Origin of the sequence: Streptomyces afghaniensis, assembly GCF_044327915.1 — a bacterium.
Lineage (GTDB): Bacteria > Actinomycetota > Actinomycetes > Streptomycetales > Streptomycetaceae > Streptomyces > Streptomyces afghaniensis.
In genome coordinates this window covers 57,672-113,504 of record NZ_JBIRGJ010000004.1, presented here as the reverse complement: position 1 = coordinate 113,504, position 55,833 = coordinate 57,672, and the positions used below count along the sequence as shown (strand labels likewise).

Here is a 55,833-nt window from a genome sequence, read left to right as displayed (position 1 = left end):
TGGTCGCAGTACGCGTCGAACGGGTCGACGTCCAGCCCCGGTTGCGAGCCGGCCAGCAGGGCGCCCAGCTCTCCGGCGAAGACGTCGTGCCGCAGCCGCTGCGCGGCACGCACGTCCTCCTCGGTCCGGGCGAGGGCGACGGTGTAGCGGGTGGGGGCCGTGGGCTGCGCGGGGCGGTCGACGGTCAGTACGCCGGTCATGGCTCTCTCCTGGTCACGGGCCGGGGGCGGCGAGCGGTGCCGCCGTCACTGTTGTGCCCATGCCGCCTGACCTTCGCGTGACGAGTGCCGGGAGCGCGGATGCCGGGATGTTGAATGCCTGGCGCCCGGAAAGGCGAGACGGGGCCGGTGAGCACCAACCGGCCCCGCCCGTCCGCACCAGACGGCGAACGCTTCTACCTGCCCGGACCTACCGCTTGCTCACCTTCCGGGTGGCCCGCAGCCATTCTTTGTTCATGCCGGTGATGGACATGAGCGGAATGCCCTTGGGGCAGGCCGTGGCGCACTCTCCCGTGAGGGTGCACCCGCCGAAGCCCTCCTCGTCCATCTGCGCCACCATGTCCAGCACCCGCGTCTCGCGCTCGGGCGCCCCCTGCGGCAGCACGTTCAGGTGGTTGATCTTGGCGGACGTGAACAGCATCGCCGCCCCGTTCGGGCAGGCCGCGACACACGCACCGCACCCGATGCACTCGGCGTGTTCGAAGGCGAAGTCGGCGTCCGGCTTGGGTACCGGCGTGGCATGTGCTTCGGGAGCCGCACCGGTCGGCGCGGTGATGTACCCGCCGGCCTGGATGATCCGGTCGAACGCCGAACGGTCGACGACCAGGTCCTTGATCACCGGGAAGGCGGACGCCCGCCACGGCTCGATGTCGATCGTGTCGCCGTCCTTGAACGACCTCATGTGCAGCTGGCACGTGGTCGTCCGCTCGGGCCCGTGCGCATCGCCGTTGATGACGAGCGAGCACGCACCGCAGATGCCCTCGCGGCAGTCGTGGTCGAAGGCGACCGGGTCCTCGCCCTTGAGGATGAGTTCCTCGTTGAGGGTGTCGAGCATCTCCAGGAAGGACATGTCGGAGGAGATGCCGTCCACCTCGTACGTGGACATGGCGCCTTCGGCGTCGGCGTTCTGCTGCCGCCAGACGCGCAGGGTGAGCTTCATGCGTAGCTCCGCTGAGTGGGGTGGACGTACTCGAAGACCAGGTCTTCCTTGTGCAGGGTCGGAGCCTCGCCGGTGCCGGTGAACTCCCAGGCGGCCGCGTACGCGAACTCGTCGTCCTTGCGGTCGGCCTCGCCGTCGGGTGTCTGGGACTCCTCGCGGAAGTGGCCGCCGCAGGACTCGCTGCGGTGCAGCGCGTCGAGACACATCAGCTCGGCCAGCTCCAGGTAGTCGACGACGCGGTTGGCCTTCTCCAGCGACTGGTTGAACTCCTCGCCGGTGCCGGGCACCTTGATGCGCCGCCAGAACTCCTCACGGATCTGCGGGATGCGCTCCAGCGCCTTGCGCAGCCCGGAGTCGGTGCGGGCCATGCCGCAGAACTCCCACATGAGCTCGCCGACCTCGCGGTGGAAGGAGTCGGGCGTGCGGTCGCCGTCGACGGACAGCAGCAGGTTGAGCCGGTCCTCGGTCTCGGCCAGCACCTCCTGGACGACCGGGTGGCCGGCGTCGACCCGGTCCCCCAGCTGGTTGCGGGCGAGGTAGTCGTTGATGGTCGCCGGGAGCACGAAGTAGCCGTCGGCCAGTCCCTGCATCAGCGCGGAGGCGCCGAGCCGGTTGGCCCCGTGGTCGGAGAAGTTGGCCTCGCCGATCGCGAACAGGCCGGGGATGGTGGTCTGCAGGTCGTAGTCGACCCACAGTCCGCCCATCGTGTAGTGCACGGCGGGGTAGATCCGCATGGGCACCCGGTACGGATCCTCGTCGGTGATCCGCTGGTACATGTCGAAGAGGTTGCCGTACTTGGCCTCGACGGCCTTACGGCCCATGCGCTCGATGGCGTCGGCGAAGTCGAGGTACACGCCCTGCCCGCCGGGGCCGACGCCCCGGCCCTCGTCGCAGACGTTCTTCGCGGCCCGGGAGGCGATGTCACGCGGCACCAGGTTGCCGAAGGACGGGTAGATGCGCTCCAGGTAGTAGTCGCGCTCGTCCTCGGGGATCTCGTTCGGCGGGCGGTCGTCGCCCTTGGCCTTCGGCACCCAGATGCGGCCGTCGTTGCGCAGCGACTCGCTCATCAGCGTCAGCTTGGACTGGTGCTCGCCGGTGCGCGGGATGCAGGTGGGGTGGATCTGGGTGAAGCAGGGGTTGGCGAACCAGGCGCCGCGCCGGTGCGCCCGCCAGATGGCCGTCGCGTTGGAGTTCATGGCGTTCGTCGACAGGTAGAAGACGTTGCCGTAGCCGCCGCTGGCGAGTACGACGGCGTCAGCGAAGTACGTGTCGATCCTGCCGGTGATGAGGTCCCGGGCCACGATCCCGCGCGCCCGCCCGTCGACGACGATCAGGTCGAGCATCTCGGTGCGCGGGTGCATCTCGATGTTCCCCGCGGCGATCTGCCGGCTGAGGGCCTGGTAGGCGCCGAGCAGCAGTTGCTGTCCCGTCTGGCCGCGGGCGTAGAAGGTCCGCGACACCTGGACGCCGCCGAAGGAACGGGTGTCGAGCAGGCCGCCGTACTCGCGGGCGAAGGGCACGCCCTGGGCCACGCACTGGTCGATGATCTCGACGGAGATCTGCGCGAGCCGGTGGACGTTGGACTCGCGGGCCCGGAAGTCGCCGCCCTTGACGGTGTCGTAGAACAGCCGGTGAACGGAGTCGCCGTCGTTGCGGTAGTTCTTCGCGGCGTTGATGCCGCCCTGCGCGGCGATGGAGTGGGCACGGCGCGGGGAGTCCTGGTAGCAGAACTGGACGACGTGGTAGCCCTGTTCGGCGAGGGTGGCCCCGGCGGAGCCGCCGGCCAGGCCGGTGCCGACGACGATGACGGTGTGCTTGCGCCGGTTGGCGGGGTTGACCAGCTTGGCCTCGAAGCGGCGCTTGTCCCAGCGTTCGTTGATGGGGCCCTTCGGCGCCTTGGTGTCGGTGACCGGTTCACCGGTCGCGTAGTCGGTGTAGGTCATGTCAGCTCACCACTCCGGTCATGACGCCCACGGGTACGGCGATGAACCCCGCCGTGAGCAGCAGCGCGAGGACGTTTGCGACGGTCTTCAGGGCGCGGTCGCGGGTGCGGCTGCCGGCGCCGAGGGTCTGGGCGGCGCTCCAGAAGCCGTGCCTGACGTGCAGGCCGAGCGCGAGCATCGCGACGATGTAGATGACGTTGCCGTACCAGGTGGAGAAGGTGTCCACGACGTTCTGGTACGGATGGCCGGGCCGGAAACCGGGGTGCACGGTGCCGGTCGTGAGGTCCAGGATGTGCCAGACGATGAACAGCCCGAGGATGATCCCGCCCCACCGCATGGTGCGCGTCGCGTAGCTCGCGCGCGGCCTCTTGTGCACGTACTTGCTGGGCCGCGCCCTGATGTCGCGGCGGCTGAGCTGGTACGCGGACACGGCGTGGGCCACGACGGCGGCCACCAGCACGATCCGGACCAGCCACAGCGTCCACTCGTAGTGCATGAACGGCTCACCGACGGTGCGCAGCCAGTGGGCGTAGTGGTCGAACTCGCCGGCCCCGAAGAAGATCTTCAGGTTCCCGATCATGTGGACGACCAGGTACAGCAGCATGATCAGCCCGCTGACCGCCATCACGGTCTTCTTGCCGAGGGTGGAGTCCCACACGGTGCGTGCCATGGACGGCCGTCGGTCCGTCCGCGTTGCCAGAGCCATGGCACAGCACGCTACGGACGCGGAGCCGATCGGTCCAAGACATGGTCCAGCTTGATTCCATAGCCTGGGGCTATCGTACGAGGATGCAGTTCCAGCAGCTCCAGTACTTCGTGGCCGTCGCCGAGACCCGGCACTTCACCCGGGCCGCCGATCAGGTCCATGTCGCGCAGCCGTCGCTGTCGCAGCAGATCAAGGCGCTGGAGCGGGAGTTGGGTGCGGACCTGTTCCTGCGGGCCCGGGGCAACATCACGCTCACGGACGCCGGGGAGGCCCTGCTCCCCCTGGCCCGGCGCATCCTGGCGGACGCGGACACGGCCCGGCACGAGGTGCTGGAGCTGGTGCAGCTGCGCCGGGGACGGGTGCGGCTCGGCGCCACGCCCAGCCTGTGCACGGGCCTGCTGCCGGACGTGCTGCGCGCCTTCCACGACCGCTACCCGGGCATCCGGCTGCTGATCGAGGAGGGCGGTTCGCACGACCTGGTGCGGGAGCTGGCACGCGGCGCGCTGGATCTCGCCCTGGTGGTGCTGCCGCTGCCGACGCCGTCCCCGGCGCTGACCACGGTGGAGCTGCTGCGTGAGGACCTGGTCGTGGTGTCCTCCCCTGACGCGCCGAGACCCGGCCGGGGCCGGCGCACCGTACGCGTCGCCGATCTGGAGGGCGAGCGCCTGGTGATGTTCCGGCACGGCTACGACCTGCGCGAACTGACCGTGGCGGCGTGCCGCGCGGAGGGGTTCGAGCCGGACTTCGCGGTGGAGGGCGGGGAGATGGACGCGGTGCTGGGGTTCGTGCGGGCGGGACTGGGGGTGGCCGTCGTGCCCAGGATGGTGGCCGCGCGCTCCGGCCGCGGACTGAGGGTGACGCCCCTGGACCGTCCCGGTCTGCACCGGACCATCGCCCTGGCACACCGCAGCGATGTGGCTCCGCCGCGCGCGGCCCGGGAGCTGCAGCGGATGCTGCTGGAGCGGTGAGGCGCCCGCCGGTCTCGGCCTACGGCTGCGGCTGCCGCGCCGGAGGGTGGCCGACGGCCGGCCGGTGGGAGGACGCCAGGTGCAGCAGCTCGTCGACCGGCCACTGGTCGTAGACGTGCTCGCCGTACTTGGCGGCGAGGACCCGGCCCTCGGGACCGATGAGGAAGTCGGCGGGCAGGCCGAGCCTGCCGCCGGGCTGGCTGGTCGCGGGGAGCCGTTCGCGGCCACGGAGGACTTCCCACCCACCGCGCAGCACCGCCCCGGCGACCGGTCCCCAGGCGCGCGGGCTGAGCAGGGCACGGGGAGCCGACTCGACGCCGAACTCGACGTACAGCCGCTTGCCGGGGTCGGCGACGACCGCGAAGGGCAGGTCGGCGGTGTACCGGCGCAGCTCCTCGGCAGGTGAGTGGAAGACCACGACCTCACGGATGCCGGCGGCCTCGATCTCCGCGTGCCTGCGGACCACCGACCGCAGGTGCAGATGGCACACCGGGCAGCCGGCGAACCGACGGAACTGGAGGTGGACCAGGCGCTCGGGATCGGGGACGGCGACGGGGTCGCCGGAGATGGTGGCCAGGTGCCGTCGGGTGACGGTGGAGCCGGACTCCACCGGCCGCGTGGGCCTGCGCATGTGCATGAGTGCCCCTTCGTAGGTGTACGGCGTACTCCTACGGAGTGTAGGCGTATGCCGTACACCTAACAAGGTTGGCGTATGGCCTACGCTGAACTTCGTCATGCCACGCCCCCGCTCACTCAGCCATGCCCGGCTGGCCTCGGCCGCCCTCGCCGTGATCGACCGCGACGGGCTCACCGGGCTGTCCATGCGCTCGGTCGCGAAGGAACTCGGGATGAGCACCATGGCGCTCTACCGCTACGTGGACGACAGGGAGGAGCTGGAACGACTCGTCGTCGACCTCGTGCTCGGCACCGTGGACACCGAGCCGCCAGGCCCCGAGGCGTCCTGGCAGGAGCGCATCGAGGTGCTGGTGCGCCGGCTGCGCGACGCCGTGGCCGCCCATCCTGAGATCGTGCCCCTGACCGTCGCCCACCGGCACCGGTCCCTTGCCGGGCTGCGCTGGTCGGAGTCCGTGCTCGGCGTGCTCACGGAGGCGGGATTCGACGGCGACCAGCGGGTGGTCGCGCTGCGGGGCCTGCTCGGGTACGTCATCGGCGCCATTCAGCTGGAGCACCTCGGGCCCCTGGCCGGCGAGGGCACGGTCGCCATCGCCGAGCTGCCGCCCGACGCCTTTCCGCACATGACCGAGACCGCCCGCGACGCCCGGAAGGTCAGTGCCGACCGGGAGTTCCTGGGCGGTCTCGCGCTGCTGCTGCGCGGGCTGGGCACCTGACCCGGCACCTCGCAGCGGTCCACCGGTGGCGTCAGCCCGCCGCGTCGACCAACGCCAGTTCGTGCAGCCGCTCCGGGGGGCCCGGGCGGGCGTAGTACCAGCCTTGTGCCGTATCGCACCCCAGGATCCGCAACTGCTCGGCCTGCGCACCCGTCTCGACGCCCTCGACCGTCACCGCGAGGTCCAGGCTGTGGGCCAGTGAGACGATCCCCTCGACGATCTTCAGGTCGACGGGGTCGGCCGGGAACTGCTGCATGCTCTGGGTGAAGGAGCGGTCCAGTTTCAGGATGCTGACCGGCAGGCGGCGCAGGTTGGCGAGGTTGGAGTAACCGGTGCCGAAGTCGTCCAGGGCGATGTCGACGCCCATCTCCGCCAGCCGGCGCAACGGCTTCAGCAGATCGTCGTCCGCGCCGATCAGCGCCGACTCCGTGACCTCCAGGCACAACGCGTCGGGCTGGACACCCGTACGCTCCAGAATGTCCACCGTGTCCTGCACCAGCCCGGGATGCGTCAGCTGGCACGGCGACAGATTCACGTTGATCCGCAGCGGCCCCGCCGCCACGCCCCCGTGCAGCTCCCGCCACTCGCGGGCCTGACGGACCGACTGTTCCAGCACCCACCGGCCCAGCGGCACGATCAGCCCGGTGTGTTCGGCGAGCGGGATGAACCGGTCCGGCCCGAGCACCCCGTGCTGCGGATGCAGCCAGCGCACCAGGGCCTCCGCACCGCGCACACTGCCGTCGCCGAGATGGACCAGCGGCTGGTACTCGATGAAGAACTCGCCCCGCTCCAGGGCCGTCGGCAGCGCCGTGGTCAGCCCGTGCCGGGTGATGGCACGGGCGTCCGCCTCCGGGTCGGCGAGTTCGAAGCGATTGCCGCCCGCCGACTTGGCCCGGTACATGGTGATGTCGGCGCTGCGCAGTACCTCCGCGGGGCTGCGCTCGCCGGCCGGGCCCTCGACGATGCCGATGCTGCCGCGCACGGTCAGCTCCCGGCCGTCGACGCTGATCGGCGCCAGCAGCGCGTTCATGATGCGGGCGGCGAGCTCGTCGACCTCGCGCTGGGTGTCGGGGCCCGTGGTCAGTGCCACGAACTCGTCGCCGCCGAGCCGGGCCACCATCTCGCCCGGCGCGGTGGCGCAGGACTGGAGCCGGTCGGCGACCTCCACCAGCAGCCGGTCGCCGGCCGCGTGGCCGAGGCTGTCGTTGATGGTCTTGAAGCCGTCGAGGTCGAGGTAGCACAGGCCGAACCGCTGGTCCTTCCCGGCGCCCAGTGCCTTCTCCAGGCGCTCGAAGAAGAAGGTGCGGTTCGGCAGCCCGGTCAGCGCGTCGTGCGTGGCCTCGTAGCGCAGCCTCAGGTTGAGCAGCCGTCGCTCGGTGGTGTCCTCCATGAGCGCGAGCTGGTACTGCGGCCTGCCGTCGGCGTCCCGCAGCAGGGAGACCGTCAGGTTGGTCCACAGGACCGTTCCGTCAGGGCGGTAGAACGCCTTCTCCACGTGGTAGTGCTCACGCTCGCCGCGCACGAGTTCGTCGTAGAGCCGCCAGGTCTGCGGCGCGTCGTCGGGGTGGGTCCACTCCCTGACGTTGCGGGTGCGCATCGTCTGCTCGGAGACCCCGAACATGCGCAGCAGCGCGCCGTTGACCTGAAGGATGTTGCCGTCGAGATCGGCCATGCCGATGCCTATGGCGGCGCCCTCGAAGACCGCGCGGAAGCGGGCCTCGGTGGCGTGCAGGGCCTGCGCGACCACGCCCTGCGCCCGCAGGGCGGCCTGGGCGATGGCCTCCTGCTCGGCCAGGGTCCGTTCGCGCAGCGCCTGCGCGAAACCGGCGGCCATCGCGTGCTGGAGGCGTGCGGAGCGCGCCCGCAGGTCCTCCTGGTCGCCGTCGCCGCCGCAGTACAGGACGAGGTAGGCGTCCACGCAGTCGAGCGTGCGGCTGAGCGCCTCCGGGTCGGTGCAGTGCGCGTCCACGAGGGCTGCGCCCACCGCCCTGCCCGCGTCGGCGTCGAAGGCCCGGGCCAGCAGCGCCTCGCTCAACCGCCGGGCCAGCGGGAGCAGTTGCTCCTCGAACTCCAGCCGGGTCGACGACGTCGAGGTCACCGGGAAGACGGCCCGGCTCCAGATCGTCGCGAACCGGCGCAGTCTGTCCTCCGGCCCGTCCGGTTCCGCGATCACGCCTTACGCCCCACGCCCGCGAAACCTGAGAACGCGTAAGGGTCCTCGTCCTCCGGTGCGGTGTCGGGCCGCCAGCGCGGCATCGCCACCAGTCCGGGTTCCACCATGTCGTACCCCTCGAAGAACCGCGCGATCTCCTCGCGCGAACGCATGATCAGCGGGTTGCGGATGTCCTCGTACACGTCCACCGCACCTCCGGCCCTCTCCGGCGGCAGCGGGATCCCCTCGTAGGAGGCATGGGTGAGCACGAGCATGCTTCCGGGCGCGAGCGCCTCGCCCAGCTCGGCCACCGCCCCGTACGGATCGTCCTCGTCTTCCACGAAGTGCAGTATGGCAACGAGGAGCAATGCCACTGGCCGGTTCAGGTCGATCAGCCGCTCCACCTCGGGGCTGCGCAGGATCTCCTGGGGCTTGCGGAGGTCCGCGGCCACGACGTCCGCGTCGTCGTTGCCCTCGAGGACCGCCTGGCTGTGCGCCACGGCCACCGGGTCGTGGTCGACGTACACCACGCGTGCGCCGGGGCGGGCGGCCTGGGCCACCTCGTGCACATTGCCGAAGGTGGGTATGCCGGAGCCGATGTCCAGGAACTGGCTGATGCCCTGGTCGGCCGCGTGGCGCACGGCGCGTCGCATGAACGCCCGGTTCGCCTGCATGATCTTGGGGAGTCCCGGCATGAACTCCATGGCCCTGCGGGCCGCTTCCCGGTCGACCTCGAAGTTGTGCGATCCGCCCAGGTAGTAGTCGTACATCCGCGAGACGCTGGGCACCGAGATGTCGATGCTCCGTGGGGCCCAGGCGGGACGCTCCATCTATCTCTCCAAGGCGTAGGCGATCCGGTGTTCGAGCAGAGGCTACTGATCGCCCGCCAATGGAGCGACCCGAAACGGAAATTGACCATCCGTTCCCGGTCACTGCCTGCGGCACGTGCCGAATTGATACCCCTGAGCATGCCCTTCGAACATATGACGAACAGTGTCCGAGGCATTCCGGAGAGTTCCGGAGCGGAAGGGGAAGAGCGTCAGAATTCGATGAGTTCAGGTGAAGCACGGCAAAACGGTCCGCCCCTCCGTGGAGTACGGAGGGGCGGACCGGGTCGGCTCCGTCGGGTGGACGAGATGATCAACCCTGGGGAGGTTTCTCTACTACTCCGAAGCGCCGACCAGCTTTCCGTCGGGCCGCACGGCGTACCAGGTGCCGCCGACGCCCTGGCCGTTGGTGTCGCCGGGAGCCTTGTCACCGGCGAAGGTGTAGATCGGCGAGCAGTTGATCGTCTGCTGCTTGCCCTTGCCGTCGGTCCGGTCGAAGATCATGTACCCCTTCTCCTGGATGCCCTTGGTGTCGGCGAAGTCGACGGGCTCCACGAGCGGCCACTTCTCCAGGCACTCGCCGGTGCAGTTGGAGACGGGCTTGGGCCAGGCCTCGTCCTTCTTGAACCGGTAGACGGTCATGCCGTTCTTGTCGACGACGATCTCGCCGAGCTTGGGGTCGTTGCGGGTGGACAGCCCGGGCAGCGCCCCGGCTTCCTCGCCGCCTGCGGCGGCCCCGCCGCCGCCCTGCGCCTTCTTGCCGTCGGGGGCCAGCGCGTACCACTTGCCGCCCACACCCTGGCCCTTGACGTCACCGGCGTTGACGTCCTTGGCGTAGCGGTAGGCCGGCCAGCCGCCGACGGTCAGCTGCTTGGTGCCGTCGGCCCGGGTGACCGAGCCGAGCAGCGCCTTGTCGATGCCCTCGCCGGCCTCGGCGTCGTCCGCGGGCACCGGCGGCCAGGTCTTGGCGCAGTCGCCGTCGCAGTTCGACTTGGGCGGCTGCTCGGTGTCCTGATCGAACCGGTACAGAGTGAGGCCCAGACTGTCGGTCACCACCTTGCCGACCTCCTCGGCGGTGGCGACGGACAGCTTGCCCGCGGGGTTTGACGGGCTGGAAGGGCTCGGCGTGGCCTGCTGGCCGCCCGCGGCGCCGGCCACTCCGTTCCCGGTGCCGATGCTTCCGTAGTCCCCGGGCGCTGCCGAGGCACCCACGTTCTGGCTGGCCGCCGGAGGGCTGTCCTGACCACACGCCGTCGTCAGCGCCAGGACCGCCGCGGCGCTCGCCACGAGTGAGGCGCTCCGCCAGGAGGTCTTCATCGTCAACTCCCCATAATCGCAAGGGTGTTGCAGCGCCCTGCTGCGCCGCCGCACGGTCATGAGTACGCACGGCGGACGTGATTGTGTTCAACCACCGGCCAAATTTCTTTCCAGAACCTGTGAGGGCGCCGCCCGCCACCGCACACGGGTACGGGGGGCGAAAGCTTCGCGGGCGGCCGCCGATCAAACCGGCGGCGCCCGGAAATCCCTCTTTCGGGGCAATCCTCTTGCGCTCCGGCACGTCCCGGCCGCAGAAGGCTCATGATCTTCGTCGTGCATGGACCCCTATCGACTCAATCCGCCCTCGCCGCAAAGGCTTTGGCGGTAACGGCGCTGACGTGGGCGCTCGTCGGCGCACCGTCCGGAGTGGCGGTGGCCGACGCCTGCGCGTACGCCTCGACGGGGCCGGACGGCACGGAGGCGGTGGCGGTCGCCGGAAGCAGGACCTGGCCGACGAAGCCGCCGTGCCGGCCACCCACACCGACCCCCACGCCCACGCCGACCCCGACGCCCACGCCGCCGAAGCCGACTCCGGAGCCGCCGAAGCCCCCGCCGCCGAAGCCGACTCCGAAGCCGCCGGACCCGACACCACCGCCACCCTCACCGCCGCCCCCGAAACCGACCCCCACGCCCAGACCGGAGCCGCCGCCACCGCCCCGCCCGGCGCCACCGCCCCGCCCGGCCCCCAGACCGGTACCGCCCCCGGCCCCGGCACCGAAGCCGTCGGCGAAGCCCACCCCGCGTCCGTCCGCGACGCCGGTGCGCTACCCGCGGTACCGCGCCGCGCCGCGGCCCCGACCGGCGAGCCGCAGCATGTCGCCGCTCACCTTCGTCCTGCTCGTCACGGTGCCCGCGGTGGTCGCCGTCGCCGCGCTGCGCGCGCGCTGATCCCTGAAGCTCTGGAGGCATCTCTTGCCGGAATGGCTTGTTCTCACCCTCGCGATGCTGGCCGCCTGTGTCGTGGTGGTCGTCATCACCGTGGTACGCCACCGCACGGCGTCCGATGACGAGGACCCCAGCGAGACCCCTGACGTCATCGAGTACATGACGATGTGGATCGGCGTGGTGTACGCCATCGTCCTGGGCCTGGCGATCGCCGGTGTGTGGGAGGGGCGCAGTGCCGCCCAGGACCACGTCCAGGCGGAGGCCACCGCGCTGTACGAGATCTCGGAGCGGGTCCGGGTCTACCCGGACGACGTGCGCGACCGCATCCGGGACGACATCCATACGTATGTGAGCCATGTCGTCACCACCGAGTGGGACACCATGGCCGACCGGGCGCAGGTCACCGGGCGCGGCGGTGAGCTCTTCGAGCGCGTCCGCCAGGACGTCACCGATTACCGGCCGAAGACGGACTTCGAGGCCCAGGCCTACCAGCCGCTCCTCGACCAGGTGACCGCGGCCAGCCAGGCCCGGATCGCCCGGGCCGAGTCGACCGGGGAGACCATGCCGGGCGTGGTGTGGTTCGGCCTGATCGCCGGAGCCGTCGTCACCATCGGGATGATCTTCGCCCTCCAGATCCGCAGAACGACGCGGGAACTGGTCCTCGCCGGGCTGTTCTCGGCCCTGATCGCCTTCCTGCTGTTCCTGATCTGGGACTTCGACTCGCCCTACAGCAGGGGCGTGACCGCGTCGGCGGACCCGTTCCTGAACCTCTTCCCGGGGGCCGGGGACTGACGGCACCCGCACCACGGAACCCGGCCGGGGGGCGAGCGACACACCGTCGCCGCCCCCCGGTCGCGTCAACGGGGTTCCCCCTGGTGGCCCACACCTGTGACCCATTCGCGCTACTGCGATCGCGCCACCGTGGACACCTTCTTAGCGTTTCGGGCATCGAGGTGCATTTCCGGCGTGAGCGGAACAGGTCCGCGGCTGCTCCTCGGGGACCCGGAGGTTTCACCATGCGCGCGATACGCGTCGCCTCGGCCTCGGCCGTACTGCTGGGCGCCGGCACCCTCACCTCCTGTGTGCCGGCCGCCGACGCGGCCACCCGGACCGAATTCGCCTTCGACGTCCAGCCCTCCACCATCGCGGCGGACGGCCTGGTCACACTCGTGGTGGAGCGCAACGAAGCGTGCGAGGGGGAGGCGGCGGTCTCCTCACCGGTCTTCGACGTGGTCGCCATCCCGCCGAAGAAGTCGTCGGCGACGGCCAGGGTCGACAGTGACGCCAGGCCCGGCGCCGTGTACGACGTGGAGTTCTTCTGTGACGGGTCGAGCGGCACCGCGCACCTGACCATCGCCGGCGGCGATCCGGCGCATCACCCCGCGCAGCACCCGGCGCATCACCCGAGGCACCACCACCGCCACCCGTGGAAGGGCGTGCACGCAGGTGAGGGCGGCACCCTCGGCGGCTTCGACCTCAAGGAGATCGGCCTCGGCGCCGCGCTGATCACCGGCGCGCTGGGCACGGCGTACCACTTCTCCCGCCGCCGCACCGAGGAGGACGCCGGCTGACCGGCCCCACGCACCGCGCAGGTCTTCGCCCCGGATCCGTCGAGGGATCCGGGGCGAAGACCGTTCACGTGCGAGGCGGCTCGTAGCGAAGGGGTCCAATGGAGCGTGCGGCGAGGCGTCAGACGCGCCGCTCGGCGCGACGGCGCATCCAGAACACCCCGCCGCCGACGACCGCGGCGGTCACGAGCCCGCCGCCGATGGCCATGTCGGTCGGGGTCGCACCGGTGGTGCTGCTGCCGCCGATGCCGCCGCGGACACCGCCGATGACGGTGAACGCGTGGGGCTTGGTCAGACTCCTGCTGTCGCACCTGACCGTGATGTCGTACGGCCCCGGGCGGGCGTTGTTCCTGATGGTGGCGGTGCCCCTCGCCGTGTCCCTGGCGCCGTGGATGGGCGAGAGCTTCACCGGCATGGTGAACGCGTTGGAGGTGGCCGTGCCACCGTTGCGGCAGCCGTCGACCGTGATGGTCAGCTGGCCGCCGCGGGCGATCACGCTGGGCAGGGCGACGATGTTCCTGGGTGTGTCCCACGCGACGGCCGCGGGCGCGGAGAGGCCGAGGGCCGCGACCGCGGCGCCGGCGACCGCCAGGGCACGAGTGTTAGGCATGTGAACCTCCGCGGAAGACGCCCCGGGACCCGTCCCCGGTCGATCGGCGAGAAAGCGCCTCCCAGAAAGACAGTCAGTTGCCTTGCCCGGACCCGCATTTCGGGAATGGTCCGTCCTGGTGAGAGAAGGCACCGCGGGACGACCGCGCAATCGGATATCGCCGCAGGTCACGGACCGTCAGAAATTTCCTCGCGACGGCAACTCGGATGGCGCACCTCACAGCCGCGGGTCACCCCGGACAGCCCATGACCACCCCGGACAGCCCTGCGCCACCCGTTCGCCCTTGTCCCGTCGCCGGTTTCGCGCCCGGCACTTAGCGTTCTGATATGCGCGAAAGACACGGCGACGGCCGCGTCGAGAGGGGATGGCCCATGTCTGCGTCCGAGCTGGCCGAGGCGGAAGAGGAGGCGCGGCGCAACAAGCGCGCCCCGTGGGGCGTGATCGCGCTGGTTCTGCTGACCGGCCTCGCGCTCATCCGGAACGGCTCGGGGGAATTCGACGAGGGCCCGCCGCAGCCGGCGACCGCTGCCGCGGCGGACAGCCGCGTACCCGGGGCCACCTTCGCCGGGGCCGTCAAGCCCCTCCCCTACTCCCTCCCGGACCGGGTCCGGATCCCGGCGATCCAGGTCGACGCGCCGATGATTCCCGTGGGCCTGGACGCGGACGGCTGGGTCGGCGCGCCGCCCCCGGAGGACCCGAACCTGGCCGGCTGGTTCACCGGTGCCGTCGCCCCCGGCGAGAAGGGCACCGCGGTCGTCGTCGGCCATGTCGACAACCAGCAGGGCCCCGCCGTGTTCTACGCACTCGGGGCCCTGAAGAAGGGAAACCGCGTCGAGGTCGCCCGGCAGGACGGGAAGACCGCCGTGTTCGAGATCTACGGCATCGAGGTGTTCGAGAAGGACAACTTCCCCGGCGACCGTGTCTACGCCTCCAAGGGCGCGGCGGAACTGCGGGTCATCACCTGCGGCGGCGGTTTCTCCCAGCAGAACGGCTACGAGGGCAACGTCGTCGCCTTCGCCCGCCTGGTCGAGGTGCGCTGAGCGTCCCCGGCCGGGCGGACGAAGGTCCGACGGCAGGTCTCAGGCGTAGTGCCGCCGGGGCACGGTGACGTGGTAGCCGGAGTCCAGCAGTTCGGGAAGGTAGCGCCGCAGGGCCCGCACGCTCTGCGAGCGGTCGCCCCCGGCGTCGTGTGCGAGCACCACGACACCGGGGGCGGCGCCGTTCTCGACCCGGTCGGCGATGAACCGGGTGCCGGGGGTGGTCCAGTCGAGGGTGTCGACCGTCCAGGCGAGGGGTTCCATGCCGAGTTCGGCGCCCAGCTGGAAGGCGGCGCGGTTCCAGGCGCCGTAGGGGGCGCGGAACCACTCGGGGCGCTCGCCGTAGGCCTCCTCGATGACGTCGCAGGTGCGTTCCATCTGGGAGCGGATCTGCCGGCGGGTCAGGCGGGTGAGCAGCGGGTGGGACCAGGTGTGGTTCCCGACGACATGGCCCTCGTCGGCCATCCGGGCCAGCAGCACCTTGTTGTCGGCGGCCATCTCCCCGCACACGAAGAACATGGCGCGCACGTCGTACTCGGCCAGGGTGTCGAGGACGGCCGGGGTGTAGCGGGGGTCGGGGCCGTCGTCGAAGGTCAGGACCATGGTGCGGCCGCGGCCGGAGACACGCAGCAGCGGTGCACGGCGTACCAGGGTCCGGCGGGGCGCGGCCTGCGGCGGCCCGTATCCGGTCACGGGCTGGAGACGGTACGCGGAGGAGTCCGGCGGGCGGCGGGCCTGTGGCCCCGCGGACGGGACGGACCCGGCGGGGCCGTCCCCGGTGACCGCCGTGAGCACACCGGCCGTGGCCGCCGCCCCCACGGCGCCGGTGCCCGCGATCAACAACCGGCGGCGGGTGAGCAACTGATCCCTCTTCATGACTCATCAGTCGCCCGGCTGAAGGTCGACGCACCTGAGCAACACCGGCGCGGCGGCACGTTTTCACCCGGACGGCTCACGCGGAAGGGTCAGCGGCGGCGCACCAGGGGGAACGGCAGGGTCTCCCGGATCGTCAGTCCGGTGAGGAACATGACCAGCCGGTCGACGCCGATGCCGAGGCCGCCGGTGGGCGGCATGGCGTACTCGAGGGCGTCGAGGAAGTCCTCGTCGAGTTCCATCGCCTCGGGGTCTCCCCCGGCGGCGAGCAGGGACTGGGCGGTAAGGCGGCGGCGCTGCTCGACGGGGTCGGTCAGCTCCGAGTAGGCGGTGCCCAGTTCGGTGCCGAAGGCGACGAGGTCCCAGCGTTCGGCGAGGCGCGGGTCGGTGCGGTGCTGCCGGGTGAGCGGGGAGACGTCGGTCGGGAAGTCCTTGTAGAAGGTGGGCGGCCCGGTCCGCTCCTCCACCAGCCGCTCGTACATCTCCAGGACGATGTCGCCGTGCCCGTCGTCGGCGGTGTAGGGCACCCCGGCGCCGTCGCACAGCCGCTTGAGGGTCTCGGTGCCGGTGCCCGGGTCGATCTCCTCACCGAGGGCCTCGCTGATGGCGCCGTGGACGGTCTTGACCGGCCACTGGCCGGAGATGTCGTACTCCTTGCCGTCCTTGTGGGCCACGGGTGCGCCGAAGGCGGCGGTCGCGGCGCCCTGGACGAGTTCGCGGACGAGGTCGAGCATCACGTCGTAGTCGGCGAAGGCCTGGTAGGCCTCCAGCATCGTGAACTCGGGGTTGTGCTTGTAGGAGACGCCCTCGTTGCGGAAGGTGCGGCCCAGCTCGAAGACCTTCTCCAGGCCGCCGACGCACAGCCGCTTCAGGTGCAGCTCGGGGGCGATGCGCAGGTAGAGGTCGAGGTCGTAGGCGTTGATGTGGGTGGTGAAGGGGCGGGCGTTGGCGCCGCCGTGGATCTGCTGGAGCATCGGTGTCTCGACCTCGAGGTAGCCGCGTTCCAGCAGGCCCTGGCGCAGGGCCTGGACGGCGGTGGAGCGGGCCCGGATCACCTCGCGGGCGCCGGGGCTCGCGACCAGGTCGAGGTAGCGGCGGCGGACCCTGGCCTCCGGGTCGGCGAGGCCCCGGCGCTTGTCGGGCAGGGGGCGCAGGCACTTGCCGGTGAGTTGCCAGGAGGTGACGAAGACGGTCGGCTCGCCCTGGTCGCTGACGCCCGCGCGGCCGGTGGCGGTGATGTGGTCGCCGATGTCGGTGTCGGCGGTGAAGCGGTCCAGGGCGGGGCCGGAGCGGTCGCGGGTGAGGGCGAGCTGGTGGTCGCCGGACCAGTCGCGCAGCACGACGAAGACGATGCCGCCGAAGTCGCGGACCAGCATGATCCGGCCGGCGACGGTGACGTCGTCGCCCTGCTCGATGCCGGCGAGGGTGTGGGGGCGGGCCGGGATGCCCACCGGGTAGGGGTCGGTGCCCGCGGCGCGCAGCCGGTCGAGTTTGCGGTGCCGGACGCGGACCTGGTCGGACAGGCCGGCGAGAGGGTCGGCGGGCTCGGTCCCGTCCCCTCCGGCGAGGCCGAGCGCCGCCAGTGACGGCAGCCCCTGAGTGGTGGCGGGCCGCTGTCCGCCCTTCGAGTGCCCTCTTCCCCTGCCCCACAACGTGCGCATCGACGGTACGGAGACGAAGCCCTCGGCGATTGCGGAGGCGAGTCCCACCCGGGCGAGCGAGGCGGCGTCCGCGTAGCAGAGGAAACGGGGGTACCACTCGGGGCGGTACTTGGCGTTGGACCGGTACAGGGCCTCCAGTTGCCACCACTTGGAGAAGAAGAGCAGCAGGCGGCGCCAGAGGCGGAGCACCGGTCCGGCGCCGATGCGGGCGCCCTCCTCGAACACGGAGCGGAAGACGGCGAAGTTCAGCGAGATCCTGCGCACGCCCAGTTTCGGTGCGGCGTGGCACAGTTCGGCGACCATGAACTCCATGACGCCGTTGGGGGCGGTACGGTCACGGCGCATCAGGTCCAGGGAGACGCCGTCCCTGCCCCAGGGCACGAAGGACTGGAGGGCGAGGAGGCGGCCGTCCTTGTCGTGGGCCTCGACGAGGAGGCAGTCGCCGTCGGCCGGGTCGCCGAGGCGGTCCAGGGCCATGGAGAAGCCGCGCTCGGTCTCCGTGTCGCGCCAGGCGTCGGCCCGTTCGACGATCTGCCGCATCTCCTCCTCGCTGAGGGTGGAGTGGCGGCGGACGCGGCAGGTGGCGCCGGTGCGGCGGACGCGGTTGACGGCCTGGCGGGTGACGCGCATGTCGCGGCCGTCGAGGTCGAAGTCGAGGACGTGCAGGATCGCCTCGTCGCCGAGCTGGAGCGCGCCGAGCCCGGCGCGCACGAAGGCCCGTGCGCCTTCCTCGGAGGCGCCCATCACGGCCGGTACCCAGGCGTACCGGCGGGCCATCTCCTGCCAGGCGGCGATCGCGTGCGGCCAGGCCTCCCGGTCGCCCACCGGGTCGCCGCCGGCCAGGCACACGCCGGCCTCGACACGGTAGGTGACGGCGGCCTTGCCGCTGGGCGAGAAGACGACGGCCTTGTCACGGCGGGTGGCGAAGTAGCCGAGGGAGTCCTGGTCGCCGTAGCGGGCGAGGAGGGCGCGGATGCGGGCCTCCTCGTCGTCGTGCAGGGCGGCTTCCAGGCGCTGCGAACGGAACAGGGTGGCGACGGCGTTCAGCAGGGCGAGCGCACCGAACAGGCCGAGCAGGAAGAACAGGGCGTGCGGCGGGCGGCCGTCGAAGCTGTCCGCGGGCACCAGGCCGCCCAGGACCCGGTTGGCGGCCCAGGCGAGGCGCTCACCGCGGGGCAGTGTGCCCGGGAACGCCTCGACGAGGCCCCAGCCGACCAGGATCGCCCCGACCAGCCCGGCCACGAGCACGGCGAGTGCCCGGCGTACGGCGGCCCGGCGGGAGGCGGCGTAGAACTCTCGGCGGGCGACGATCAGCAGGATCAGGGCGAGGCCGCAGACCACGAAGGACGGCACGGACTCGGCGAACTCGCCGACGGCCATGCCGAGGATGTCGGTCAGGACCAGCAGGCCCAGGTAGACGACGACCAGCCACCAGGCGATCTTCTTGCGGGCGCCGGTCGCGGCGGCGAGCAGGAACAGGAAGACCGCGTAGGCGAGGTTGGCGCTGACGGGGACGAGCAGCAGGTCGAGGAAGCGGACGAGGGGGCGGAGCCCGGTGCGCAGCGGCGGGATGACCGCCAGCAGGGCGCAGAGCAGGCCCAGGGCGCCGAAGAGGACCGCGAAGCCCTCGGGTACCCGGCCGGGGAAGCCGTGGGCCCGGCCGCGGGGCGGCCGTATCGGGCCGGTGGTGTCCTTCCCGGCCGTCCCGGTGTCCGTGCTGGCACTCATGTTTCGACGATAGGAACACCCGCGTCTTCCCGCCCCTCGAACAGCTCCCGGCGCAGAGCCGGAGCTGTGGCCTCCGATAGCCTCGCGGCGTGACGGAACAGCACTCCCATCAGTTCGAACGGGGCACGGACGGACCGAAGGTGATCGTGGTCGGGGTGGACGGCTCCGACTCGTCGCTGCGGGCCGCGGCCTACGCCGCCGGCCTGGCCCGCCGCCAGCACGCACTGCTCGCCGTGGTGTACGTGCAGCCGGTGCTGGCGGCGGGCGCGGCGCTCGGGGCGCCGGTGGCCGAGACGACCGACGAGATCGCCGAGGACCTGGTGGCGTACATCCGGGACGCGGCCGAGCGGCTCAAGGGGATATTCGAGGTCCGCTGGGAGTTCCACACGTTCCGCGGCGACCCTTACAGCGGCCTGGTGAAGGCGGCGGACGACCTCAAGGCGGACGCGGTGGTCGTGGGCGCGTCCGAGCAGGCGGGCCACCGGATCGTCGGATCGGTGGCGGTGCGCCTGGTGAAGGCCGGGCGGTGGCCGGTGACGGTGGTGCCGTAAGGAGCTCCGCGCACTGGCCCGGTGACGCGGCGGGTGCCTGCGCGGTGCCGTCCGCCGCCTTGCCCAGTGCCAACCACCGCCTCGCCCGGTGCCAACCACCGCCTCGCCCGGTGCCGACCGCCGCCTCGCCCGGTGCCGGCCGCCGCCTCGCCCGGTGCCGGCCGCCGCCTCGCCCGGTGCCGGCCGCCGCCTCGCCCGGTGCCGGCCGCCGCCTCGCCCGGTGCCGGCCGCGCCTTGCGCGGTGTCTTCCGTCGCGGGGCCACCTGGGCCATCATGATCCGCCATCAGCCGTTTGCCGATCGCGAAGAGGTGAGGCGCATGGCCGGGCTCCGCATGGGTCAAGGGATTCTCCGTCGCAAACCCATCGAGCGGATCGAGGAGACGGAAGTCGGCAAGGGCACCCAGCTGGAACGATCCCTGGGGCTGTGGCAGCTGACCGCCATCGGGGTCGGCGGCATCATCGGCGCGGGCATCTTCACCCTCGCGGGAACCGTGGCCAACGGTACGGCGGGTCCGGCCGTGCTCGTGTCCTTCCTCATCGCGGGCGTCGCGAGTGCCGCGGCCGCCCTGTCCTACGCCGAGTTCGCCGGGCTCATCCCGAAGGCCGGTTCCGCCTACACCTACGGCTACGCGGTGCTCGGCGAGCTCGCGGGCTGGTTCATCGGCTGGGACCTGCTGCTGGAGTACACGGCGATCGTGGCGGTCGTCGCGATCGGCATCTCGGGCTACTTCAGCTTCCTGGTCGGCGAGATGGGCGCCGACCTGCCGGACTGGATGCTGGGCGCGCCCGGCACCGGCGACGGGCACAAGGTCGATCTGTTCGCGGCACTGCTGTGCCTGCTCATCGCCTACTTGCTGACCCTCGGCATCAAGAACGCGGCCCGGTTCGAGACGGTCGTGGTGGTGCTGAAGGTCCTGGTCGTGCTGCTGGTGATCGGCGTCGGCGTGTTCCACATCGACACGGCGAACTACAACCCGTTCTTCCCATACGGGGTGGGCGGGGCGTTCACGGGCGCGGCGACGGTGTTCTTCGCGGTCTTCGGCTACGACGCCATGTCGACGGCGGCCGAGGAGTCCAAGGACGCACAGCGGCACATGCCGAAGGCGATCATCTACTCGCTCGTCATCTCGATGGTCCTGTACGTGGCGGCCTGCCTGGTGCTGACGGGCATGCAGGACTACAAGGACATCGACAAGGAGAGCGGCTTCTCGACGGCGTTCAAGTCGGTGGGGTTGAGCGGTCTCGCCGACGTCATCGCGGTGGGCGCGATCATCGGCATCCTGACGGTGATGTTCACGTTCATGCTCGGGGTGACCCGGGTGTGGTTCTCCATGTCCCGTGACGGGCTGCTGCCCAAGTGGTTCGCGAAGACGCACCCGACGCGGCACGTGCCCACGCGTGTCACCTGGATCGTGGGGGTCGCGTCGGCCGCCATCGCCGGGTTCCTGCCGATCGGCGAGGCGGCCGAGCTGACCAACATCGGCATCCTGCTGGCGTTCGTCGTGGTGTGCGCGGCGGTGATCGTGCTGCGCTACCGGCAGCCGGACCTGCCGCGCACGTTCCGTACGCCGTGGATGCCGGTGGTGCCGGCGCTGGGCATCGTCTTCTCGATCTGGCTGATCACCTTCCTCCAGTGGCAGACGTGGGCGCGGTTCGCCGTCTGGTTCGCGCTGGGGCTCGTGGTCTACTTCGCGTACTCCTACCGGCGCTCGGAGCTGGCGCGGCGCTGACCGGGCGGCTGTGCCGGCCTACTTCCCCATCACCAGGCCGTCCTCGGCCGCGCCCCGGCTGAGCACGACGTCGCGGATGCGGTCGCGGACGGCCTGTACGCCGGCGCCCTGGGCGATCGCCCGGTTGAGGTTGACGACCCGGCCGGCGTCGACGTCGAACAGCTGCGGGACGAACTCGGCCTTCGTCACCTCCCAGCGGCCGCCCGGCCGTGCGGGCGGGGCGAAGGTGAAGCGGCCGAGGGTGGACTGGTTGCCGCGCGGGTCCCGGGCGCCCTGGTGGTTGGTCATCTCGCCGGCGATCTGGTCGCCCATGCCGTAGATCACCCAGGTGCCGTTGACCTTCTCGTAGGCCTGCGGGACGTGCGCGTGGGTGCCGAGGATCAGGTCGATGGCGGGGCGGCTCCCGCTGCGCTCGGCGGTGAGGCTCCGGGCCAGGGTCAGCTGCCGTTCGTCGGGGGTGTCCTGCCATTCGGTGCCCCAGTGCAGGGAGACCACGACCACGTCGGCGCCCGCCTCGCGCGCGGCCCGGGCGTCCGCGAGGACCGTGGTCTCGTCGATGAGGTTCACGGCCCAGGGCTGCCCGCCGGGGAGCGGGATGCCGTTGGTGTCGTAGGTGTAGGCGAGGTGGGCGACCTTCGCCGGACCCGCCTGGAGGACCGTCACCGTGCGGGCCTCCTCCTCGGTGCGTGCCGAGCCGGCGTGCCGGACGCCCGCGCGGTCGAGGGCGTCGAGGGTGCGGCGGATACCGTCGGCGCCGTCGTCGAGGGTGTGGTTGGAGGCGGTGGAGCAGCCGTCGTAGCCGGTGGCGGCGAGGGCCGGGGCCACCTCGGGCGGGGACTTGAAGGCGGGGTAGCCGGTGTAGTCGCCCCTCGCGCCGTACACGGTCTCCATGTGGCACAGGGCCACGTCGGCAGGGGCGACGACGGAGCGGATCCCGGCGAGCATCGGCCGGAAGTCGTAGCCGGTGCCGCCGGCGTCGAAGCGGGCCCGTTCGATGATCGAGGTGTGCGGGAGGACGTCGCCGGAGGCGACCAGTGTGAAGCCGCGTGGTGCGACCGCGGACGGTGCCGAGCGTCCATGGCCGGCCGGTTCGTGGTTGCGCGCCTGGCAGGCGGCGCCCGCGGCGAGGGCGACGGTCAGGGCCAGGGCCACCTGTCGACTGCGTGCGATCATCCATTCACCCCACGGTGGGCGTTGTGGTCGTATTTACACACGAACAGGAAAGAAGGCACACAGCGCCCCACGCGGCTCCGACACGCTCATCAGCCCGTCCGGCACCCGCATGGCCGGACGCCGTGACCGTTCGTCGAACCGTTCGTCGACGCGATCGACCGTCCGCCGCACAGCCGGGTACGTGCCCTGTCCCCCCGGCTGCGCCCTGCGGTGGCATACGGCCATGACGGCCGGATCCACTCTCACGAACGGGACGACCGCCGAGCACGAGCTCGCCGCACTGCAGCGGGAGCACGGCCGGCCCCTCTTCGCGCTGCTGCTCCGGCTCTGCGACGGCGACCGGCAGCGCGCGGAGGACCTGGTGCAGGAGACGCTGGTGCGTGCCTGGCAGCACCCCGAAGCCCTGCGCGCCGACGACTTCGACTCCGTACGGCCCTGGCTGATGACCGTCGGGCGGCGGCTCGCGATCGACGCCCGGCGGGCCCGGCAGGCGCGTCCCGCCGAGGTCGGCGACGCCGTGCTGGAGAACGCGCGGGTCATCTCCGACCACGCCGAGCGGGCCGCGGCGATGCTCGACGTCCGCCAGGCTGTGAAGACACTCACTCCGGAACACCGTGAAGTCCTGGTGCTCGTGTACTTCCAGGGGGCGAGTGTGGCGGAAGCCGCGGCGACCCTCGGGATCCCGCCCGGTACCGTGAAGTCCCGCGCGTACTACGCGCTGCGCGCCCTGCGCCGGGTGCTTCCGGGATACGCCGCCGACCTGCGCTGAAACCAATGGCCGAGTCAAGCCTCCGTAAAGCGCCTTGCTGAGGACCCCGGTTGAGTAATCGGCTGTTCCCATCCGTGTTCCGGATGGGGCCGCCAGTGCCCCGGAGCCCGGTGTCGGGCGACGCGCACGTACCGGAGGAAGGCAGGAAGGGATGCTGCACAGAAGCGAAGAGGGCACGGACGGCGCCGGCGGTGAACTGACCGTCCCCATGGCGTGGTTGTATGCCGAGTACATCGCCGACGAGCTGCTGCGGACCGGCGATCTGATGCCGCCGACGTCCTTCGAGTTCCGCGCGGGGCGGGACGCCCTGGCGCTGACCATCTTCCTCTCCGACACCGAGGGAGAGCTCTCCGGGATCCGGGTCGTCACGCAGTTGGAGACGTGGCTGTCACTGACGGCGTACGACCAGCCGTGGCAGGAGTGGGTGCGCGAGCGGCTCGCCGAGGTCGCCGCCGCGGCCGCGGAGTCGGGCCGGCCCGCGCCGGACCTGGACCTGGCGGAGGAGGCCTGGCGCTGGCTCCAGGAGACGGAGCTGCTCGCGCCCGACCTGAACGCGGTGCCGGGCGGTGCTCCGGTGGTCGGGGAGGACGAGGGGCCGAAGGTCTGGACGCCCGCCTGGCAGCTCGGACTGCCGCTGGGACACCTCGCCATCCATCTTTTTTAGATTTCTGCGGCCCCGGACCAATCCGCGGGCCGGAGGGCTCCGAATCCTTTGGTTGCGATTGTGTCACCGGCTTGAGTGATTCCGCTGCCTGGTCCGTACCGGTGGGAGCAAGGAGTAACCCCACCCGCACCCAACGGCACGAGGATTCGGCATGAGGTCCCTGGAAAGGCATCGCGACGTCGGCGCCTACGCGCTCGGCGTGCTGGACGAGGCGGAGGCCTTCCGCTTCGAGGACCACCTCATGGAGTGCCCTCGGTGCGCCGCAGAGGTGACGGAATTCGGCCCGACCACACGGCAGTTGATGCTGTACCGGCGGGCGACGCCACGGTTCGTGCACCCGATGGCGCAGCCCGGGCCGCGCATGCTGGACCGGCTGCTGGCCGAGGTGGCGACCCGGCGCCGGGCCGGACGCCGCCGCATGCTGTTCGGCCTGGCCGCGTCGGTGATGATCGCCGTGTCGGTACCCGGCGTGGCGATGATGGCGCGGGGCAGCGCCGAGGAGCCGGTGCGGATCGCTGCGACCGACGCGCGGTCGGGTGTCTGGGCCCAGGTCACGGTGGAGGACAAGGCCTCGGGCAGTCAGGTCGAGCTGAAGGTGAAGGACGCGGCCGGTCCCCGGTCCTGCCACCTGGTCATCGTCGGCCGTGACGGCACCGAGGAGACCGCGACCAGCTGGCACGGACCCGGGCACGACACCCACCCCAGCACGATGATGGCCAGTTCCTCCAAGCATCCCGACGAGACCGCCCGCTACGAGGTCCGCTCGGCGTCCGGAGAGGTCCTGGTGAGACTCCAGCCCCAGTAGACCGGTCCGTCCGCGAAGGGGCTGTCGTCCATCCGCCCCTGCCGCCGGGCACGCCGTGCGCCCCGGAGCCGGGCGACCGGGTGCTGATGTACACACGAGTGGTCGCCCCCGCCCCGCTGAGGGCGGGGCCGGGTCACTTCAGCAGCCGGGACATCCTGCGGTCCGCCAGCGGTTTGCCGCCCGTCTGGCAGGTCGGGCAGTACTGGAGCGAGGAGTCGCTGAAGGACACCTCGCGGACGGTGTCGCCGCACTCCGGGCAGGGCTCGCCGGTGCGGCCGTGCACGCGCAGGCCGCTCTTCTTCTCGGCCTTCAGCCGGCCGGCCGCCACGCCCCGGGAGCGTTCGACCGCCTCGGTGAGCGTGTCGCGCAGGGCCGCGTACAGCCGCCCGGTCTCCTCCTCGCTCAGGGACGCGGCCAGCTTGAAGGGCGACATCTTCGCCGCGTGCAGGATCTCGTCGCTGTAGGCGTTGCCCACGCCCGCGATCAGGCCCTGGTCGCGCAACGCGCCCTTGAGCTGCCGCCGTTCACCGGCCAGGAGTTCCGTGAAGCGCCGCTCGTCGAAGTCGTCGGCCAGCGGGTCCGGGCCGAGCCGGGCGATGCCCTGGACCTCCTGCGGGTCCGCCACGACGTACACCGCGAGCCGCTTCTGGGTGCCGGCCTCGGTCAGGTCGAAGCCGGCGCCGGTCTCCAGGGCCACGCGCAGCGCGAGGGGGCCCTTGCCGGGGCGGGGCGGGCCGTCGGGCAGGCGGTCCTTCCAGTGCAGCCAGCCGGCGCGGGCCAGATGCGTCACGAAGTGCGGCCCGTCCTCGGTCCCGATGTCGAGGAACTTGCCGTACCGGCGCACGGCGGCGACCTCGTGGCCCTCCAGCGCGGACAGGGGCGGATCGTACGTCTTCAGGACGCTGATCGCGACGGGCAGCACCCGCACGATCTCGTGGCCGACGAGGTGCTCGGTGAGGAAGTCCTTGAGCGCCTCGACCTCGGGGAGTTCCGGCATAGGTCCAGAGTGCCACGCGGTCTCACTCGGGGTCGGGCACCACGAACTCGCACCACACGGCCTTGCCGCCGCCGCGCGCCTCCACGCCCCACACGTCGGTGAGCAGCTCGACCAGCAGCAAGCCCCTCCCGGAGACGCCCGACTCGCCCGCCTCGCGGCGGCGTGGCAGGGCGCTGGAGGAGTCCTCGACCTCGACGCGCAGCCGGCGCTCGGAGCCCGTGAGGGCCCGCAGGGTGACGATCGCGGAGCCCTCGGTGTGCATCAGGGCGTTGGTGATCAGCTCGTCGGCGACCAGTTCGATGTCGTCGGCGCGCTCCCTGGCTCCCCAGACACCGACCGCGGTGCGGATCATGTGCCGGGCGTCGGCCAGGGCCGCCGGGTCGCCGGGGGCGACGTGCCGCTGGAGCCGCTGGCCGGACCGCGGGCTGTCCGGGCCGCGCCGGCGCAGCAGGAGCAGCGCCACGTCGTCGTCGCCGCCGCGCTCGGCGGCCACGTCGATGAGCCGGTCGGCGAGGTCCCGTACGTCGTCGGGACCGGTGGCGACGAGTGCGGTGAGGGTGCGCATACCGTCGTCGAGGTCGGCGCCGGGCTGCTCCACCAGGCCGTCGGTGCACAGCAGCAGCGTCTCGCCCGGGTCCAGCTCCACGGTGCTCACCGGGTAGTCGAGGCGGCCGAACTCGGCGGACAGGCCGAGCGGCAGGCCGCCCGGGACGGTGACGCGGCGGCAGGAGCCGTCGGTGTGCCGCACGAGCGGATCGATGTGGCCGGCCCGGACCATCTGGAGCACGCCGGTGGACAGGTCGGCCTCCGCGTACAGGCAGGTCGCGGAGCGGTCGGTGTCGAGTTCGTGCAGGAAGACGGAGGCGCGGGCCATCACGGTCGCCGGGGTGTGCCCCTCGGCGGCGTAGGCGCGCAGCACGATGCGCAACTGGCCCATGACGGCGGCCGCGTGCGTGTCGTGGCCCTGGACGTCGCCGATGACGGCGCCGACCCGGCCGCCGGGCAGCGGGATCAGGTCGTACCAGTCGCCGCCGATGTCCCGCCCGACGGAGCCGCCGATGGTGGCGGCGCGGTAGCGGACGGCGACGTCGGCCCCGGGCACGCTCGGGATGGTCCGGGGCAGCATGGCCTGCTGGAGGCCCTGCGCCAGGTCCATCTCCTGCTCGTAGAACATGGCCCGCTGGAGGCTCTGCGCGATGCTGCTGCCGAGGGCGACGAGGATGTTGCGCTCCTCGGGGGTGAAGCCCCGCCGGTCGCTGTAGAGCAGGCCCATCGCACCGATCGGCCGTGCCTGGACGATGAGCGGCAGATAGGCGGCCGACGTGATGTTCAGGTCGGTGATGTGCGGCCAGAGGATCGGGTAGCGCTCGGCGAACTCCTCCGGCGACTCGATGAAGCAGGGGCTGAGGGTCCGTACGGCCTCGCTCATCGGGTAGGGCTCGTCGATCCGGGTGATGCGGGTGCCGGGCACGAAGCTGTCCGAGGGACCCTCGGCGACCAGGCGGATGCGACCGGCCTCGACCAGGCCCATGACGAGGCTGGTGGCACCCAGGTGGACGAGGCCGTGGGTGTCCTTGAGGACGTCGATGACGTCCTGGACGGTGCGGGCGTGGGCGAGGGCGGCCGTGGTGAGTTCGACGACGCTGGTCTGCTGCCGGCGGGCCTCGTCCTGGGCGGCCTCGTCGCTGCGGGCCTCACTCTCGGCGAGTTCCTCGGTGGCGTCCCGGACGATGCCGATGATGCGGCGGGGCCGTCCGGTGTCGTCGCGGCGGATGTAGCCCTGGGTGTGGGTCCAGCGCAGGGAGCCGTCGCGGCGCCGGATGCGGAAGTAGGCGCCGTAGTTCTCGCTGCCGTCCTTCAGGGCCTGGGAGACCGCGGTGTCCAGGCGCCGGGCCTCGCCGGGCGGGACGCGCTTGGCGAGCGTCTCGGGGTGGTCGTCGTACTCGTCGGGGCGCATGTCGAAGATGTCGTGGGCCTGGGCGTCCATCTGCATCAGGCCGGTGTCCAGGTCCCAGTCGAAGCTGCCCATCCGGTTGAGCGCGAGGATCGGGTCCGGGTGGGCGGGCCAGTCGTCCGGGAGGGACAGGGCGCTCGCTCCCCGATCAGCCATGGGCCCACCTTGCCAGGATTCGTCCGATTCTTCGACCGGATGTGCTGAGTTTACGGGCCACTCCGCCGAACGGGCCCTCAGTTGGTGAAGACGTCCGTGGGGCTGCCGGGGATGCTCTCGACGGCCCGGTCGTCGGGAATCAGCCCGGCTCCGTCGGGCGGATCGGGACTGTCCGGCACGGCGTCGGGGCCGACCTCGTCGGCGTCGGGGCCGGCGGGGTCTTCGGGGGACGGTTCGTCGGGCAGCGGGCCGGTGCCGTCGGCCGGTGGTGCGTCCGTGGTGGTGACCTGGGGGCTCATGTCACTCGGGTAGCTCGCGTCCCAGGAGGACGTGCCTGCCGGGTCCGGCGAAGCGCCTGACTCGCGTGAGAGCGAAGCGCCTGACTCGCGCGGGAGCTCGGACGGCACCGGCGCCGGTGGCGGCGGGTCCGTCGCCCAGACCGGTGGCGGCAGTGCCCGGTCGTGGCGTACGTCGTGGCCGGTGCGCCGTTCGATCCAGGTGCGGGTGGTGACGTCGACGATCGTGAAGGTGGCGATCACCTGTGGGGCGGGGGTCACGACGATGACCCGGCCGGGCCGGTAACCGGGCCAGGGGGTGCCCTTGGTGTCCGGCGTGCCGCGCGGCGCCACCGGCGGGCGGAGCGGATTGCCGCAGGCGCACCGTACGCGCGGCACCCCTCGGTCGTCGACCAGGACGGCGGTGCCCGCCTGGAGGACGGCCTGGTGGCCGAGTGCCCGGCCGGCGCGGAAGCCGTGGCCGGTGACGCGGGTGTCGGCGCGCAGCACCACCGGGGTCAGTCCGCGCAGGTGGTCCGGGACGGACGCCGGGGAGACGCCCGCGACCCGGGCGAAGGCGCGCGTCTTCGCCCGGTCGCGGGTGAGGTGGCCGATCTGCCGGGCGACGTCACAGCTGCCGGTCCGCTCGATGCCGCCGTACAGGCCGGGTGTTCCGCCGGAGAGCGAGCGCAGGGCGTTCAGACCGGCGGAGACCCGGGCGGCGCCGCCCGGGGGGACCGACTCCGGCGTTCGGGGGGTGGGGGACGGGGTAACCGTCGTGGTGGCCGTGGAGTCCGTGAAGGGGTTCGGCCCCTGGACCGCGGCCGGCTGGAGGAAGAGTGCCCCGCCGGCGCCCGCGGCGTCGCCATCGCCGTCGCCGCCGCTGTCGCCCCCGCAGCCGGAGAGGAGGAGCGCGGCCAAGAGCGCGCAGGCCGTGACGAAGGTCCCGGTAGGTCTCCGCACCTCACCCTCCAGCCCACTTCGTCACATATATCGCCGTCATCACTATTGTTTGCTTCACTCACTCAGGTCACGCAACCGGAACGGTGGCACACGGAGCGTGACACCGAGGTCCGGCGCAGCACTGGGAGGTACGCAGGGCCGTGGACTGGTTCACCGCATCCGACTACTGGCTGAGCCGGCTGGTCTTCCAGCGGGCGCTGGCCGCCGTGTACCTGGTCGGGTTCCTGACGGCGGCGCTGCAGTTCCGCGCGCTGATCGGGCAGCGCGGCATGCTGCCGGTGCCGCGGTTCGTCGAGCGGGTGCCGTTCAAGCGGGCGCCGAGCCTGTTCCAGCTGCACTACTCGGACTCCTTCTTCGCCGTCTGCGCGTGGGCGGGCTGCGCGGTGTCGGCGGGGCTGCTGGCCGGGCTCGACTCGCTGCTGCCCCTGTGGGGCGGCATGCTGCTGTGGCTGGTGCCGTGGGTGCTGTACCTGTCGATCGTGAACGTGGGGCAGACCTGGTACTCGTTCGGCTGGGAGTCGCTGCTGCTGGAGGTCGGCTTCCTCGCCGTGTTCCTCGGCAACGACGAGGTGGCGCCGCCCGTCGTGGTGCTGTTCCTGCTGCGGTGGATCCTGTTCCGTGTGGAGTTCGGCGCGGGACTGATCAAGATGCGCGGCGACGAGTGCTGGCGGAAGCTGACGTGCCTGGACCACCATCACGAGACGCAGCCGATGCCGGGCCCGCTGAGCTGGTTCTTCCACCATCTGCCCAGGCCCCTGCACCGGGTCGAGGTGGCCGCGAACCACTTCACGCAACTCGTGGTGCCGTTCGCGCTGTTCACCCCGCAGCCGGTCGCGACGGCCGCCGCCGCGCTGATGATCGTCACCCAGCTGTGGCTGGTGCTGTCGGGCAACTTCGCCTGGCTGAACTGGATCACGATCGTGCTGGCCCTGTCGGCGGTGGAGTTCCCGGGCGATCCGCCGTCGGTGCCCGACGCGCCGCTCTGGTACGAGGTCGTGGTCCTCGCGGTCGCCGCGCTGCTGGTGGGTCTCAGCTACCAGCCCGTCCGCAACATGATCTCCCGCCGGCAGATCATGAACCGCTCCTTCGACCCGCTCCATCTGGTCAACACCTACGGCGCGTTCGGCAGCGTCAGCCGGGTCCGCTACGAGGTGGTCGTCGAGGGCACGGCCGACGACGTCCCCCGCGAGGACTCCGACTGGCGGGAGTACGAGTTCAAGGGCAAGCCCGGTGATCCCCGGCGCTGGCCGCGCCAGTTCGCGCCGTACCATCTGCGCCTCGACTGGATGATGTGGTTCGCGGCCCTCTCCCCCGCGTACGCCGGTGTGTGGTTCGGCGCCCTGGTGGAACGGCTGCTGGAGAACGACCGCGACACGCTGAAGCTGCTGCGCCGCTCCCCCTTCCCGCCCGACGCGCCGCCCCGTTTCGTCCGCGCCCGCCTCTTCCGCTACCGGTACACGACCTGGCGCGAGCTGCGGGAGACGGGCGCGTGCTGGGAGCGGACGTACGTACGAGAGTATCTGCCGCCGACGCGGCTGACCGGGGTGGCTCAGAGGTCGTAGACGCGGGTGGCGGTGCCCCCGAAGATCCGGGCGTGTTCCAAGGGGCCGGTCAGCCGGCGCGCGGTGTCGAGCACATCGCCGTAGGCCGCCGCGAGGGTGCACACCGGCCAGTCCGAGCCGAACATCAGACGGTCCGGGCCGAAGGCTTCCAGTACGACGTCGGCGTACGGGCGCAGGTCGTCGATCGTCCAGGACGCGAGGTCGGCTTCGGTGACCATGCCGGAGAGCTTGCAGACGGTGTGGGGCAGCGCAGCGAGGGCCCGGAGGCCGGACGCCCAGGGTTCGAGGGCGCCGGAGGCGATGGGCGGCTTGCCCAAATGGTCGAGGACGAAGGTGAGCTGCGGGAGGGCGGCGGCCGCCTCGGTGCAGGCCGGGAGCTGGTGGGGCAGCACGACCAGGTCGTACACCAGCCCCGCCTCGGCCACCGCGGTCAGACCGCGGCGTACGTCCGGACGCAGCAGCCACTGCGGATCCGGCTCGCCCTGGACCTGGTGCCGGATGCCCTTGAGGTACCGCCCACCGGGCAGTTCACGCAGCCGGGCCAGCTCGTCGGCGACATCGGGGCGGGTGAGGTCGGTCCAGCCGACGACCCCGGCGATCAGCTCGTGCTCGTCGGCGAGGGCCAGGAACTCCGGGGTCTCCTCGGGGACGGTGACGGTCTGGACGAGGACGGTGCGGTCGACGCCCGCCGCGCGGGCCTCGGGTGCGAGATCCTTCACGGTGAAGTCGCGTCGGATCGGGCTGCCTTCCGCGATCCAGTCCTGGTCCCGCACGGACAGGTCCCAGACGTGGTGGTGGGCGTCGACCACGGTCATGACGGCAGCTCCCAGACGACGGGCAGCCCGGCGTCCGCGCCCTCGCCGGAGTAGTCGTGCACCACGTCCAGCAGTTCGGCCATGCGGGCCTGCCAGGCGACGTTGACCGGCAGTTTCTCCAGTTCGGCGAGGAGACGGGCGTAGTCCTCGCACTCCAGGACGTGGAACAGGTCGGTGCCGCTGCGCCAGATCGTCCAGGAGGTGGCGCCGGCGGCGCGGATGGCCTCGGTGAGCTCCTCGGGCACCTCGCGGTGGGCGGCCTCGTAGTCGGCGATCCTGTCGGCGCGGACCTTGGTGTGCAGGGCGACTCTCATGACGGCTCCTTGGCCGGGGCCTCGGACGGTGCCTTGGACGGCGCGTCGGACGGCGCGTCGGACGGCGCGCTGGACGGCGTCCTGGCCGGTTCCTCGGCGGGGACCGGGGCGTCGGCGGGCAGCAGGCCCTTGGCGCGCAGGTCCTGCCAGAACCCGGCGGGCACGCGGGCGGCGAACTGATGGGCGCAGTCGCGGACTTCGTGCGCCGAGCGGGCTCCGACGAGGACGCTCGCGACGGCCGGGTGGGCGGCGCAGAAGGCCAGGGCGGCGGCGCGCAGCGTGGTGCCGTGGCGGTGGGCGACGGACTTCAGGCGCAGCGCCCGCTGGACCAGGTCGGAGGGTGCGACGGTGTAGTTGTACTTCGCGCCCGGCTGCGGATTCGCCAGCAGGCCGGAGTTGAAGGCGCCGCCGATGACGACGGACTTGCCGCGTTCGTGGGCCGCGGGCAGCAGGCCGGTGAGGGCGCTCTGGTCCAGCAGGGTGTAGCGGCCGGCGCACAGCACCACGTCGACGTCGGTGTCGCGGACGAAGCGGGTGAGCATCTCCGCCTGGTTCATCCCGGCGCCGATCGCCCCGACCACGCCCTCCGAGCGGAGCCTCTCCAGCGCCGGGTAGCCCTCGCGGAAGGCCCACTCGGCGTGCTCGTCCGGGTCGTGGAGGTAGACGATGTCGACCCGGTCGAGGCCGAGGCGCTCCAGGCTGGACTCCAGGGTGCGGCGGATGCCGTCGGCGCTGAAGTCCCAGACGCGCCGGTGGGTGGCGGGCACGGCGAAGCCGCCGGCGAGGTCGTCACCGGTGCCGTCCGAGGGCTCCAGGCGGCGGCCCACCTTGGTGGAGACGGTGTACCGGTCGCGGGGGTGGCCGCGCAGGGCGGCGCCGAGGCGGCGTTCGGACAGGCCGAGGCCGTAGTGCGGGGCGGTGTCGAAGTAGCGGATGCCCCGCTGCCAGGCGGCCTCCACGGCCTCGTGGGCCTGCTCCTCGCCGACCTCGGTGTACAGGTTGCCGATCGCCGCCGCGCCGAAGGACAGGGCGCTGACCCGGACGCCGCTGCCGCCGAGCCGGTTCACCGCGTCACCGGGCGCAGCCGCAGGCCCTGCATGCCGCCGTCGACGGCGAGCGAGGTGCCCGTGGTGGCGCCGGACAGGGGGCTCGCCAGGTAGGCGATGGCGCCCGCGACCTCGGCCGGGGAGACCAGGCGGCCGGTGGGCTGACGGGCCTGCAGGGCGGCGCGTTCGGCGGCCGGGTCGGGGGCCGCGTCGAGGAGGCGGCCGACCCAGGGCGTGTCGACCGTGCCCGGGTTGACGCAGTTGACGCGGATGCCCTCGCGGACGTGGTCGGCGGCCATGGCGAGGGTCAGCGAGTACACGGCCCCCTTGGTGGCGCTGTACAGGGCGCGTTGCGGCAGGCCCGCGGTGGCCGCGATGGAGCAGGTGTTGACGATCGCCGCCTGCGCGGAGGCGCGCAGCTGGGGCAGGCAGGCGCGGGTGGTGCGGACCATGCCGACGACATTGACGTCGTAGACGCGGTGCCAGTCGTCGTCGGAGTTGTCCTCGACGGTGCCCTGGGCGCCGATGCCCGCGTTGTTCACCAGGACGTCCAGTCCGCCGAGGTCGGCGACCGCCGCCGCGACGGCCTCGCGCACGGACGCGTCGTCGGTGACGTCCGCGCGGTAGGCCAGCAGGGGCTTGTCGACCGGCGACGGGTCCAGGTCGAGGACGGCGACCTGGGCGCCGCGCTCGGCCAGGAGTTCCGCGGTCGCCCGGCCGATGCCGGAGGCGCCGCCCGTCACCAGGGCCCTGATGCCCTCGAAGTCGCTCATGCAGCCCGACCCTTCTTCTGCTCGTCGAGGTCGGCGGCCCAGAACTCGCCGCCCGGGTAGGTGTACCGCGCCAGCGACTCGGGCCGCATGGCGGCCGAGAAGCCCGGCGCGGTGGGTGCCGTGTAATGACCTTCGCTGATGACGACCGGGTCGAGGAAGTGGGCGTGCAGATGGTCGACGTATTCGATGACGCGGTCCTCGGTGGTTCCGGCCAGGGCCACGTAGTCGAACATCGACAGGTGCTGGACGAGTTCGCACAGGCCGACGCCGCCCGCGTGCGGGCAGACCGGGACGCCGAACTTGGCCGCGAGCAGCAGGATCGCGAGGTTCTCGGGGACACCGCCGACGCGGGCGGCGTCGATCTGGACGACGTCGAGCGAACCGGCCTGGAGGAGCTGTTTGAAGACGATCCGGTTGTGCACGTGTTCGCCGGTGGCGACCTTCACGGGGGCGACGGCGCGGCGGATCGCCGCGTGGCCGAGGATGTCGTCGGGGCTCGTGGGCTCCTCGATCCAGTAGGGGTCGAACTCGGCGAGGGCCTTGGTCCAGCGGATCGCCTCGTCGACGTCCCAGCGCTGGTTGGCGTCGACGGCCATGCGGATGTCCGGGCCGATGACGGACCGGGCGACCCGGCAGCGGCGGATGTCGTCGTCGAGGTCGGCGCCCACCTTGAGCTTGATCTGCCGGAAGCCGTCGGCGACGGCCCGGGCCGCGAGCCGCGTGAGTTTCTCGTCGTCGTAGCCGAGCCAGCCGGGCGAGGTGGTGTAGGCGGGGTAGCCGCGCTCCAGCAGCCGGGCCGTGCGCTCCTCGGCGCCCTGTCTGCCGTGGCGCAGCAGGGTCAGGGCTTCCTCGGGGGTGAGGGCGTCGGTGAGGTAGCGGAAGTCGACCTGGCGGACCAGCCATTCGGGTTCGGCCTCGGCGAGCAGCCGCCACAGCGGCAGGCCGGCGCGCTTGGCGGCCAGGTCCCACACGGCGTTGACGACCGCGCCGATCGCCATGTGCATCACGCCCTTCTCGGGCCCGAGCCAGCGCAGCTGGCTGTCGCCGATCAGGTCGCGGTTCAGGGTGGAGGGGTCGGCGCACAGGTCGTCGACGGAGCGGTCGATCAGGTGTCCGCGCAGCGCCTCGATCGCGGCGACCTGCACCTCGTTGCCCCGCCCGATGGTGAAGGCGAATCCGTGCCCCTCGTGCCCGTCGGCCGCGTCCGTGCGCAGGACGACGTAGGCCGCCGAGTAGTCGGGGTCCGGGTTCATCGCGTCGGAACCGTCGAGCTCGCGCGAGGTGGGGAAGCGGATGTCGTGGGTGTCGACCGCGGTGATGCGGGCGGGCGTCGGGGACACGGGGGGCCTTTCGGGTCGGTTGCGGAGGCGGGCGGGTCAGTCCTGGGCGCGGCCCGTGGTGACCCGGGCGATCATGAGGGCGACCAGGATGATCCCGCCGTAGATGGCCTGGATCCAGAACGACGGCACCTGGGCGAGGGTGAGCAGGTTCTGCACGACACCCAGCAGGAGTACGCCGGTCAGCGCGCCGAACATGGTGCCTTTGCCGCCGTCGAGGGCGATGCCGCCGATCACCGCGGCCGCGAACACGGTGAAGATCATGTTCTGGCCCTGGTTGGCGCTGATCGCGCCGACGTACCCGGTCTGCATGATGCCGCCGACGGCGGCGAGGACGCCCGCGACGACGAACACGCCGAGCATGACGCGCTCCACCCGGATGCCCGCCGCCCGGGCCGCGTCCGCGTTGCCGCCGATGGCGTACAGGGCTCGGCCGACGCGGTGGTACTTCAGGACCAGCCCGGCGACGGCGAAGGCGATCGCGGCGAGCCATACGGACAGCGGCACGGTGAGGAAGGTGGTGGTCGCCAGCGAGTAGAAGCTGTCGGGCATCCCGAACAGCGTCTTGCCCTTGGTCGCGCCGACCAGCAGGCCGCGCAGCACGATCAGCATCGCGAGCGTCACGATGAACGCGTTGAGCTTGAACTTCACGACCAGGACGCCGTTGAAGGCGCCGACCACGGCGCCCGCGACGAGGACCGCCAACAGGGCGAGCGCCGCCGGGAGTTCGGTGCCCCAGCCGGACGCGGCGGCGGGCAGCACGAGCAGGGCGCCGACGGCGGGTGCGATGCCGACGACCGATTCCAGGGACAGGTCGAACTTGCCGGTGATGAGCACGAGGGACTCGGCGAGCACGACCATCGCGAGGGCGGCCGAGGCGCCGAGGATCGAGACGATGTTCCGCTCGGTGAGGAACGAGTCGTTGACCACCGCGCCGAGCACGAGGAGCAGCAACAGGGCGGGCACGAGGGCGAGTTCGCGGGCGCGGCGGAGGAGGACGGCCTTGGCGGCGCGCGGGTCGGTGACTCGCGCGGGCGCGAGCGGCGGGGCCGCCTTGGTGTCAGCCATGGTCCACTCCTTCGATGGAGGCGATGAGCTCGTGGTCGCGCCAGCCCGCCGGGTGCTCGGCGACGACACGGCCGTGGAAGAGGACGAGAACCCGGTCGCAGCGCCTGAGGTCGTCGAGTTCGTCGGAGACGACGAGCACGGCGGTGCCGTCCTCGCGGGCGCTGTCCACCCGGGCGAGCAGGGACTCCTTGGACTTCACGTCGACGCCCGCGGTCGGGTTGACGAGGACGAGGAGCCGTGGGTCGGAGGCGAGCGCCCGGGCCATGACGACCTTCTGCGCGTTGCCGCCGGACAGGTCCGAGACGGGCTGGTCGGGGCCCTCCGCGTGGATGTCGAGGCGTTCGATCAGCGCCGTGGCGACACCCCGCTTGCGGTCGGTGCCGACGAAGCCGAACCGGCCGAGCCGGTCCAGGACCGTGAGGGTGGCGTTGTCACCGATGGACATGCCGAACACCAGCCCCTCGTCGTGCCGGTCGCGGGGGACGAAGCCGACGCCGGCCTTCAGCGCGGCCTGCACGTCGCCGAACGGCAGCGGGGCGCCGTCGATCCGGGCCGTCCCGCCGGTGGGGGTGTGCAGTCCGGTGAACGACTCGGCCAGCTCGATCTTGCCGCTGGCGCTGGATCCGGCGAGTCCGACGACCTCGCCGCGGCGGACGGTGAGGTCGACGTTCTCGTACGCGGGCGAGGTGAGGCCGCGGACGTCGAGGAGGACGGGCCCCGCGGCAGCTGCGGTCCTTCGCCGCTCGGCCTGTTCGGCGATCGTCTCCCCCGCCATGGCCTCCACCAGGGCCTGGCGGGGCAGGTCGGCCACCGGTGCCGTGGTGATCCAGCGGGCGTCGCGCAGGACCGTGACGGTCTGGCAGACCTCGTACACCTCCTGGAGGTGGTGGGAGATGAACAGGAAGGTGACGCCGGAGGCCTGGAGGGCGCGCATGCGTGTGAACAGCCGCTCGATCTCGCGGTTGTCGAGCTGGGCGGTGGGTTCGTCGAGGATGATGAAGCGGGCGCCGAAGCTGAGGGCCCGGGCGATCTCCACCATCTGCCGGTCTTCGACCTTGAGGTCGGCGGTGCGGGCGTCGGGGTCGACGCGCACGTCCCAGGTGTCGAGGAGCCGGGACGCCTCGGCCTTCAGGCTGCGCCAGCTGATGAATCCGCGCCGGAGCGGCTGCCGGTTGATGAACAGGTTCTCGGCGACGGTCAGTTCGGGGACAACCGTCGGATGCTGGTAGACGCAGGCGACCTTGCGGCGCCAGGCGTCGCGGTCGGCGAGCGGGGGCGCGGGGTCGCCGTCGAAGCGGACGGTGCCCTCGTCGGGGGCCTGAAGGCCGGTGAGGATCCTGACGAGGGTCGACTTGCCCGCGCCGTTGCGCCCGACGAGGGCGTGGGACTCGCCCGGCAGGACGGTGAGTTGCCCGTCGGCGAGGGCGGTGGTGGGGCCGTACCGCTTGACGATGCCCCGCGCTTCAGCGAGTGGGGTGCTCATTTGACCGTGTTGCCCCAGAGCTTGGGGTCGTCGACGTTGTCCTTCGTCACCAGCGGCGCGGGCAGCTGGTCCTCCAGGATGCCGCTGGGCAGCTTGACGATGGTCGAGTCGTGGTCCGTCGGGCCGGGCTTGAACGTCTTCCCCTGCATCGCCGCCTTGATGTAGTACATGCCGTACTTGGCGTAGGCGTCGGCGGGCTGGGAGACGGTCGCGTCGATCTCGCCCTTGCGGATCGCGTCGAACTCCTGCGGGATGCCGTCGTTGGAGACGATGGCGATGTGTCCCGGCTGCCCGGCCTTCTTCAGCATCCCCTTGGACTTGAGGGTCTGGAGGGTGGGCGCCAGGTAGACGCCGCCCGCCTGCATGTAGATGCCCTTGATGTCGGGGTGGGCGTTGAGCAGGGTGTCGAGCTTGGAGGCCGCGGTGTCGGACTCCCACTTGGCGGGGATCTCCAGGACCTTCAGCTTCGGGAAGTTCTTCTTCACGCAGGCGCGGAACGCCTCGGAGCGGTCGCGGCCGTTGACCGAGGCGAGGTCGCCCATGATCTGCACGACCTTGCCGGAGGTGATGTGCTCACCGAGGTACTGGCAGGCCTTCTCGCCGTACGCCACGTTGTTCGCCCGCACGACCATCGCGACCTTGCCCTTGTCGGGCGCCACGTCCACGGCGACGACCGGCACGCCCTTGCGCTCGGCCTGGTCGAGTCCCGCCTCGATGGCGGCGCTGTCCAGCGGGGCGACGACCAGGCCCTTGACGCCCTGGTTGAGCTGGTTGTTGATGTCGGTGATCTGCTGTGAGGGGTCGCTGTTGGAGTTGACGGTCTTCATCGCGTCCACGCCCTCGGACTTCGCCATCTTCGGCACGTAGTCGTTGTACGACTGCCAGAACGGCGAGGTCAGCAGTGGCAGGACGACCCCGACCTTGCCGCTGCCGTCACCGCCGCCGGTACTGGAGGCGCCGGTGTCCTTGGTGCTGCCGCACGCGGCGAGCAGGAGGGAGGCGCCGGCGGCCAGGGCCACCGTGCCGACGATCCGGGACCTGTTCCGCTTGCGGGCTGTGCTTCCGGGCATCTGAGGCCCTCCCATCGACCGGTTTTCCAGCAGGTGCCCGCATACTTATCAGACCACTCCCCCGCCGGAACACCCTGCGACGCCAGTTTTTCGCGCTTCTGGCGCATAGTGGTCCGACCACATCGGCGATTAGACTGCGCCGCAGCCGGTGATCGGAGGAATGGCGTGGACGACGAGACAGCCCCGCAGAAGGGCACCGTGACGCAGCGCGCCATCGAGCGGATCAAGGCGATGATCGGCGAGGGCCGGCTGGAGCCGGGCCAGCGGCTGCCGACCGAACGTGACCTGGCCGCGCAGCTCGGCATGTCCCGCAGTTCGATGCGGGAGGCGATCCGCGCGCTCACGGTGCTGGGCGTGCTGGAGGCGCGGCACGGATCGGGCATCTACGTCACGCAGTTGGAGGCCGGCGACCTGCTGGAGACCTTCGGGGTCGTGGCGGACCTGTCGCGCGGCCCGCGTCTGGTGGAGCTGCTGGAGATCCGGCGGATCCTGGAGTCGACGGCGACGGCACTGGCCGCTGCCCGGATCACCGCGGACCAGCTGGCCGAGGTCGAGAAGCACCTGGCGGCGATGAACGCCACGGACGACCCGGAGGAGATCCTCGCCCACGACCTGGCCTTCCACCGCGAGATCGCGCTGGCCGCGGGCAACGAGACCATGGCCGCGATCCTGGAGGGCCTGTCGTCGCGGACGTTCCGCGCCCGTGTCTGGCGCGGCTACCAGGAGGAGGGCGCCTTCGCCCGCACCCGCCGCGAACACGCCGCGATCCACCGCGCCCTGGCCGCCCACGACCCGGAGGCGGCCCGCACGGCGGCGGCCGCGCACGTGGGCGAGGTGGAGGAGTGGCTGCGGGCACAGCTCGGGCCCTGAGGACCAGTCCCCAGGGCCCGAGGTGCCGCCGCTACTTGAACTGACCGGGCTGGTAGTCGCCCGCCGGCTGCTGGAGGACGACGTTCAGCCGGTTCGCCGTGTTCATGAAGGCGATCAGGGTCACCAGCGCGACGAGCTGCTCCTCGTCGTAGTGCTTGGCGGCCCGCTCCCACACCTCGTCCGGCACCCCGCCGGCGCCGTCCGCGATCCGGGTCGCCTGCTCGGCCAGCTCGAACGCGGCGCGCTCGGCCTCGGTGTAGACCGTGGCCTCCCGCCATGCGGCGACCAGGTTGATGCGCACGGAGGTCTCACCCGCCGCCGCGGCCTCCTTGGTGTGCATGTCGACGCAGACCGCGCAGCCGTTGATCTGGCTCACCCGGAGCGAGACCAGCTCCCGGGTGGCGGCCGGCAGCGGAGACTCCACGACCAGCCGCCCCAGGGACATGAACTGCTTGATGACCTTGCCGGCGCTCGGGATGGCGAAGACGTCCAGACGCGCGTTCATGGTGAACTCCTGTGTCGTTGTCGATGCTTACGCCCTTATGAGTCGGCGGCCCGGCCCGATGTGACATCGCGGAATGTGACGTGCGTCTCCCGCAGGGTGAGAATGGGCCGTATGCGGCGGCGGGGCACAGCCTGGGTCACCGCCGGACTGCTGGCGTCCGTCGCGATCGGCTGCACCGGCGGTGGGGACGAGAGCGCGCCCGAGGCCTCTCCGACGTCCACCCCGGCCACGAGCGAGCGCCCCCGCACCACGCCCTCCCCCACCGCTGCCGACCCCGTCTCCCTCCCGGCCCTGATGCAGCGCAAGCACACCGGCACCGGGTTGCGGCTCGGGGACGTGCTCGACCGGACCTCCGCCTACACCCGCTACGCGGTCACGTACGAGGCGAACGGTCTGACCATCTCCGGGATCATGAACATCCCGGAGGGCAAGGGCCCGTTCCCGGCGCTCGTGCTGGCGCACGGGTACATCGACCCGGACGTCTACGTCAGCGGCCAGGGCATGCCCCGGGAGCAGGACCGCCTGGCCCGCGGCGGCTACGTCGTCCTGCACACCGACTACCGCAACCACGCCCGCTCCGACGACGACCCGGACAACGACGTCGACCTCCGCCTCGGCTACACCGAGGACGTCATCGGCGCGGCCCTGGCTCTGCGGGACTCCGGGCGCCCGGAGATCGACGGCGCCCGGATCGGCCTGTTCGGCCGGTCGATGGGCGGCGGGGTCGTGTACAACACGCTGGTCGTGGCGCCCGGTCTGTTCGACGCCGCGGTGGTGTACGCGCCGGTGAGCGGCCGCCCGGAGGAGAACATCGACCACTTCCAGCGGCCCGACGGCGATCCCGTCGTGGCCGAGATCGAGGAGAAGCACGGCACACCCGGGAAGAACCCGGCGTTCTGGCGCGCCGTGTCGCCCCTGACGTACGTCGACCGTGTCACCGAACCCCTGCTGATCCAGCACGGCACGGCGGACGACACCTGCCCTCTGCGCTGGTCACGCCAGGCCGCCGCCGCATTCGAGAAGGCGGGCAAGGACGTGGAACTGCGCACCCACGCCGACGAGGGACACACCTTCGGGCCGAGGTGGCCGGCCTCGATGGACCTCACCGAGGCCTTCCTCGCTCGCCACCTGCGCTGAGGGCCTCGACGTGCGCCTCCGGCCGGTGCACAGTTCTCCCTACGTACTCGCCAGTAAGCCCGTCCTTCCACGCCGAGGAGCCTCTGTGACCACCTGGGCCGGCCGCACCGCCGCCGAGATATCCGCCGCCGTACGCGAGAAGCGGGTCACCCCCCGCGAGGTGGTCGCCGAGCACCTCGCGCGGATCGAGCACCTCGACGGCCGTGTCGGGGCTTTCCGCACCGTGCGCGCCGAGGCGGCGCTCGCCGAGGCCGACGAGGTGGCCGCACGCGGCGAAGTCGACCGCCTGCCCCTGGCCGGTGTGCCCGTGGCCGTCAAGGACAACCTCGCGGTGCGCGGCGAGTCCACCCGCATCGGCTCGGCCGCGACTCCCGACACCCCGGCCGCCGAGGACCATGTGACGGTGGCCCGGCTGCGGGCGGCGGGCGCGGTGGTCGTGGGTCTGACGAACGTGCCCGAGCTGTGTGTCTTCGGCACGACGGACGGTGTGCTGGGCACCGCCCGCAACCCCTGGGACCCGACGCGCTCGGCGGGCGGTTCGTCGGGCGGCAGCGCCGCCGCGGTCGCAGCCGGCATGGTGCCGGTCGCCCTCGGCAACGACGGCATGGGTTCCCTGCGCATACCGGCCGCCAACTGCGGCCTCGTCACCATCAAGCCGGGACACGGAGTGGTCCCGACGGGTACCGGGGACAGCGACTGGTTCGGCATGTCGGAGAACGGACCGCTCGCCACGACCGTCGAGGACGCCCGTCTGATGCTCTCGGTGCTCGCCGGCGACGAGCCCGCCCTCCGCTCCGAGGCCGGTCCCCTCAGGGTCGCCGTGTCGCTGCGCAGTCCGCTGGCCGGCGTCACCGTCAGCCGGCCGTACACGGCGGCCACCCGGGAGGCGGCCGGGGTGCTGATGAAGGCGGGCCACCAGGTCCGGCGCGCCGACCCGCCCTACCCGATGTCGCTCGCCATGACCTCACTCGTCCACTGGACGGCGGGCACCGCCGCGGACGCCCGGCACCTCGACGCACAGCTGCTGACCCGGCGCACCCGGGTCCACGCCGGACTCGGCAGACCCTTCCTGGACAGGGCGCGCTCCGGAGCCGCCCGGGAGCGGCTGCGTCGGCGGCTGGAACCGTTCTTCGCCGACCACGACGTGCTGCTCACGCCCGCGCTCGCCCGCCGCTCCCCGAAGGCCGGGCCCTGGCACGAGCGGGGCTGGCTGAGCAACGTCCTGGCGAACACGAACTACTCGCCCCTGACGCCCCCGTGGAACCTGACCGGCTGGCCCGCGATGTCGGTCCCCTGCGGAACCCTCCCCTCCGGCGCCCCCTGTGCCGTGCAGCTGGTGGGACGCCCCGGCACGGAGTACCAACTCCTGGAAGTGGCCGAGCAGTTGCAGGAACGCAATCCGTGGCGGCGTACGGCGCCGATGAACTAGAGTCGGCCGGGTGACTGCCGGGTCGGCCGTAGGCCATGCACGAGTGAGGCGCCCGGCCTCGGCGTGAGCGCGGCGGGGGCGACCCCGCGCGGGCCCCGCCGAGAGCCGGAGAGGGCACGAGCCCCGCCTCCCGTCTCCGTGTTTCCTCATCCCCTCGCGCCACTGCGGCGTTTCCTCAAGGACCCGAGAACCGGAGACGTTTCACACCCATGTCCCACGCACCGCACACACCCGAACCGCCGGCCGCTGTCGCCCACCTCGACCACACCGCCGTCTACGCCTCGGACCGCCGCCTGTCGGCGGAGTTCCTGGCGGCGGTCCTGGGCCTGGAGGTGGGCGCCCCCTTCGGGCCGTTCCTCCCCGTCGACCTGGGCAACGGCGTGACCCTCGACTACTACGAGAAGACCGACGAGCCGATCCAGGGGCAGCACTACGCGTTCCTCGTGCCCGAGGAGCAGTTCGACACGATGATCGCCCGGCTGGAGACGCTGGGGGTCACCTACTACGCCGACCCGAGCCACACCGAGCCGGGGAGGGTGAACGACCTCTTCGGCGGCCGGGGCGCCTACTTCGACGACCCGGACGGCCACAACATGGAGATCATGACGCGGCCGTACGTCCGCCCCTGACGTCCGCCCCGGGGACCGTCCTGCCGACCACCCAGTGGTGCTTGCCGAGGCGCCGGTTCCGCTCGAAGCCGTGGCTCTCGAACAGGGGCACCGTGCCGGAGTAGAGGAACGACGCGGAGACCGACCGGCCCGCGGCGTCCTCGGGGTAGCCCTCCACGGTTCCGCCGCCGAGGCGTGCGATCTCCTGGAGGGCTCCGTCGAGGGCGGCGGCGGCCACGCCCTGGCGGCGGTGGGCGCGACCGACGAAGAAGCAGGTGATCCGCCAGTCCGGAAGGGCGCCGAGGTCCTTCTCGTAGGCCCGCCGGTGCTTGATGCGGGGCAGTTCGGGCGCCGGCCCGAACTGGCACCAGCCGACGCAGACCTGGCCGTCGTAGACCAGGGCGGCGTGCGCGCCGCCGTCGCGGACCCGGCTCTGCTTCCGGGCGCGGTTCTCTTCGGGGTCCTTGGTGCCGCTCAGGCCCTCGGGGTGGAAGGCCATGCACCAGCAGCCACCCCACACGCCGTTGTGCCGCTCCACCAGACCGGCGAAGTCCGGCCAGCTGCCCGCGTCCAGGGGCCTCACCCGGAACCCGGTCATGGAACCCTCCGATGTCCTGATGCTCTAGAGCGCCCGGTACATGATGTGCAGCCCCACCAGGCCGTGCCGGGGGTGTTCGAACGCGTCGGGCACCGTACCGAGGATCGTGAAGCCGAGGGAGGTCCACAGCTTCACGGCCGGATTGGTCTCGACGACGGCGTTGAACACCATTCCCCGGTAGCCGGCGGCCCCGGCCTCGGTCAGGAGGTGTTCGGCGAGGGCACGGCCGTAGCCCCGGCCGCCCTGGTCCGGGTCGACCATGAAGCCGGCGTTGGCGATGCGGGCGGCGGCGCCACCGTAGTTCGGGGTGAGGTAAGCGGAGGCGACGACACTGCCGCTGTCGTCCTCGACGACGTAGACGCGTTTCGCCGGGTTCATCCACAGGACCCGGGCCTCCTCCTCGGAGGTTCCCGGGTCCCATGCGTAGGTCTCGCCCGCGGCGACGATGCGGTGCCAGAACGGCCAGATGCACGGCCAGTCGTCAGCCGTCGCTTCCCTGATCAGCATGGGGGCGAGTCTGGCACGCCCATGAGCCCGGCGAACGCGGAGGGCCTGCGCCCGGTCAGTCGACGCTGGGCAGGATGTGGGGCTCGGCGAGGTCCTCCTCGTAGCCCGCGAGGCGGATGGGGGCCGAGCGGGCCCACACGTCGAGGCTGCCGAGCTCGTCGGACCGGCGGCCCTTGCGCTCGGTGCGTTCCTTGGGGCGTTGCTCGCGATTCGTCTTCTCCGGTGTCACCGCGCACTCCTTATGTGTCGGTCACCCTCGGGACGTGTGCGCCGTCCTGCTCTGCGCCTGACGCCCCGCTCGGGTCTGATGCCAAATGCAGTTCGGACGCGGTGGCGCCGGTAACTCGCGGGAGCGCAGGCCGTGGTGTACCGGCTTGTCCCATGACGGACCGTGGGTGTGGGTCCCGTCCTGCTGCCCGTCCGCCTCAGACTAACCAAATGAGCGGCCCCCCGCTCGATGGGGCTGAAAACAAGCGGTAACGATCGCGCGTCATCCCGTGTTCAGCTCGGGTTTACGCACCGATTTGCCCGCGGAAGGACGCATTTACGGATCACCCGGACGGTGTACGTCCGCACCGGCGGTTTCCAGACGTCGGCCGGGAAGCCGGGAAGCCCTACCACTTACCCGGCGCGTAGTCCTTCAGGAAGACCCCGTACAGATCCTCTCCCGCCTCACCCCGCACGATCGGGTCGTACACCCGAGCCGCACCGTCGACCAGATCGAGCGGCGCGTGGAACCCCGCCTCGGCCAGCCGCAGCTTGTCGTAGTGAGGCCGTTCGTCCGTGATCCACCCCGTGTCGACCGAGGTCATCAGGATTCCGTCGGTCTGGAACATCTCCTGCGCGCTGGTCCGCGTCACCATGTTCATCGCGGCCTTCGCGGCGTTCGTGTTCGGGTGCCCCGCGCCCTTGTAGCCACGGCCGAACACACCCTCCATCGCCGAGACGTTCACGACGTACGCGCGTCCGCTCGCCGCCTTCTTCGCGGCCTCGGCCATGACCGGACGGAGCCGGCTGATCAGGATGAACGGCGCCGTGTAGTTGCACAGCTGGGTCTCCAGCAGCTCCACCGGGGAGATCTGCTCGATGGTCTGCACCCAGGTGTTGGAGTCGACGACGTCGGGCACCAGCCCGCCCGCGTCGATCGCCGTGCCGTCGAGGTGCCGCTCGACGCTGGCGTTGCCCGCGACCAGGGCGAGGTCGGCGACCTGCTGGGCGTCGAGGCCACTGGTACCCAGGGGCAGCGCGGCCAGGCCGTCGACCGCGCCGGAGTTGAACGCGCCGATGACGTGGTGGGCGGGCAGCTCACCGGCGGGCAGCGGGGCGCTCTCGCCCTCGACCAGCGCCGCGTAAGCGGACGGCAGGCGGCGGACGGTCTGGGTCGCGTTGTTGACGAGGATATCGAGCGGGCCCGCCTCGGCGACCTGCTCCGCGAGGGCCACGGCCTGGGCCGGGTCGCGCAGGTCGATGCCGACGACCTCCAGGCGGTGCATCCAGTCCGCGGAGTCGTCCATCGCCTTGAAGCGGCGGATGGCGTCCTTCGGGAAGCGCGTGGTGATCGTCGTGTGCGCGCCGTCGCGCAGCAGCCTCAGCGCGATGTACATGCCGATCTTGGCGCGGCCGCCGGTGAGCAGGGCGCGCTTGCCGGTGAGGTCGGCACGGACGTCGCGCTTCTCGCGGTTCACGCGCGCGCAGTCCGGACAGAGCTGGTGGTAGAAGTAGTCGACTTCCACATACCGGGTCTTGCAGGTGTAGCAGGAGCGCGGGCGCTGGAGTATCCCCGCGATCCGGCCCTCCTCGGTGCGGGAGGAGGGCAGCAGGCCCTCGGTCTCGTCGTCGATGCGCTGGGCGGAGCCGGTCGCCGTGGCCTCCGTGACCGCCTTGTCGTGGGCGGTCTTGGCGGCCCGGCGCTCCTGGCGGCGGCGCTGCTTGACCGTGCGGTAGACGCCCGCGGTGGCCCGGCGCACGGCGACGGCGTCCGGGTGGTCGATCTCCAGCTTGTCGAGTTCCTCGAGCACGCTGAGGCAGACGGCCAGCCGCTCCGGGTCGATGCCGGGTCCGTACGGGAGCCCGCTCGCCTCGTCCATGGCCTGCGGGCCGTCCTCTGTCACCGTCATCGCCGCTGTCGTTCCCTGCTCTGCTGTGGTGGCGCGCCGGTCGCGCCCGCTTTCGAAGGGCGAATTTTACGCGAGCGGCGGGCCACACCGCCAAACCCACCCGATTCAGGACCGGCAGGCGGCGATCAGCGTGCGCACCTCCTCCGTGACGGCCGCCGCGAGCCGGTCGAGGTCCGGCACGGCATGGCCGTCGGCGACGAGCCCGTAGTGGACGCTCCCCCGGTACGTCGAGACCGCCACCGCCAGGGAGTGGCCGGGGGCCAGCGGGGCGAACGGGAAGACGGCGGTGAGCGGGTTGCCGCCGAGCTTCAGGCCGAGGCTGGGCAGGGGCACGCTGGTCACCAGGATGTCGAACCAGAGCCGGGCCGCCTGGCCGACCAGGGGCCCGCCCAGCCGGTGGGCCAGGGCCGGGACGTGGTCGGCGAGCAGGGCGACGGCGCCCGCGCCCCGGTTGGGGCCGGCGTCCTTGTTGCGGTCCATGGCGGTGCGGACCGAGGCGAGGCGGGCCAGCGGGTCCGGGTCGTCCACCGGAAGCCGTATCAGGTAGCCGGAGAGCCGGTTGCCCTGTGGGTACGCGGTGCGCGGGCGGCGCTTGGAGACGGGGATCAGGGCGCGGGGCGCGACGTCCTCGCTGCCGTCGCCGCGCTCGTCGAGCCAGCGGCGCAGCGCGCCCGCGACGACCGCGATGAGGACGTCGTTGACGGTGCCGCCGACGGTCTTGCGGACGCGGTGCACGTCGTCGAGGTCGAGCAGCACGCCGGCGGTGCGGCGGGTGCCGCTCGGCTCGCAGGTGAGGGCGGGCGTGGAGCGCACGTCGAGGGAGGAGCGGGCGACGGAGGCGCCGATGTCCAGGGCCCGGCCGACGTCGGACAGGGCGCCGCGCACCTTCCCGGGCAGGTCGCGTACGTCCGGCAGCAGGCCGCGCGGGGGCTCGGCGGGGCGGGGCCGGGGCGCGGGCATGTCCATCGGGTCCATGACACCCGCGGCGAGAGTCAGCGCCCGCAGCCCGTCGGCCAGGGCGTGGTGGAACTTGAACAGCACCGCGAAGGAGACCCCGTCCTCGCCGGGCAGCACATGGGCCTCCCACGGCGGCCGGCCGCGCCTCAGCGGACGTCCCATGAGCCGGCCCGCGACCGTGTGGAAGTCGGCGGTCGGGGCGTGCAGCCGCACGTGGTGGAGGGCGTCGAAGTCCGGGTCGGGTTCCCGGGCGGCGCCGCCGAAGGCGAGCGGCCGGCGCAGCGCGGAGGGCAGCGGCTGCCACACGTCGCGGATCCGCATCCGCAGTCCGGGCACGCCTGCGGCCCGGGCCGCGAGCAGGTCGGCCGCGTGGGCGCCGGCGGCAGGCGAGTGGGACGAGAAGATCCCGAGGGCGCCGAGGTGCATCGGGTGGTCCGCGGACTCGATGTTCCAGAACGCCAGGTCGAGAGGAGCGAGCAGGTCAGCAGTCAAGGGCTTTGCCTCGCGTCGACGACGGGTGGGCCAGCAGTCAATCGCTCCCAGCCGATTACGGTCAAGTACGATCAGGCTACGTACAGTTAACAGCAGATTAAGTCCCGCCCCGGTGAGAGGGGCGGGACTTATGGTGCATGTGTGGTCAGTCCAGCACAGGTTGCGGCGCCGGGCACCCCGCGGGAGTCACCCGGGAGGCGTCATGGATCAGCGCCCGGTGGGCTGCCTTCAGCCGGGCCGTGTCCGGTTTCAGCACCGCCCGGTCGTACGTGAGGAAGCCGTTCAGCTCGCCCTCGACGTCCGCGATCTGGGTGTAGACGGCCCCGTTGCCGCCCCGGCAGACGAGCGCCCGGACCTCGTCCAGCTTCGCCAGGTAGTCGTCCGTGTAGCTGGCCGGGTCGACGTCGACGTACGACTGCTGCACCGACCAGGCGTGGCCGGGCACCGCGAGACCCAGGCCGCCGTACTCGCCGCTGACCAGGGCGCGCTCGCCGTCGGGACGGGGCGGCAGGGCCGGGCTCGGGTAGCCGTGCTCGTCCATGATGTCGCCGGTGCCGCCGTCGGCGCCCAGGTTCAGCCCGGACTGGCCGTTGACGAGCCGGGTGGGGTCCCAGGCCTTGGCCTGCTCGGCTATCCGGCCCACGTCGTACTGGCCCCAGCCCTCGTTGAAGGTCACCCACATGACGACCGACGGGCTGCTGACGTGCTCGTCGATCATCTCCTTCAGCTCGCGCTCGTAGCGGGCGCGGGAAGCGGCGCTCGGGTTCACCCCGGCCGTCATCGCGGGCATGTCCTGCCACACCAGCAGCCCGAGCCGGTCGGCCCAGTGGAACCAGCGGTCCGGCTCGACCTTGATGTGCTTGCGGACCGAGTTGAAGCCGAGCCGCTTGTGCGCCTTCAGGTCGTGGGCGAGGGCCTCGTCGGTGGGCGCGGTGTGCAGGCCGTCCGGCCAGAAGCCCTGGTCGAGGGTGGCCATCATGAAGACGGGCTCGCCGTTGAGGACCGTGCGCGGGACGCCGTTCACCTTCTCGACGGCGATGGAGCGCATCCCGAAGTAGCTGCCGACCCGGTCGGCGCCGACCTTCACCTTCAGGCCGTAGAGGAACGGGTCGTCGGGCGACCACAGGTGCGGATCGCGGACGGTCAGCGTCAGCGGGCTGCCGGTGCGACCGCTCGCCGTGGCCACCTCGCGCCGGCCGTCGTACGCCGTCGCCGTGATCGGTACGCCGTCCCGCACGCCCCGGGCCTGAACGGTCAGCTTCTCGCCGGCCACGTCGGGGACGAGCTTCAGGGAGTCCACGTGGTCGCGGGCCACCGGCTCCATCCAGACCGTCTGCCAGATGCCGGAGGACGGCGTGTACCAGATGCCGCTGGGATCCAGGCGCTGCTTGCCGATTGGCGGGTTCTCGCCGGAGGCGGCGTCGGTCGGGTCGTAGACGCCGACGATCAGCTCCTGCGTGCGGCCGGGCTGGAGCGCGTCGGTGATGTCGGCGCTGAACTTGTCGTAGCCGCCCTCGTGCTCGGCGACCTTGGTGCCGTTGACATACACCTCGGAGCGCCAGTCGACGGCGCCGAAGTTGAGCTTGAGCCGCTTGCCGGAGCCGATCCGCCAGTCGGGCGGGACGGTGAACGTGCGGCGGTACCACATGCGGTCCTCGTGCCGTTCGACGCCGGAGAGCTGGGACTCCACCGGGTACGGGACGAGGATGCGCTCCTTCAGTGTCCTGCCGACGGGCGGCAGCTCGCCCGGCTCGGCGGCGGCGAACTGCCAGCGGCCGTTGAGGCCCTGCCAGGCGTCCCTGGTCAGCTGCGGGCGCGGGTACTCCGGGAGGGCGTTGCCGGGTCCGACCTCGTCGGCCCAGCGGGTGCGCAGCTGGTACGTCGAGCGGTTCGGGCCGCTGCTCCAGAACTCCTTGACAACGTTGCCCTCGGCGTCGGTGAGACCGCCCCGGCCGTCGTAGCGGACATCGGCGGTTCCGCGGGCCGTGCCGGTCTTGTTGCCGACGACCGGTTCGTCGAGGGTGACCAGGAGGGAGGTGGGGTCGGACGGGTCCGGCCGTGCCGCGCCCAGGGGCCATGCGGCGCCGCCGATCACCGCGCGCAGGTGGTCGGTGAAGCCGGGCGGGGGTGCGGCGAGGGGCTGGGCGAAGTCCAGCTTGAGGGTGCGGCCGGTGGACTGGACCGTGGCCGCGAGGGCGCCGTCGTAGTCGAAGCCGTCGGGGAGGCGGAACGCCGACTGCGGGACGGGCTCCTTGCCGCCGCCGGGCGGCGTCCAGCGGAGGTGGAGGTTGGAGCCGCCGTAGTGCTCGAAGTACTCGACCTTGATGTCGTAGGGCTTGCCGGCGGTCAGGTCTACGGGCTGCGCGGTCTGTTCGCGGTCCCAGTCGTCGACCCAGTGGTCGATGGCGAGCTGGCCGTCGATCCAGAGGCGGAAGCCGTTGTCGCCGATGATCGAGAACGTGTGGGGGCCGGTCTTCTCGGGGACGATCCTGCCGGTCCAGCGGACGCTGACGTCGTCGGACTGTCCGGTGGTGAAGGCCAGGCGCGGTTCCAGGTTGTCGAAGTCGAGGTCCTGGTCGAAGGTGGTCGCCTTGAGGGTGTGGAAGTCGAAGGCGCCGGGGGCGGAGTGCGTGTAGTACTCGCCCTTGAGGCCGTGGATCTCGGCCGGGTCGTCCGCGAGGGCGGGTGCCGCGGTCAGGCCGGTGAGGGCGAGGAGCGCGGCGAGCAGTAACGCGAGTCGGGCTCTGAGGCATCTGGTGCGCACGGAACCTCCATAACAACGTTGTCATGGACACGAGTTCGCATGACAACACGGATTCCGTTCTTCGTCCAGAGGCAGGACAAAGTCCCCCGGCGCTCCTCGTCAGGTGACCAGCTGCCCCTTCCCGAGGGCGATGACACCGCCCTTGGACACCGTGTACAGCTCCGCGTCGCGCTCCGGGTTGACGCCGATCGTCGCGCCCGGCGGCACCTCGACGTTCTTGTCCAGCACGGCGCCGCGCACCACCGCGCCCCGGCCGATGTGCACGTTGTCGTGCAGCACCGACCCCTGCACGACGGCCCCCGGGTCGACCACCACACCCGGCGACAGCACGGACCGCGTGACCTGCCCGCGGATGAGGCAGCCGGCGCTGATGATGGACTCGCTGGCGATGCCCCCGGCGTTGAAGCGGGCCGGCGAGAGCTGGTACGAGTGCGTGTAGATGGGCCAGCTGCGGTTGAACAGGTTGAAGGCCGGGCGCTCGGCGATCAGGTCCATGTGGGCCTCGTAGTAGGCGTCCAGCGTGCCGACGTCCCGCCAGTAGCCCTGGTCGCGGGTGGTCTCGCCGGGCACGTGGTTGGCGCTGAAGTCGTACAGCGCGGCCTCGCCCCGGTCGGTGAGCTGGGGCAGGATCGAGCCGCCCATGTCGTGCACGGAGTGCTCGTCCTCCGCGTCGCGCTGGAGCGCCTCGATGAGGGCCTTCGTGGTGAAGATGTAGTTGCCCATGGAGGCGAAAACCATCTCGGGGTCGTCGGCCAGGCCGGGCGGGTCCGTCGGCTTCTCCAGGAAGCGCTCCACCGTCTGGCCGTCCGAGCCCGGCGTGATCACGCCGAACGCCGAGGACTCGGTGCGCGGCACCCGGATCCCGGCCACCGTGACGCCCGCTCCGCTGTCGATGTGCTGGGTGAGCATCTGGCGGGGGTCCATGCGGTAGACGTGGTCGGCGCCGAAGACGGCGACGTACTCGGGGCGCTCGTCGTAGATCAGGTTCAGCGACTGCAGGATCGCGTCGGCGCTGCCCAGGTACCAGCGGGGGCCGAGGCGCTGCTGGGCGGGCACGGGTGTGACGTAGTTGCCGAGCAGGCTGGACATCCGCCAGGTGGTGGTGATGTGCCGGTCCAGCGAGTGCGACTTGTACTGGGTCAGGACGCAGATGCGCAGCACGTCGGCGTTGACCAGGTTGGACAGGACGAAGTCGACCAGGCGGTACGTACCGCCGAAGGTCACCGCGGGTTTCGCCCGGTCCGCGGTCAGGGGCATCAGACGCTTGCCCTCTCCACCCGCCAGCACGATTCCCAGGACCGAAGGACCACCACGACGCATGGCCGCTCCCCTCACGCAGATTTCCCGATGCCTGCCCCTGAGCAGCGCGTACTAAGCCTGTTTCAGGATCTCCTCGTAGAGCCGGACCGTCCGGCGGGCCACCGCGTCCCAGCCGAACTCGCCGACCGCGCGTTCCCGCCCGGCCTCACCCATCCGCCGGGCGGCCTCCGGGTCGCCCAGCACGGAGTCCATGGCCCGGGCGAGTCCCGCCTCGAAGCCGTCGCCGGCCGGGACCAGCAGGCCCGTCCTGCCGTCGTCCACGACCTCGGGGATGCCACCGACCGCCGAGGCCACCACGGGCGTGCCGCAGGCCATCGCCTCCAGGTTCACGATGCCGAGCGGCTCGTACACCGAGGGGCAGACGAACAGGGCGGCGTGGGTGAGGAGCTGGATCACCTCCGGGCGCGGCAGCATCCTCGGAATCCAGAACACGCCGTCGCGGACCCGGCTCAGCTCCCCGAACAGCTCGCGGAACTCCTGGTCGATCTCCGGCGTGTCCGGCGCGCCGGCGCACAGCACGACCTGCGCCGCGGGGTCGATGTCGCGCACCGCGCGCAGCAGGTGGGGCACGCCCTTCTGCCGGGTGATGCGGCCGACGAACAGCACGTACGGACGGGCGCGGTCGAGGCCGATCCGGTCCAGGGCGTCCGTGCCGTGGTCGGGCCGGTACAGGTCCGTGTCGATGCCGTTGTGCACGACGTGGACCCTCTCCGGGTCCAGGGCCGGATAGCAGCCGAGGATGTCCTCGCGCATGGCACCCGACACGGCGATCACCGCGTCGGCGGCCTCGATCGCGGTGCGCTCCGCCCAGCTCGACAGCTCGTAGCCGCCGCCGAGCTGCTCGGCCTTCCAGGGGCGCAGGGGCTCCAGGGAGTGGGCGGTCATCACGTGCGGGATGCCGTAGAGCATCTTGGCGAGGTGGCCGCCGAGGTTGGCGTACCAGGTGTGGGTGTGGACGAGCTCGCGGCCTTCGAGGGCGGCGGCCATGGCCAGGTCGACGGAGAAGGTGCGCAGCGCGTCGTTGGCGCCGTCGAGCGTGGACCAGGGGCGGTGGCGCAGCACGCCGTCGGCGCGGCCCTCGCCCCAGCAGTGCACGTCGAGGTCGACCAGTGGTCTGAGCTCCCGGGCGAGGAACTCCACATGGACACCTGCGCCGCCGTACACATCCGGCGGGTACTCCCGGGTCAGCAGTCCGACGCGCACCCGCAACTCCCTGCTCTCAGCGGCCGTTCCCTTTCATGGTCACCCAGATGGGGCGTGTGGGGAAGAGCGAGGCGGCCGTGTGAAGCAACAGTCACCACACAGGCCCCCGCCGGGCACGCGGTAGTACAGACAGCAGCTGCGGCGCCGGAAGGCCGTGCCGGTGAGGGTTCCGGAGCCTGCGAGCAGGGGGTGCGCGAGGAGTTCGGCGGCCAGGGAACGGGCTCGGGCGGCGGTGTCCGTACGGCCGTGCCGCCGGGCCCAGCGGTCGAGTTCCCGGGCGGCGCCCGCCAGGGCGGAGGCGGCGTTGCCCCGCAGCAGGCCCGGGGCGAGGCGGTGGTGGGCGCGCAGGGCTGCCGAGAGGGGTTCGAGGTGGCCGTGCAGGACGGCGTCCGCGAGGGCCGGCGCGTCCCCGGGGAGCGGTCGTACGTCCGACAGCCACAGGTCGTCGGGGGCGGCGGCGTCGGCGTCCCAGTGCAGCAGCCGCGGGTCGAGGTCGGGGACACGGCCGTAGAGCGCGGCACAGCCGAGCGCCACGGACCAGAGGCGGGCCGCGAGTCCCAGGTGGGCCACCGACGCCGCCACGCGCAACTCCGGGACGCGCAGGGCGTTCGCGACCTTGCCGACACGGAAAATCAGGGGATTTCCGTACACATCCGGTGCCGCGGCGGCGTAGGCCTGTGCGAGAGTGGGAAGCGGCCCCGCCGCCGCTTCTCCCGTGCGCAGCACGAAGTAGCCGCCGAGCGGGCGGAGCGCGGCAAGGCCTGGGTCGAGGTTCACGAAGAGCAGTAGTACCAAGGCCCCTAAGGGACGCGACCCGGTGACCCCCGACCGGCGCGCCCACCCTGGGGATGACGGGTGTCCCCCCGTACTCCATCGGCAGTAGGACCCAATGAGTGCTCAGGGACGACGACGGGAAGACCTGGACACGGCAGGGTGTTGGTCATGAAAGCCGACCTTTCGCCGCGCCGGGCCGAGCGCCCCCGCCTGACGCAGAGGAGCAGCCGATGAGCGCCCTCGCGTTGTCCATCCTGCTGTCTCTGGTGTCCGCGTTCGCCTACGCGGGCGGGGCGATCGTGCAGGAGCGGGTGGCGGAGTCCTCGCCGGGCGAGCAGTACGCGCCGCTGCGGCGGCCGGGCTGGTGGGCGGCGGTCGCGCTGAACGGCCTCGGCGGTCTGCTGCACGTGGTGGCGCTGGCGTACGGTCCGCTCAGTCTGGTGCAGCCGCTCGGCGCGCTGACCATCGTGGTGGCCCTGCCCATGGCGGCGCTGTTCGTCGGCCGCAAGGCGGGTGCCACGGCCTGGCGGGGCGCCATCATGGCGACGGTGGGGCTCGCCGGTCTGCTGTCCCTGGTCGCCGCGTCCGACGCTCAGTCGCTCGACGCGGCGGAGCGGGTGGCCGTGGCCCTGGTCACCGCGGGTGTGGTCGTGGCGCTGATGATCGCCGGCCGGGCCGCGCACCGGCACCCGGCGGTCCGCAGCATGCTGCTGGCGACGGCCTCGGGTATCGCGTTCGGCATGTCCTCTGTCTTCACCAAGACCGTCGCGGTCGACTGGACCGGCGGTGTGTCGGCGGCCGACGTGCCGTCCCTCGCCGTGATCGGCGTCCTCGCCACGGCCGGCATGCTGCTGTCGCAGGCCTCCTACCGGGGCGCCGGCCTCGCGGCGCCGCTGGCCACCCTGACGGTGGTGAACCCGGTGGTGGCGGCCGCGGTCGGCATCACGATGTTCGGCGAAACCTTCCGCTACGGCACGACGGGCACGGCGCTCGCGCTGAGCTGCGGCGTGGTGGCGGCGGGCGGCCTGATCCTGCTGACGACGGAGCGGCTCACCCACGCCCAGCCGGAGCGTGCGGGAGCGGCCGGGCCGGAGGTCGACGGGACAGGGCTGGTTCGCGCGGACACGGCGCTCGGGGCGACGGGGATGCTGCCCGGGCCCTCCCGGGAACCGGCCGGGAGCGTGCGGGGCCCGCTGGAGACAGTGGGTGCCCAGTCCGGGCGTGTGGGCGCCTTGGCCGGGGCTGTGGGCGGCCCGCCCGGAAGCGGAGGCGAGTTGCCCGGAACGGTGGACGCGTCGCTGCCCGAGACCGCGGACGCGCTGCTGCCCGAGACCGTGGGTGCGCCACCCGTCGCCGTCGGGTCGCTGTCCAGGGCGATGGGTGCCGGGGCCGGTGATCGTGGCGGGGCCGGACGGGGCGCGTCAGGGGACGTGCCGGTGACCGTGCCTGCGGTTGCCGGTGCCGGTGCCGTCGCCGGTGAAGCCGGGGCCGGAGCGGACGTCGCGTACGAGAGCGGGGAGCGCCCGCTCTCCTACGCGGCCTTCTACGGCATCCCGTATGTGGCGATGCCCACCGTGGACCGGCACCGCAGGCGCATCAGATCCTGACGCCGCCGGCCCTCAGGTAAGCGATGGGGTCGACGTCCGAGCCGAAACCGGGCCCCGTCCGCACCTCGAAGTGCAGATGCGGGCCCGAGCTGTTCCCCGTGGAGCCGGAGCGGCCGATGCGCTGGCCCGCACTCACCGTCTGCCCGTCCCGCACGGAGATCGCCGACAGGTGGGCGTACTGGCTGTAGCGACCGTCGCCGTGCCGGATCACGACCTGGTAGCCGAACGAACCGCCCCACCCCGCGCTGACGACGCTGCCCGAGGCGACCGACTTGACGGATGTGCCCGTGGGCACGGGGAAGTCGACGCCGGTGTGGTAGCCCTTCGACCAGGACGAGCCGGCCTGGCGGTAGGGCGTCCCCAGGGAAGCGCTGACTGGGGGGACCAGGCCCTGCCGGGTCGTCGTGGACCGTGCGGCGCGTTCCTTGCTCTCGTCCTTGGACCGGTCCTTGGCACGTTCCTCGACGCGATCCGAGGCCGGCTTCTTCGCCGCCGGCTTCTGCGTCGGCTTCTTCGTCGACGGCTTGGCCGAGGGGACCCGCTCGGGCGCCGGACGCGTCTTCGTGGCGCCCTCGCCGCGCAGCGCGAGCCGCTGGCCGGGCACGATCAGGTCGGGGTCGCCCCCTATGGCCGAGCGGTTGGCGGCGTACAGACCTC

General features: G+C 71.8%; 52 protein-coding genes (2 of these 52 running past the window's edge). 17 read left to right on the top strand and 35 right to left on the bottom strand.

Annotation, left to right across the window (positions count from 1 at the left end):
* The 4 genes from ACH4G3_RS15060 to ACH4G3_RS15045 form a co-directional block, all read right to left on the bottom strand.
* On the bottom strand, nt 1–200 hold the 5' end (the start) of the coding sequence (locus tag ACH4G3_RS15060; RefSeq protein ID WP_397624856.1) for a GNAT family N-acetyltransferase. Its footprint begins 568 nt before the window's first position; only the first 200 of its 768 coding nucleotides appear in the window; its start codon is at nt 198–200; its stop codon lies off the left edge, out of view.
* A 208-nt stretch (nt 201–408) separates the two neighbouring features.
* Complete coding sequence (locus ACH4G3_RS15055; protein WP_397624855.1) at nt 409–1,158, bottom strand: succinate dehydrogenase/fumarate reductase iron-sulfur subunit; 750 nt, start codon at nt 1,156–1,158, stop codon at nt 409–411.
* Complete coding sequence (locus ACH4G3_RS15050; protein ID WP_397624854.1) at nt 1,155–3,101, bottom strand: fumarate reductase/succinate dehydrogenase flavoprotein subunit; 1,947 nt, start codon at nt 3,099–3,101, stop codon at nt 1,155–1,157. Before ACH4G3_RS15050 ends, ACH4G3_RS15055 begins: the two co-directional genes overlap by 4 nt.
* Before the next feature lies 1 nt (nt 3,102).
* A complete protein-coding gene (locus ACH4G3_RS15045; protein WP_397624853.1) occupies nt 3,103–3,771 on the bottom strand; it encodes a succinate dehydrogenase in 669 nt (222 codons plus the stop codon).
* A 119-nt stretch (nt 3,772–3,890) separates the two neighbouring features.
* On the opposite strand from ACH4G3_RS15045, the gene ACH4G3_RS15040 reads away from it, so the two are divergent.
* Nucleotides 3,891–4,775, top strand: a complete 885-nt coding sequence (locus ACH4G3_RS15040; RefSeq protein ID WP_397624852.1) for a LysR family transcriptional regulator — start codon at nt 3,891–3,893, stop codon at nt 4,773–4,775.
* A gap of 19 nt (nt 4,776–4,794) precedes the next feature.
* Here ACH4G3_RS15040 and ACH4G3_RS15035 read toward each other — a convergent pair whose 3' ends face one another.
* Nucleotides 4,795–5,406: a peroxiredoxin-like family protein gene (locus ACH4G3_RS15035; RefSeq protein WP_397624851.1), complete on the bottom strand. Its 612-nt coding sequence runs from the start codon at nt 5,404–5,406 to the stop codon at nt 4,795–4,797.
* A 103-nt stretch (nt 5,407–5,509) separates the two neighbouring features.
* Here ACH4G3_RS15035 and ACH4G3_RS15030 point away from each other — a divergent pair, with 103 nt between their 5' ends.
* On the top strand, nt 5,510–6,124 hold the full coding sequence (locus ACH4G3_RS15030; protein WP_397624850.1) for a TetR/AcrR family transcriptional regulator: 615 nt from the start codon (nt 5,510–5,512) through the stop codon (nt 6,122–6,124).
* A gap of 31 nt (nt 6,125–6,155) precedes the next feature.
* On the opposite strand, the gene ACH4G3_RS15025 is transcribed toward ACH4G3_RS15030, so the two are convergent.
* From ACH4G3_RS15025 to ACH4G3_RS15010, 4 genes are all read right to left on the bottom strand, one after another.
* Nucleotides 6,156–8,297, bottom strand: coding sequence for a putative bifunctional diguanylate cyclase/phosphodiesterase (locus ACH4G3_RS15025; protein ID WP_397624849.1), 2,142 nt, complete (start codon nt 8,295–8,297; stop codon nt 6,156–6,158).
* Nucleotides 8,294–9,106: an SAM-dependent methyltransferase gene (locus tag ACH4G3_RS15020; RefSeq protein ID WP_397624848.1), complete on the bottom strand. Its 813-nt coding sequence runs from the start codon at nt 9,104–9,106 to the stop codon at nt 8,294–8,296. The genes ACH4G3_RS15025 and ACH4G3_RS15020 overlap by 4 nt, the downstream gene beginning before the upstream one ends.
* 333 nt (nt 9,107–9,439) lie before the next feature.
* A complete protein-coding gene (locus ACH4G3_RS15015) occupies nt 9,440–10,420 on the bottom strand; it encodes an SCO0930 family lipoprotein (RefSeq protein WP_397624847.1) in 981 nt (326 codons plus the stop codon).
* Nucleotides 10,421–10,713: 293 nt separating this feature from the next.
* Entirely contained in the window at nt 10,714–11,157 is a 444-nt protein-coding gene (locus tag ACH4G3_RS15010; RefSeq protein ID WP_397624846.1) for a hypothetical protein, read from the bottom strand.
* 22 nt (nt 11,158–11,179) lie between these two features.
* Between ACH4G3_RS15010 and ACH4G3_RS15005 the strand changes: the two genes are divergently transcribed.
* The 3 genes from ACH4G3_RS15005 (at nt 11,180) to ACH4G3_RS14995 (ending at nt 12,876) form a co-directional block, all read left to right on the top strand.
* Complete coding sequence (locus ACH4G3_RS15005) at nt 11,180–11,308, top strand: hypothetical protein (RefSeq protein ID WP_397624845.1); 129 nt, start codon at nt 11,180–11,182, stop codon at nt 11,306–11,308.
* A gap of 24 nt (nt 11,309–11,332) precedes the next feature.
* Nucleotides 11,333–12,097 (top strand): bestrophin-like domain, encoded by a 765-nt coding sequence (locus ACH4G3_RS15000; RefSeq protein ID WP_397624844.1) that lies wholly within the window; start codon nt 11,333–11,335, stop codon nt 12,095–12,097.
* A gap of 224 nt (nt 12,098–12,321) precedes the next feature.
* The gene (locus ACH4G3_RS14995) at nt 12,322–12,876 is read left to right on the top strand and encodes a hypothetical protein (protein ID WP_397624843.1); all 555 of its coding nucleotides are present in this window, start codon (nt 12,322–12,324) and stop codon (nt 12,874–12,876) included.
* A gap of 118 nt (nt 12,877–12,994) precedes the next feature.
* Here ACH4G3_RS14995 and ACH4G3_RS14990 read toward each other — a convergent pair whose 3' ends face one another.
* Nucleotides 12,995–13,483 (bottom strand): hypothetical protein, encoded by a 489-nt coding sequence (locus ACH4G3_RS14990; protein WP_397624842.1) that lies wholly within the window; start codon nt 13,481–13,483, stop codon nt 12,995–12,997.
* A 371-nt stretch (nt 13,484–13,854) separates the two neighbouring features.
* On the opposite strand from ACH4G3_RS14990, the gene ACH4G3_RS14985 reads away from it, so the two are divergent.
* Complete coding sequence (locus ACH4G3_RS14985; RefSeq protein WP_397624841.1) at nt 13,855–14,523, top strand: class F sortase; 669 nt, start codon at nt 13,855–13,857, stop codon at nt 14,521–14,523.
* Nucleotides 14,524–14,562: 39 nt separating this feature from the next.
* Here the strand turns inward: ACH4G3_RS14985 and ACH4G3_RS14980 are convergent, their stop codons facing one another.
* Nucleotides 14,563–15,396: a polysaccharide deacetylase family protein gene (locus ACH4G3_RS14980; RefSeq protein ID WP_397624840.1), complete on the bottom strand. Its 834-nt coding sequence runs from the start codon at nt 15,394–15,396 to the stop codon at nt 14,563–14,565.
* Between the two features lie 89 nt (nt 15,397–15,485).
* Nucleotides 15,486–18,782 carry a bifunctional lysylphosphatidylglycerol synthetase/lysine--tRNA ligase LysX gene (gene lysX / locus ACH4G3_RS14975; protein ID WP_397624839.1) on the bottom strand — a complete coding sequence of 1,099 codons (3,297 nt, stop codon included), beginning with the start codon at nt 18,780–18,782 and terminating at the stop codon, nt 15,486–15,488.
* An 89-nt stretch (nt 18,783–18,871) separates the two neighbouring features.
* Here lysX and ACH4G3_RS14970 point away from each other — a divergent pair, with 89 nt between their 5' ends.
* Together ACH4G3_RS14970 and ACH4G3_RS14965 are read left to right on the top strand one after the other, a co-directional pair.
* Entirely contained in the window at nt 18,872–19,333 is a 462-nt protein-coding gene (locus ACH4G3_RS14970; RefSeq protein WP_354742020.1) for a universal stress protein, read from the top strand.
* A 318-nt stretch (nt 19,334–19,651) separates the two neighbouring features.
* Nucleotides 19,652–21,064 carry an amino acid permease gene (locus ACH4G3_RS14965; protein ID WP_397624838.1) on the top strand — a complete coding sequence of 471 codons (1,413 nt, stop codon included), beginning with the start codon at nt 19,652–19,654 and terminating at the stop codon, nt 21,062–21,064.
* Nucleotides 21,065–21,082: 18 nt separating this feature from the next.
* Here ACH4G3_RS14965 and ACH4G3_RS14960 read toward each other — a convergent pair whose 3' ends face one another.
* The gene (locus ACH4G3_RS14960; RefSeq protein WP_397624837.1) at nt 21,083–22,237 is read right to left on the bottom strand and encodes a CapA family protein; all 1,155 of its coding nucleotides are present in this window, start codon (nt 22,235–22,237) and stop codon (nt 21,083–21,085) included.
* 223 nt (nt 22,238–22,460) lie between these two features.
* Between ACH4G3_RS14960 and ACH4G3_RS14955 the strand changes: the two genes are divergently transcribed.
* The 3 genes from ACH4G3_RS14955 to ACH4G3_RS14945 all read left to right on the top strand — a co-directional run bounded on the left by ACH4G3_RS14955 (nt 22,461) and on the right by ACH4G3_RS14945 (nt 24,475).
* Entirely contained in the window at nt 22,461–23,006 is a 546-nt protein-coding gene (locus ACH4G3_RS14955; protein WP_306960889.1) for a sigma-70 family RNA polymerase sigma factor, read from the top strand.
* Between the two features lie 151 nt (nt 23,007–23,157).
* Nucleotides 23,158–23,670, top strand: a complete 513-nt coding sequence (locus tag ACH4G3_RS14950; RefSeq protein ID WP_020275826.1) for a hypothetical protein — start codon at nt 23,158–23,160, stop codon at nt 23,668–23,670.
* 151 nt (nt 23,671–23,821) lie between these two features.
* Nucleotides 23,822–24,475, top strand: a complete 654-nt coding sequence (locus tag ACH4G3_RS14945) for a zf-HC2 domain-containing protein (RefSeq protein WP_397624836.1) — start codon at nt 23,822–23,824, stop codon at nt 24,473–24,475.
* 133 nt (nt 24,476–24,608) lie between these two features.
* On the opposite strand, the gene ACH4G3_RS14940 is transcribed toward ACH4G3_RS14945, so the two are convergent.
* The 3 genes from ACH4G3_RS14940 to ACH4G3_RS14930 form a co-directional block, all read right to left on the bottom strand.
* Nucleotides 24,609–25,472: an Fpg/Nei family DNA glycosylase gene (locus ACH4G3_RS14940; RefSeq protein WP_397624835.1), complete on the bottom strand. Its 864-nt coding sequence runs from the start codon at nt 25,470–25,472 to the stop codon at nt 24,609–24,611.
* Nucleotides 25,473–25,494: 22 nt separating this feature from the next.
* Complete coding sequence (locus tag ACH4G3_RS14935; RefSeq protein ID WP_397624834.1) at nt 25,495–27,582, bottom strand: SpoIIE family protein phosphatase; 2,088 nt, start codon at nt 27,580–27,582, stop codon at nt 25,495–25,497.
* 77 nt (nt 27,583–27,659) lie between these two features.
* Nucleotides 27,660–28,820 (bottom strand): DUF6777 domain-containing protein, encoded by a 1,161-nt coding sequence (locus ACH4G3_RS14930; protein ID WP_397624833.1) that lies wholly within the window; start codon nt 28,818–28,820, stop codon nt 27,660–27,662.
* Nucleotides 28,821–28,960: 140 nt separating this feature from the next.
* Here ACH4G3_RS14930 and ACH4G3_RS14925 point away from each other — a divergent pair, with 140 nt between their 5' ends.
* The gene (locus tag ACH4G3_RS14925) at nt 28,961–30,382 is read left to right on the top strand and encodes a lipase maturation factor family protein (protein WP_397624832.1); all 1,422 of its coding nucleotides are present in this window, start codon (nt 28,961–28,963) and stop codon (nt 30,380–30,382) included.
* On the opposite strand, the gene ACH4G3_RS14920 is transcribed toward ACH4G3_RS14925, so the two are convergent.
* Genes ACH4G3_RS14920 through ACH4G3_RS14885 form a run of 8 tightly spaced genes read right to left on the bottom strand, consistent with a single transcriptional unit; the run spans nt 30,370 to nt 38,288 of the window.
* Nucleotides 30,370–31,197 carry an amidohydrolase family protein gene (locus ACH4G3_RS14920; protein ID WP_397624831.1) on the bottom strand — a complete coding sequence of 276 codons (828 nt, stop codon included), beginning with the start codon at nt 31,195–31,197 and terminating at the stop codon, nt 30,370–30,372. The genes ACH4G3_RS14925 and ACH4G3_RS14920 overlap by 13 nt on opposite strands.
* Nucleotides 31,194–31,511 carry an L-rhamnose mutarotase gene (locus tag ACH4G3_RS14915; protein WP_397624830.1) on the bottom strand — a complete coding sequence of 106 codons (318 nt, stop codon included), beginning with the start codon at nt 31,509–31,511 and terminating at the stop codon, nt 31,194–31,196. The genes ACH4G3_RS14920 and ACH4G3_RS14915 overlap by 4 nt, the downstream gene beginning before the upstream one ends.
* Nucleotides 31,508–32,578, bottom strand: a complete 1,071-nt coding sequence (locus ACH4G3_RS14910) for an aldo/keto reductase (RefSeq protein ID WP_397624829.1) — start codon at nt 32,576–32,578, stop codon at nt 31,508–31,510. Before ACH4G3_RS14910 ends, ACH4G3_RS14915 begins: the two co-directional genes overlap by 4 nt.
* A complete protein-coding gene (locus ACH4G3_RS14905; protein ID WP_397624828.1) occupies nt 32,575–33,330 on the bottom strand; it encodes an SDR family NAD(P)-dependent oxidoreductase in 756 nt (251 codons plus the stop codon). Before ACH4G3_RS14905 ends, ACH4G3_RS14910 begins: the two co-directional genes overlap by 4 nt.
* Nucleotides 33,327–34,670, bottom strand: coding sequence for an L-fuconate dehydratase (locus ACH4G3_RS14900; protein WP_397624827.1), 1,344 nt, complete (start codon nt 34,668–34,670; stop codon nt 33,327–33,329). The genes ACH4G3_RS14905 and ACH4G3_RS14900 overlap by 4 nt, the downstream gene beginning before the upstream one ends.
* A 36-nt stretch (nt 34,671–34,706) precedes the next feature.
* Nucleotides 34,707–35,735, bottom strand: a complete 1,029-nt coding sequence (locus tag ACH4G3_RS14895; RefSeq protein ID WP_354749826.1) for an ABC transporter permease — start codon at nt 35,733–35,735, stop codon at nt 34,707–34,709.
* Entirely contained in the window at nt 35,728–37,218 is a 1,491-nt protein-coding gene (locus ACH4G3_RS14890) for a sugar ABC transporter ATP-binding protein (protein WP_397624826.1), read from the bottom strand. Before ACH4G3_RS14890 ends, ACH4G3_RS14895 begins: the two co-directional genes overlap by 8 nt.
* Nucleotides 37,215–38,288: a sugar ABC transporter substrate-binding protein gene (locus tag ACH4G3_RS14885; protein ID WP_397624825.1), complete on the bottom strand. Its 1,074-nt coding sequence runs from the start codon at nt 38,286–38,288 to the stop codon at nt 37,215–37,217. Before ACH4G3_RS14885 ends, ACH4G3_RS14890 begins: the two co-directional genes overlap by 4 nt.
* 165 nt (nt 38,289–38,453) lie before the next feature.
* Here ACH4G3_RS14885 and ACH4G3_RS14880 point away from each other — a divergent pair, with 165 nt between their 5' ends.
* The gene (locus ACH4G3_RS14880) at nt 38,454–39,158 is read left to right on the top strand and encodes a FadR/GntR family transcriptional regulator (RefSeq protein ID WP_243378482.1); all 705 of its coding nucleotides are present in this window, start codon (nt 38,454–38,456) and stop codon (nt 39,156–39,158) included.
* A 31-nt stretch (nt 39,159–39,189) separates the two neighbouring features.
* On the opposite strand, the gene ACH4G3_RS14875 is transcribed toward ACH4G3_RS14880, so the two are convergent.
* Nucleotides 39,190–39,663: a carboxymuconolactone decarboxylase family protein gene (locus ACH4G3_RS14875; protein WP_397624824.1), complete on the bottom strand. Its 474-nt coding sequence runs from the start codon at nt 39,661–39,663 to the stop codon at nt 39,190–39,192.
* A gap of 111 nt (nt 39,664–39,774) precedes the next feature.
* Between ACH4G3_RS14875 and ACH4G3_RS14870 the strand changes: the two genes are divergently transcribed.
* The 3 genes from ACH4G3_RS14870 to ACH4G3_RS14860 all read left to right on the top strand — a co-directional run bounded on the left by ACH4G3_RS14870 (nt 39,775) and on the right by ACH4G3_RS14860 (nt 42,858).
* On the top strand, nt 39,775–40,800 hold the full coding sequence (locus tag ACH4G3_RS14870) for an alpha/beta hydrolase family protein (RefSeq protein WP_397624823.1): 1,026 nt from the start codon (nt 39,775–39,777) through the stop codon (nt 40,798–40,800).
* Nucleotides 40,801–40,885: 85 nt separating this feature from the next.
* Entirely contained in the window at nt 40,886–42,229 is a 1,344-nt protein-coding gene (locus ACH4G3_RS14865) for an amidase (protein ID WP_397624822.1), read from the top strand.
* Nucleotides 42,230–42,438: 209 nt separating this feature from the next.
* The gene (locus tag ACH4G3_RS14860) at nt 42,439–42,858 is read left to right on the top strand and encodes a VOC family protein (RefSeq protein ID WP_397624821.1); all 420 of its coding nucleotides are present in this window, start codon (nt 42,439–42,441) and stop codon (nt 42,856–42,858) included.
* Here ACH4G3_RS14860 and ACH4G3_RS14855 read toward each other — a convergent pair.
* The 9 genes from ACH4G3_RS14855 to ACH4G3_RS14815 all read right to left on the bottom strand — a co-directional run bounded on the left by ACH4G3_RS14855 (nt 42,830) and on the right by ACH4G3_RS14815 (nt 53,572).
* Nucleotides 42,830–43,435 carry a GNAT family N-acetyltransferase gene (locus ACH4G3_RS14855; protein ID WP_397624820.1) on the bottom strand — a complete coding sequence of 202 codons (606 nt, stop codon included), beginning with the start codon at nt 43,433–43,435 and terminating at the stop codon, nt 42,830–42,832. The two genes, ACH4G3_RS14860 and ACH4G3_RS14855, sit on opposite strands and share 29 nt — an antisense overlap.
* 24 nt (nt 43,436–43,459) lie before the next feature.
* A complete protein-coding gene (locus ACH4G3_RS14850; RefSeq protein WP_354749841.1) occupies nt 43,460–43,942 on the bottom strand; it encodes a GNAT family N-acetyltransferase in 483 nt (160 codons plus the stop codon).
* 55 nt (nt 43,943–43,997) lie between these two features.
* Complete coding sequence (locus tag ACH4G3_RS14845) at nt 43,998–44,171, bottom strand: hypothetical protein (RefSeq protein ID WP_010037330.1); 174 nt, start codon at nt 44,169–44,171, stop codon at nt 43,998–44,000.
* Between the two features lie 385 nt (nt 44,172–44,556).
* Nucleotides 44,557–46,059: an SDR family NAD(P)-dependent oxidoreductase gene (locus tag ACH4G3_RS14840; protein WP_397624819.1), complete on the bottom strand. Its 1,503-nt coding sequence runs from the start codon at nt 46,057–46,059 to the stop codon at nt 44,557–44,559.
* A gap of 105 nt (nt 46,060–46,164) precedes the next feature.
* Nucleotides 46,165–47,508 (bottom strand): wax ester/triacylglycerol synthase family O-acyltransferase, encoded by a 1,344-nt coding sequence (locus ACH4G3_RS14835; RefSeq protein ID WP_397624818.1) that lies wholly within the window; start codon nt 47,506–47,508, stop codon nt 46,165–46,167.
* A 145-nt stretch (nt 47,509–47,653) separates the two neighbouring features.
* A complete protein-coding gene (locus ACH4G3_RS14830; protein WP_397624817.1) occupies nt 47,654–50,272 on the bottom strand; it encodes a PA14 domain-containing protein in 2,619 nt (872 codons plus the stop codon).
* A 99-nt stretch (nt 50,273–50,371) separates the two neighbouring features.
* Nucleotides 50,372–51,592, bottom strand: a complete 1,221-nt coding sequence (glgC, locus tag ACH4G3_RS14825; RefSeq protein WP_086562581.1) for a glucose-1-phosphate adenylyltransferase — start codon at nt 51,590–51,592, stop codon at nt 50,372–50,374.
* Nucleotides 51,593–51,643: 51 nt separating this feature from the next.
* A complete protein-coding gene (gene glgA / locus ACH4G3_RS14820) occupies nt 51,644–52,795 on the bottom strand; it encodes a glycogen synthase (protein ID WP_397624816.1) in 1,152 nt (383 codons plus the stop codon).
* 39 nt (nt 52,796–52,834) lie between these two features.
* Nucleotides 52,835–53,572, bottom strand: coding sequence for a (2Fe-2S)-binding protein (locus ACH4G3_RS14815; protein ID WP_397624815.1), 738 nt, complete (start codon nt 53,570–53,572; stop codon nt 52,835–52,837).
* A gap of 227 nt (nt 53,573–53,799) precedes the next feature.
* Between ACH4G3_RS14815 and ACH4G3_RS14810 the strand changes: the two genes are divergently transcribed.
* Nucleotides 53,800–55,176, top strand: coding sequence for a DMT family transporter (locus ACH4G3_RS14810; protein ID WP_397624814.1), 1,377 nt, complete (start codon nt 53,800–53,802; stop codon nt 55,174–55,176).
* Here the strand turns inward: ACH4G3_RS14810 and ACH4G3_RS14805 are convergent.
* Nucleotides 55,166–55,833: the 3' portion of a transglycosylase family protein gene (locus tag ACH4G3_RS14805; RefSeq protein ID WP_397624813.1), read on the bottom strand. 586 nt of this gene lie beyond the right edge of the window; the window shows 668 of its 1,254 coding nt (coding positions 587–1,254); the start codon falls outside the window, past its right edge — the gene reads right to left on this strand; it ends in the stop codon at nt 55,166–55,168. The two genes, ACH4G3_RS14810 and ACH4G3_RS14805, sit on opposite strands and share 11 nt — an antisense overlap.

Coding starts and splice junctions, on each gene's coding strand:
- ACH4G3_RS15055 (WP_397624855.1), bottom strand. CDS start 1,158: ATGAAGCTCACCCTGCGCGTCTGGCGGCAGCAGAACGCCGACGCCGAA.
- ACH4G3_RS15050 (WP_397624854.1), bottom strand. CDS start 3,101: ATGACCTACACCGACTACGCGACCGGTGAACCGGTCACCGACACCAAG.
- ACH4G3_RS15045 (WP_397624853.1), bottom strand. CDS start 3,771: ATGGCACGCACCGTGTGGGACTCCACCCTCGGCAAGAAGACCGTGATG.
- ACH4G3_RS15040 (WP_397624852.1), top strand. CDS start 3,891: ATGCAGTTCCAGCAGCTCCAGTACTTCGTGGCCGTCGCCGAGACCCGG.
- ACH4G3_RS15035 (WP_397624851.1), bottom strand. CDS start 5,406: ATGCGCAGGCCCACGCGGCCGGTGGAGTCCGGCTCCACCGTCACCCGA.
- ACH4G3_RS15030 (WP_397624850.1), top strand. CDS start 5,510: ATGCCACGCCCCCGCTCACTCAGCCATGCCCGGCTGGCCTCGGCCGCC.
- ACH4G3_RS15020 (WP_397624848.1), bottom strand. CDS start 9,106: ATGGAGCGTCCCGCCTGGGCCCCACGGAGCATCGACATCTCGGTGCCC.
- ACH4G3_RS15015 (WP_397624847.1), bottom strand. CDS start 10,420: ATGAAGACCTCCTGGCGGAGCGCCTCACTCGTGGCGAGCGCCGCGGCG.
- ACH4G3_RS14995 (WP_397624843.1), top strand. CDS start 12,322: ATGCGCGCGATACGCGTCGCCTCGGCCTCGGCCGTACTGCTGGGCGCC.
- ACH4G3_RS14990 (WP_397624842.1), bottom strand. CDS start 13,483: ATGCCTAACACTCGTGCCCTGGCGGTCGCCGGCGCCGCGGTCGCGGCC.
- ACH4G3_RS14985 (WP_397624841.1), top strand. CDS start 13,855: ATGTCTGCGTCCGAGCTGGCCGAGGCGGAAGAGGAGGCGCGGCGCAAC.
- ACH4G3_RS14980 (WP_397624840.1), bottom strand. CDS start 15,396: ATGAAGAGGGATCAGTTGCTCACCCGCCGCCGGTTGTTGATCGCGGGC.
- lysX (WP_397624839.1), bottom strand. CDS start 18,782: ATGAGTGCCAGCACGGACACCGGGACGGCCGGGAAGGACACCACCGGC.
- ACH4G3_RS14965 (WP_397624838.1), top strand. CDS start 19,652: ATGGCCGGGCTCCGCATGGGTCAAGGGATTCTCCGTCGCAAACCCATC.
- ACH4G3_RS14960 (WP_397624837.1), bottom strand. CDS start 22,237: ATGATCGCACGCAGTCGACAGGTGGCCCTGGCCCTGACCGTCGCCCTC.
- ACH4G3_RS14955 (WP_306960889.1), top strand. CDS start 22,461: ATGACGGCCGGATCCACTCTCACGAACGGGACGACCGCCGAGCACGAG.
- ACH4G3_RS14950 (WP_020275826.1), top strand. CDS start 23,158: ATGCTGCACAGAAGCGAAGAGGGCACGGACGGCGCCGGCGGTGAACTG.
- ACH4G3_RS14945 (WP_397624836.1), top strand. CDS start 23,822: ATGAGGTCCCTGGAAAGGCATCGCGACGTCGGCGCCTACGCGCTCGGC.
- ACH4G3_RS14940 (WP_397624835.1), bottom strand. CDS start 25,472: ATGCCGGAACTCCCCGAGGTCGAGGCGCTCAAGGACTTCCTCACCGAG.
- ACH4G3_RS14935 (WP_397624834.1), bottom strand. CDS start 27,582: ATGGCTGATCGGGGAGCGAGCGCCCTGTCCCTCCCGGACGACTGGCCC.
- ACH4G3_RS14920 (WP_397624831.1), bottom strand. CDS start 31,197: ATGACCGTGGTCGACGCCCACCACCACGTCTGGGACCTGTCCGTGCGG.
- ACH4G3_RS14915 (WP_397624830.1), bottom strand. CDS start 31,511: ATGAGAGTCGCCCTGCACACCAAGGTCCGCGCCGACAGGATCGCCGAC.
- ACH4G3_RS14905 (WP_397624828.1), bottom strand. CDS start 33,330: ATGAGCGACTTCGAGGGCATCAGGGCCCTGGTGACGGGCGGCGCCTCC.
- ACH4G3_RS14895 (WP_354749826.1), bottom strand. CDS start 35,735: ATGGCTGACACCAAGGCGGCCCCGCCGCTCGCGCCCGCGCGAGTCACC.
- ACH4G3_RS14890 (WP_397624826.1), bottom strand. CDS start 37,218: ATGAGCACCCCACTCGCTGAAGCGCGGGGCATCGTCAAGCGGTACGGC.
- ACH4G3_RS14885 (WP_397624825.1), bottom strand. CDS start 38,288: ATGCCCGGAAGCACAGCCCGCAAGCGGAACAGGTCCCGGATCGTCGGC.
- ACH4G3_RS14875 (WP_397624824.1), bottom strand. CDS start 39,663: ATGAACGCGCGTCTGGACGTCTTCGCCATCCCGAGCGCCGGCAAGGTC.
- ACH4G3_RS14870 (WP_397624823.1), top strand. CDS start 39,775: ATGCGGCGGCGGGGCACAGCCTGGGTCACCGCCGGACTGCTGGCGTCC.
- ACH4G3_RS14860 (WP_397624821.1), top strand. CDS start 42,439: ATGTCCCACGCACCGCACACACCCGAACCGCCGGCCGCTGTCGCCCAC.
- ACH4G3_RS14855 (WP_397624820.1), bottom strand. CDS start 43,435: ATGACCGGGTTCCGGGTGAGGCCCCTGGACGCGGGCAGCTGGCCGGAC.
- ACH4G3_RS14850 (WP_354749841.1), bottom strand. CDS start 43,942: ATGCTGATCAGGGAAGCGACGGCTGACGACTGGCCGTGCATCTGGCCG.
- ACH4G3_RS14840 (WP_397624819.1), bottom strand. CDS start 46,059: ATGACGGTGACAGAGGACGGCCCGCAGGCCATGGACGAGGCGAGCGGG.
- glgC (WP_086562581.1), bottom strand. CDS start 51,592: ATGCGTCGTGGTGGTCCTTCGGTCCTGGGAATCGTGCTGGCGGGTGGA.
- ACH4G3_RS14810 (WP_397624814.1), top strand. CDS start 53,800: ATGAGCGCCCTCGCGTTGTCCATCCTGCTGTCTCTGGTGTCCGCGTTC.